39 protein-coding genes and 1 pseudogene (1 of these 40 running past the window's edge) are annotated in these 57,671 nt (G+C 69.0%); 11 read left to right on the forward strand and 29 right to left on the reverse strand.

Annotation, left to right across the window (positions count from 1 at the left end; all coding sequences use genetic code 11):
• A pseudogene (locus TSB10GB4_RS23665) lies at window positions 1–187 on the forward strand (IS110 family transposase); the annotation flags it as partial.
• 117 nt (window positions 188–304) lie between these two features.
• Here TSB10GB4_RS23665 and TSB10GB4_RS14965 read toward each other — a convergent pair.
• From TSB10GB4_RS14965 to TSB10GB4_RS14995, 7 genes are all read right to left on the reverse strand, one after another.
• Window positions 305–1,435, reverse strand: coding sequence for a M20/M25/M40 family metallo-hydrolase (locus TSB10GB4_RS14965; protein ID WP_186396359.1), 1,131 nt, complete (start codon window positions 1,433–1,435; stop codon window positions 305–307).
• 35 nt (window positions 1,436–1,470) lie between these two features.
• Entirely contained in the window at window positions 1,471–2,634 is a 1,164-nt protein-coding gene (locus TSB10GB4_RS14970; protein WP_186396360.1) for a M20 aminoacylase family protein, read from the reverse strand.
• 32 nt (window positions 2,635–2,666) lie between these two features.
• On the reverse strand, window positions 2,667–4,328 hold the full coding sequence (locus TSB10GB4_RS14975) for an ABC transporter ATP-binding protein (protein ID WP_186396361.1): 1,662 nt from the start codon (window positions 4,326–4,328) through the stop codon (window positions 2,667–2,669).
• 2 nt (window positions 4,329–4,330) lie between these two features.
• Window positions 4,331–5,185 carry an ABC transporter permease gene (locus TSB10GB4_RS14980; protein ID WP_244570931.1) on the reverse strand — a complete coding sequence of 285 codons (855 nt, stop codon included), beginning with the start codon at window positions 5,183–5,185 and terminating at the stop codon, window positions 4,331–4,333.
• 87 nt (window positions 5,186–5,272) lie between these two features.
• The gene (locus TSB10GB4_RS14985; protein ID WP_186396363.1) at window positions 5,273–6,214 is read right to left on the reverse strand and encodes an ABC transporter permease; all 942 of its coding nucleotides are present in this window, start codon (window positions 6,212–6,214) and stop codon (window positions 5,273–5,275) included.
• A gap of 149 nt (window positions 6,215–6,363) precedes the next feature.
• The gene (locus TSB10GB4_RS14990; protein WP_186396364.1) at window positions 6,364–8,004 is read right to left on the reverse strand and encodes an ABC transporter substrate-binding protein; all 1,641 of its coding nucleotides are present in this window, start codon (window positions 8,002–8,004) and stop codon (window positions 6,364–6,366) included.
• Window positions 8,005–8,110: 106 nt separating this feature from the next.
• Window positions 8,111–9,652, reverse strand: a complete 1,542-nt coding sequence (locus TSB10GB4_RS14995) for a M81 family metallopeptidase (protein WP_186396365.1) — start codon at window positions 9,650–9,652, stop codon at window positions 8,111–8,113.
• A 241-nt stretch (window positions 9,653–9,893) separates the two neighbouring features.
• Here TSB10GB4_RS14995 and TSB10GB4_RS15000 point away from each other — a divergent pair, with 241 nt between their 5' ends.
• Window positions 9,894–10,703: an IclR family transcriptional regulator gene (locus tag TSB10GB4_RS15000; RefSeq protein WP_186396366.1), complete on the forward strand. Its 810-nt coding sequence runs from the start codon at window positions 9,894–9,896 to the stop codon at window positions 10,701–10,703.
• A gap of 519 nt (window positions 10,704–11,222) precedes the next feature.
• Here the strand turns inward: TSB10GB4_RS15000 and TSB10GB4_RS15005 are convergent.
• From TSB10GB4_RS15005 to TSB10GB4_RS15015, 3 genes are all read right to left on the reverse strand, one after another.
• Entirely contained in the window at window positions 11,223–14,288 is a 3,066-nt protein-coding gene (locus TSB10GB4_RS15005) for an efflux RND transporter permease subunit (RefSeq protein WP_186396367.1), read from the reverse strand.
• Between the two features lie 3 nt (window positions 14,289–14,291).
• Window positions 14,292–15,419, reverse strand: coding sequence for an efflux RND transporter periplasmic adaptor subunit (locus tag TSB10GB4_RS15010; RefSeq protein WP_186396368.1), 1,128 nt, complete (start codon window positions 15,417–15,419; stop codon window positions 14,292–14,294).
• A 215-nt stretch (window positions 15,420–15,634) separates the two neighbouring features.
• A complete protein-coding gene (locus TSB10GB4_RS15015; RefSeq protein ID WP_186396369.1) occupies window positions 15,635–17,116 on the reverse strand; it encodes an ATP-binding protein in 1,482 nt (493 codons plus the stop codon).
• A 311-nt stretch (window positions 17,117–17,427) separates the two neighbouring features.
• Here TSB10GB4_RS15015 and TSB10GB4_RS15020 point away from each other — a divergent pair, with 311 nt between their 5' ends.
• On the forward strand, window positions 17,428–19,194 hold the full coding sequence (locus TSB10GB4_RS15020) for a methyl-accepting chemotaxis protein (RefSeq protein WP_186396370.1): 1,767 nt from the start codon (window positions 17,428–17,430) through the stop codon (window positions 19,192–19,194).
• A 91-nt stretch (window positions 19,195–19,285) separates the two neighbouring features.
• On the opposite strand, the gene TSB10GB4_RS15025 is transcribed toward TSB10GB4_RS15020, so the two are convergent.
• The 5 genes from TSB10GB4_RS15025 to dctP all read right to left on the reverse strand — a co-directional run bounded on the left by TSB10GB4_RS15025 (window position 19,286) and on the right by dctP (window position 25,128).
• Window positions 19,286–20,803: a malonyl-CoA synthase gene (locus TSB10GB4_RS15025; RefSeq protein WP_186396371.1), complete on the reverse strand. Its 1,518-nt coding sequence runs from the start codon at window positions 20,801–20,803 to the stop codon at window positions 19,286–19,288.
• On the reverse strand, window positions 20,800–22,161 hold the full coding sequence (locus TSB10GB4_RS15030; protein WP_186396372.1) for a malonyl-CoA decarboxylase: 1,362 nt from the start codon (window positions 22,159–22,161) through the stop codon (window positions 20,800–20,802). Before TSB10GB4_RS15030 ends, TSB10GB4_RS15025 begins: the two co-directional genes overlap by 4 nt.
• Window positions 22,158–23,474, reverse strand: coding sequence for a TRAP transporter large permease (locus TSB10GB4_RS15035; protein ID WP_186396373.1), 1,317 nt, complete (start codon window positions 23,472–23,474; stop codon window positions 22,158–22,160). Before TSB10GB4_RS15035 ends, TSB10GB4_RS15030 begins: the two co-directional genes overlap by 4 nt.
• Window positions 23,471–23,956, reverse strand: a complete 486-nt coding sequence (locus TSB10GB4_RS15040) for a TRAP transporter small permease subunit (protein WP_186396374.1) — start codon at window positions 23,954–23,956, stop codon at window positions 23,471–23,473. The genes TSB10GB4_RS15035 and TSB10GB4_RS15040 overlap by 4 nt, the downstream gene beginning before the upstream one ends.
• Before the next feature lie 167 nt (window positions 23,957–24,123).
• Entirely contained in the window at window positions 24,124–25,128 is a 1,005-nt protein-coding gene (dctP, locus tag TSB10GB4_RS15045) for a TRAP transporter substrate-binding protein DctP (protein ID WP_186386712.1), read from the reverse strand.
• A 177-nt stretch (window positions 25,129–25,305) separates the two neighbouring features.
• On the opposite strand from dctP, the gene TSB10GB4_RS15050 reads away from it, so the two are divergent.
• Complete coding sequence (locus TSB10GB4_RS15050; RefSeq protein ID WP_186396375.1) at window positions 25,306–26,013, forward strand: GntR family transcriptional regulator; 708 nt, start codon at window positions 25,306–25,308, stop codon at window positions 26,011–26,013.
• Between the two features lie 71 nt (window positions 26,014–26,084).
• On the opposite strand, the gene TSB10GB4_RS15055 is transcribed toward TSB10GB4_RS15050, so the two are convergent.
• Window positions 26,085–26,813: a L,D-transpeptidase gene (locus TSB10GB4_RS15055; RefSeq protein WP_186396376.1), complete on the reverse strand. Its 729-nt coding sequence runs from the start codon at window positions 26,811–26,813 to the stop codon at window positions 26,085–26,087.
• A gap of 253 nt (window positions 26,814–27,066) precedes the next feature.
• Here TSB10GB4_RS15055 and TSB10GB4_RS15060 point away from each other — a divergent pair, with 253 nt between their 5' ends.
• Together TSB10GB4_RS15060 and TSB10GB4_RS15065 are read left to right on the forward strand one after the other, a co-directional pair.
• Window positions 27,067–27,786, forward strand: coding sequence for a FadR/GntR family transcriptional regulator (locus TSB10GB4_RS15060; protein WP_208984828.1), 720 nt, complete (start codon window positions 27,067–27,069; stop codon window positions 27,784–27,786).
• A gap of 170 nt (window positions 27,787–27,956) precedes the next feature.
• Window positions 27,957–29,777, forward strand: a complete 1,821-nt coding sequence (locus TSB10GB4_RS15065; RefSeq protein WP_186396378.1) for an ABC-F family ATP-binding cassette domain-containing protein — start codon at window positions 27,957–27,959, stop codon at window positions 29,775–29,777.
• 132 nt (window positions 29,778–29,909) lie between these two features.
• Here the strand turns inward: TSB10GB4_RS15065 and TSB10GB4_RS15070 are convergent, their stop codons facing one another.
• From TSB10GB4_RS15070 to TSB10GB4_RS15105, 8 genes are all read right to left on the reverse strand, one after another.
• Window positions 29,910–30,143: a hypothetical protein gene (locus TSB10GB4_RS15070; RefSeq protein WP_186396379.1), complete on the reverse strand. Its 234-nt coding sequence runs from the start codon at window positions 30,141–30,143 to the stop codon at window positions 29,910–29,912.
• On the reverse strand, window positions 30,140–30,595 hold the full coding sequence (locus TSB10GB4_RS15075; protein WP_186396380.1) for a group III truncated hemoglobin: 456 nt from the start codon (window positions 30,593–30,595) through the stop codon (window positions 30,140–30,142). The genes TSB10GB4_RS15070 and TSB10GB4_RS15075 overlap by 4 nt, the downstream gene beginning before the upstream one ends.
• Complete coding sequence (locus tag TSB10GB4_RS15080) at window positions 30,592–31,032, reverse strand: Rrf2 family transcriptional regulator (RefSeq protein WP_186386705.1); 441 nt, start codon at window positions 31,030–31,032, stop codon at window positions 30,592–30,594. Before TSB10GB4_RS15080 ends, TSB10GB4_RS15075 begins: the two co-directional genes overlap by 4 nt.
• Before the next feature lie 151 nt (window positions 31,033–31,183).
• Window positions 31,184–31,738, reverse strand: a complete 555-nt coding sequence (locus TSB10GB4_RS15085) for a GDYXXLXY domain-containing protein (protein WP_186396381.1) — start codon at window positions 31,736–31,738, stop codon at window positions 31,184–31,186.
• Entirely contained in the window at window positions 31,735–33,114 is a 1,380-nt protein-coding gene (locus TSB10GB4_RS15090; RefSeq protein WP_244570932.1) for a DUF2157 domain-containing protein, read from the reverse strand. The genes TSB10GB4_RS15085 and TSB10GB4_RS15090 overlap by 4 nt, the downstream gene beginning before the upstream one ends.
• 135 nt (window positions 33,115–33,249) lie before the next feature.
• On the reverse strand, window positions 33,250–34,746 hold the full coding sequence (locus TSB10GB4_RS15095) for an inorganic phosphate transporter (RefSeq protein ID WP_186396383.1): 1,497 nt from the start codon (window positions 34,744–34,746) through the stop codon (window positions 33,250–33,252).
• Between the two features lie 96 nt (window positions 34,747–34,842).
• Window positions 34,843–35,352: an NUDIX hydrolase gene (locus TSB10GB4_RS15100; RefSeq protein WP_186396384.1), complete on the reverse strand. Its 510-nt coding sequence runs from the start codon at window positions 35,350–35,352 to the stop codon at window positions 34,843–34,845.
• Between the two features lie 216 nt (window positions 35,353–35,568).
• Entirely contained in the window at window positions 35,569–37,209 is a 1,641-nt protein-coding gene (locus tag TSB10GB4_RS15105) for a peptide chain release factor 3 (RefSeq protein WP_186396385.1), read from the reverse strand.
• 198 nt (window positions 37,210–37,407) lie between these two features.
• Between TSB10GB4_RS15105 and TSB10GB4_RS15110 the strand changes: the two genes are divergently transcribed.
• Both TSB10GB4_RS15110 and TSB10GB4_RS15115 read left to right on the forward strand, forming a co-directional pair.
• Window positions 37,408–37,977, forward strand: a complete 570-nt coding sequence (locus TSB10GB4_RS15110; RefSeq protein ID WP_186396386.1) for a DUF2585 domain-containing protein — start codon at window positions 37,408–37,410, stop codon at window positions 37,975–37,977.
• 38 nt (window positions 37,978–38,015) lie between these two features.
• Window positions 38,016–39,005 carry a hypothetical protein gene (locus TSB10GB4_RS15115; RefSeq protein WP_186396387.1) on the forward strand — a complete coding sequence of 330 codons (990 nt, stop codon included), beginning with the start codon at window positions 38,016–38,018 and terminating at the stop codon, window positions 39,003–39,005.
• Here TSB10GB4_RS15115 and TSB10GB4_RS15120 read toward each other — a convergent pair.
• Entirely contained in the window at window positions 38,932–40,764 is a 1,833-nt protein-coding gene (locus TSB10GB4_RS15120; RefSeq protein WP_186396388.1) for a hypothetical protein, read from the reverse strand. The two genes, TSB10GB4_RS15115 and TSB10GB4_RS15120, sit on opposite strands and share 74 nt — an antisense overlap.
• A 201-nt stretch (window positions 40,765–40,965) precedes the next feature.
• Here TSB10GB4_RS15120 and TSB10GB4_RS15125 point away from each other — a divergent pair, with 201 nt between their 5' ends.
• From TSB10GB4_RS15125 to TSB10GB4_RS15135, 3 genes are all read left to right on the forward strand, one after another.
• Window positions 40,966–41,622, forward strand: coding sequence for a ParA family protein (locus tag TSB10GB4_RS15125; RefSeq protein WP_186386696.1), 657 nt, complete (start codon window positions 40,966–40,968; stop codon window positions 41,620–41,622).
• Window positions 41,619–42,338 (forward strand): DUF697 domain-containing protein, encoded by a 720-nt coding sequence (locus TSB10GB4_RS15130; RefSeq protein WP_186396389.1) that lies wholly within the window; start codon window positions 41,619–41,621, stop codon window positions 42,336–42,338. The genes TSB10GB4_RS15125 and TSB10GB4_RS15130 overlap by 4 nt, the downstream gene beginning before the upstream one ends.
• Window positions 42,339–42,531: 193 nt before the next feature.
• A complete protein-coding gene (locus TSB10GB4_RS15135; RefSeq protein ID WP_186396390.1) occupies window positions 42,532–43,197 on the forward strand; it encodes a YcjF family protein in 666 nt (221 codons plus the stop codon).
• Between the two features lie 268 nt (window positions 43,198–43,465).
• Here TSB10GB4_RS15135 and TSB10GB4_RS15140 read toward each other — a convergent pair whose 3' ends face one another.
• The 4 genes from TSB10GB4_RS15140 to TSB10GB4_RS15155 all read right to left on the reverse strand — a co-directional run.
• Window positions 43,466–43,684: a hypothetical protein gene (locus TSB10GB4_RS15140; protein WP_186386693.1), complete on the reverse strand. Its 219-nt coding sequence runs from the start codon at window positions 43,682–43,684 to the stop codon at window positions 43,466–43,468.
• Window positions 43,681–45,057 carry an ABC transporter substrate-binding protein gene (locus TSB10GB4_RS15145; RefSeq protein ID WP_208984829.1) on the reverse strand — a complete coding sequence of 459 codons (1,377 nt, stop codon included), beginning with the start codon at window positions 45,055–45,057 and terminating at the stop codon, window positions 43,681–43,683. Before TSB10GB4_RS15145 ends, TSB10GB4_RS15140 begins: the two co-directional genes overlap by 4 nt.
• A 4-nt stretch (window positions 45,058–45,061) precedes the next feature.
• Entirely contained in the window at window positions 45,062–45,928 is an 867-nt protein-coding gene (locus TSB10GB4_RS15150; RefSeq protein ID WP_186396392.1) for a prohibitin family protein, read from the reverse strand.
• A 144-nt stretch (window positions 45,929–46,072) separates the two neighbouring features.
• A protein-coding gene (locus TSB10GB4_RS15155) for a non-ribosomal peptide synthetase (RefSeq protein ID WP_186396393.1) crosses the window boundary here: on the reverse strand, window positions 46,073–57,671 show its 3' portion. 8,681 nt of this gene lie beyond the right edge of the window; the window shows 11,599 of its 20,280 coding nt (coding positions 8,682–20,280); the start codon falls outside the window, past its right edge — the gene reads right to left on this strand; its stop codon occupies window positions 46,073–46,075.

Raw genomic sequence — 57,671 nt, forward strand, 5'->3', positions numbered from 1 at the left:
GCAGATCCGTTCCATCCTCTTCATGGCTGCCCTCAGCGCCGCACGCTGCAAAGGGCCGCTGCGACCCGTCTTCCACAGGCTGATCGCAAACGGAAAGAAGCCAATCGTCGCCCTCACAGCCCTCATGCGAAAGATCGTCGTCATCCTCAACGCCAGAACGAGAGACCACCTCAACGATATGAGTTGATGACGCGGGGGGAGATGTTGGCGCGTCCTCGCCGCCGCTCTGGCAGCCAATGGGCACCGGGTCGCGCTAACGCGCGCCCGGTGTGACGACCTGTGGATGGGGCGGGACGCCGCGCGGTTACTTCAGCTTGAGGAGCAGGCCGGCGATGAGCTTGCCGCGCTCGACGAGGCTGTCGACCTCGATGTGTTCGGTGAGCGTGTGCAGGCCGGCGCCGCGCACGCCGATGGAATCGAGCGTCGGGATGCCGAGGGCGCCGGTGAAATTGCCGTCCGAGCCGCCGCCGGCGCTGCAATGGGTGAGGTCGAAGCCGAGCTCACCGGCGATGCCGCGCGCGGTCTCGTAGACGGCGAGCGTGCCCTCGTCCGGCTCCCAGACCGGCCTTGTGACGCCGCGCGTCACCTCGATCACCACGTCGTTCTCCTCGCCGTTCAGTGCCAGCATGCGCTTGACGCCCTCGTCGAGGTCGTGCTGGCGCTTGGCCATCGACAGGACCTGCGCCTCGCAGGAGGAGGACACGCAGTTGACCCACTGGCCCGCATGGATGACGCCGACGGAGAAGGTGCAGTCCTCCGTCGTCATCGCCTCGATCTCGAGGATCTTGCGGGCCATGGCGGCAATCGCCGAGCGGCCGTCCTTCAGCGCCCAGCCGGCATGGCTCGGCCGGCCAAAGGTCCTGACGTTGAAGCGGGCGATGGCGAAGCGGCCGGTGACGGCGGAGCCGTCGTGATGAGCCGGCTCCGGCACCAGGACGTATTTGTTCTTGCGCGCCTCCATCTCGATCAGCTCGCGGGTCGAGGGGGTGCCGACCTCCTCGTCCGGCGTGAACAGGACGGTGACCGGCAGCGGCGTCTCGATGCCGGCGAGCGCGAGCTGGCGCAGCACCTCGACGGTGACGTAGCAGCCGCCCTTCATGTCCTGGATGCCGGGGCCGTAGCAGCGCCCGTTCTCGACGCGCCAGGGGTTCGTTTGCAGCGTGCCGATGGGGTGCACGGTGTCGAGATGGCCGGAGACGAGGATGCCGGGCTTGCCGAAGTCCTTGTGCGGCATGCGCGCACGCACCGAGCCGCCGAAGCCCATGCGGCCGGGAATGCGCTCGATCTCGGCGCCGGCGGCGGCAAGATCATAGGCGGCAAGGTCCATCATCCGGTCGACGGCGGCGGCATCATAGGTCGGGCTCTCGCATTCGACCCAGGGCCGGAGGGCGGCAAGCATCGTGTCCGTGTCGAACGGCAGATCAAGATAGCTCATGGGAAGATCCTGAAGGGTTGCAGGGGGGCGGAAACTCACAGGGGCATGCGCTTTTCGACGATGCGCGCCATGATGCTGGCCCCGACGGGAAGCATGTCGTCGTCGAGCAGGAAGCCGGGATTGTGGACCGGCACCTCGCCCTTGTGGCCGAGGGTGCAATAGGCGCCCGGAACCACCTTGAGCATGTCGGCGAAGTCCTCGCTGCCGGTCACCAGGTCCCTGGTGACGGTCGCCTTGGCGGCGCCGACGATCTCGCTCGCCGCCTCGCGATAGGCCTCGGCAAGATCGGCATCGTTGACCAGCACGTCGAAGGTCGGGCGCAGGTCGGCGACGATCTCGACCTCATAGGCCTCGGCAAAGCCGGCGCAGATCTTTTCCGCGCGCCGGTGGATGACGTCGCGCACATGGTCGGAGAAGTAGCGGATGGTGCCGGAGATCACCGCCTTGTCCGGCACCACGTTGTAGGCCGAGCCGGCATGGATCTGGGTGACGGAGAAGACGGCGGGCTCGGTCGCCTCGACATTGCGGCTGACGACGGACTGCAGGCTCTGCACCAGCGCGCTGGCAATGACGATGGGGTCGCGCGCATGGTGCGGCATGGCGCCGTGGCTGCCGATCCCGTTGATGGTAATGTCGAAGAAGCTGGCGCCCGCCATCGCCGCGCCCGGCTTGATGCCGAACTGCTCCGGCGGGGCGAGCGGGTTGTTGTGCATGCCGTAGATCTCGTCGCAGGGGAAGCGCTCGAACAACCCGTCGGCGATCATGGCGCGGGCGCCGCCCAGCCCCTCCTCCGCCGGCTGGAAGATCAGCACCGCCGTGCCGGAGAAATTGCGGGTGGCGGCGAGATAGCGCGCCGCGCCCAGCAGCATGGCGGTGTGGCTGTCATGGCCGCAGCCGTGGAAGGCGCCGGGGGTCTTGGACGCATACGGCAGGTTGGTCAGCTCATCCATCGGCAGGGCGTCCATGTCGGCGCGCAGGCCGACGGTGCGCCCGCCCTCGCCATTGCCCTTGACGATGCCGACGACGCCGGTCTTGCCGATGCCGGTATGGACCTCGTCGACGCCCCACTTGCGCAGCAGTTCGGCGACAATGCCGGAGGTGCGCACCTCCTGGAAGCCGATCTCCGGGTGCTCGTGGAAGTCGCGGCGGATGGCGGTGAGTTCGTCGGCATAACCGGCGATCTGCGGCAGAACGGGCATTGGAACCTCCAGACAGGGTTGCCGGCGCGGGATCAGGCCGTCCGCAATTCGCGGAAATTGGCGAAATCCCAGGCGCGGCCGGGGGCGGCCTCGATGAGGGCACGGGTATAGGGATGCTTGGGGTCGGCGAGGACCTTTTCGGCCGTGTCGTGCTCGACGACGCGGCCATGCTGCATCACCACCACCTCGTCGCAGATCTGCGCGGCAACGCGCAGGTCATGGGTGATGAAGAGGATGGCGATGCCGAGCTTGGCCTGGAGCTCGTCGAGAAGCTCCAGCACCTGCGCCTGCACCGACACGTCGAGAGCGGAGACCGCCTCGTCGGCGACCAGCACGTCCGGCTCCATGGCGATGGCGCGGGCAATGGCGATGCGCTGGCGCTGGCCGCCGGAGAACTGGTGCGGGTAGCGGCCGACCGCATCGTCCGGCAGGCCGACCAGCTTCAGCAGCTCGCGGGCGCGGGCCAGCGCCGCATCCTTGTCGGTGCCGAGGTTGAGCGGCCCCTCGATGAGGCTGCGGCCGATGGTCCAGCGCGGGTTGAGCGAGCGGAACGGGTCCTGGAAGACGATCTGGATGTGCCGGCGGAACGGCCGCAACTCGCGCCGCGACAGCCTGGCGATCTCCTTGTCGGCGACGCGGATGGTGCCGTCGGTCGGATCGATCAGCCGCATGACGCAGCGGGCGACGGTCGACTTGCCCGAGCCGCTCTCGCCGACGATGCCGAGGGTGCGGCCCTTCGGGATCGCGAAGGAGACGTCGCTGGCGGCGAGCGTTTCCTTGGTCTTGCGGAAGACGCCATGCGAGCCGTAGACCTTCTGCAGCCCGTCGACGGAGATCACCGGGGCGCCTTGCGGCACCGGCCGGGCGGCGCGCGGCGTCAGGCTCGGCACCGACTTCAGCAGGCGGCGGGTGTAGTCCTCCCTCGGCCGGCGCAGCAGCTCCTCCACCGGCGCGTGCTCGACCAGCTTGCCGAACTGCATGACATGGACCGTGTCGGCGATCTCCGCCACCACGCCCATGTCATGGGTGATGAACAGCACCGCCGTGCCGTGCTTTTCCTGCAATTCGGCGATGAGGCTCAGGATCTGCTGCTGGGTGGTGACGTCGAGCGCGGTGGTCGGCTCGTCGGCGATCAGGAGCTTCGGCTCCAGGATCAGCGCCATGGCGATCATGATGCGCTGGCGCTGGCCGCCGGAGAGCTGGTGCGGATAGGAGCGGTAGATGCGCTCCACGTCCGGCAGGTGCACCTGGTTCATGATGTCGAGGACGCGGGCCTTCTTCTCCCGCGCCGGGAGCCTTGCATGGGTGTCGAGCACCTCCTCGATCTGGGCACCGACGCGCATCACCGGGTTGAGCGCGGTCATCGGCTCCTGGAAGATCATCGAGATCTTGCTGGCGCGCATGTCGCGCATCGCCTGGGGCGAGAACTCCAGCAGATTGCGCCCCTCCAGCTCGATGCGGCCGCCGGCGACCTCGAGCGCGCCCTTGGGCAGCAGGCCCATGACGGCGAGCGAGGTAACCGACTTGCCCGAGCCGCTCTCGCCGACGAGGCAGACGGTCTCGCCCTCGCGGATCCGCAGCGAGATACCGTCGAGGATCGGCATGGCGGACGCATTGCCGGCAAGGCGCACGGTGAGGTCGGTAATGGTGAGGACGCTCTGTGCCTCGTCGAATGTGCGGGTCTTGAACAGCATGGTCAGGCCTCCCGCTTCTTCAGGCGCGGGTCGAGCACGTCGCGGGCCGTGTCGCCGAGCAGGTTGATGGACAGGATGCACAGCGACAGCATCAGGCCCGGCCAGAAGATCAGCGAAGGCTTGAGCTGGAAGTAGACGCGGCCCTCGGCCATGATGTTGCCCCAGGTCGGGATCTCGGTGGAAACGCCGGCGCCGAGGAAGGAGAGGATCGCCTCGGTGAGGATGGCGGAGGCGCAGATATAGGTGCCCTGCACCGTCAGCGGCGCCAAGGTGTTGGGCATCAGGTGCTGCCACAGGATCTTGGGCATGGAGGAGCCGAGCGCGATGGCCGCCTCGACATAGGGCTCCTCGCGCGCCGACAGCACGACGGAGCGCACGAGGCGCACGACGCGCGGGATCTCGGGGATGGTGATCGCCGCCATCACCGACCAGATGCTCGGCCCGTTGAGCGCGACCAGCGCGATCGCCAGCAGGATCGAGGGGATCGCCATCAGGCTGTCCATCACCCGCATGATGACGGCATCGGCGGTGCGGAAGAAGCCGGAGACGAGGCCGATCATCAGGCCGATCAGCACGCTGACGACAGCGGCGCCGACGCCGATCAGCAGCGAGATGCGCCCGCCGGTGACGACGCGCGAGAGCACGTCGCGGCCATAGGCGTCGGTGCCGAGCGGATACATCTCGCTCGGGCCCTTGAGCCGCTGCACCGCGTCGATGGTCGACGGATCGTGCGGCACGATAAGGGGCGCGAGCAGCGCCGAGGCGACGATCGCCACCAGCACGATGGCGGCGATGATGGGGCCGACGCCGAGGCGCCAGCCGGCCGGCAGGGCGATCGCCCCGAACAGCCACTGCATGCGGGAGGCGGGGTGCCGGTCAGCCTGCATCGCGCGCCCTCCCCCTCGTGTGGGCGCTGGAGGCGCGCTGCTGGAACGGGCGGGACATCAGTAGCGGATCCTCGGGTCGAACAGGGTGTAGGACAGGTCGATCAGCAGGTTGATGAAGACGTAGAGACCGCTGGTCAGCAGGATCATCGCCTGGATCACGGGATAGTCGCGGGCGAGGATCGCATCGACCGTCAGCCGGCCGATGCCGGGGATGTTGAAGACGCTCTCGGTCACCACGACGCCGCCGATCAGCAGCGCGAAGCCGGTGCCGATGATGGTCATGATCGGCACCGCCGCGTTGCGCAGCGCATGGCGGAACAGGACGATGCGCTCGCTGACGCCCTTGGCGCGGGCGGTGCGGATGTAATCCTCGCCGAGCACTTCCAGCATCGAGGCGCGGGTCATGCGGGCGATCAGCGCCACATAGATCGTCGCCAGCGTCAGGCAGGGCAGGATGGCGCGCGCCAGGAAGCGGCCGAAATCGTCGGACGGGGCGGTGTAGCCCTGCACCGGCAGCCAGCGCAGATTGATCGAGAAGACCTGGATGAAGATGTAGCCGATGACGAAGACCGGGATCGAGAAGCCGAGCACCGAGAAGCTCATCACCGCGTAATCGGCCCAGGTGCGGTGCCGCCAGGCGGCGAGCACGCCCATCGGCACGGCGATCGCCACCGACAGCAGGATGGTCATGACGGCGATGTTGATCGTCGGCCAGATCCGCTGGCCGATCATCGTCGTGACCGCGGTGTTGGAGATCAGCGAGGTGCCGAGATCGCCCTGCAGCAGGAGCCCGACCCAGGTGAAGAACTGGACGTGCAGCGGTTCGGAAAGGCCAAGCGAGGTGCGGATGCGCTCGAGCTGGGCGGGCGTTGCCATGTCGCCGGCGATGATCGCGGCCGGGTCGCCCGGCGTCAGCCGCAGCAGCAGGAAGACGAAGACGGCGACGATCACCATCACGGGAATGACGGCGAGGATGCGCCGCAGGATATAGCCTAGCATCGCGGGTTGCTGCTCCTGACGGTTCGGTGTCCCGGACGGGTCCGGTGACGGAAACGGCGGACATGCCGCGCTCCGCCACCGGCCGGATGCGGGATCGGCGAGGCTGGCCGCCCGGCCGAAAGGGCCGGGCGGCGGGCGTCACGGCCCGGTCAGTCCGCCTTCTTGACGTTCCAGAACACCGGAACCGGCGAAGGCAGCATGTCGGTCAGCTTGTTGCTGCGCGCCTGGGGCGACGCGTACTGGCCGAGCGGGATGTAGAGGACGGTGTCCAGCGTATGTTTCTGGATCCGGACCGCCACCTCCTTCTGCTTCTCCGGCGTGTCGGCGGCGATGAACTCGGCCTTGAGGGCCTCGATCTCGTCGTCGGCCGGCCAGCCGAACCAGGCGCTGTCGCCGCGGCCGTTGAGCATCGGGCTGATCAGGGGCGAGTTGACCTCCGGCACCAGCCAGTTGGTGAAGAAGATGTTCCAGCCGCCCTCGGACGGCTTGGCCTGGCTGGCGCGGCGCGTCACCAGCGTCTGCCAGTCCATCGGCTGCATGTCGACATTGAAGCCGGCATTGCGGAAGGCCTGGGCGGCGACCACCGGCTGGGCGGTGAGGCTGACGACGTCGGTCGGCTGCATCAGAACGACCGGGGTGCCGTCATAGCCGGCTTCCTCCAGCAGCTTCTTGGCGCCTTCGATGTCGCCGCCGGAGACCAGCGTCTCGGCGCCGGACTCGTCGGCGAGCGGCGTGCCGCAGCCGAAGATCGCGCCGCAGACCGTGTAGTAGTCCGGGTTGCCGATCAGCGTGCCGAGCACGTCGGCCTGGCTGAGCGCCATCTGCGCCGCCTGGCGGATCTTCTTGTTGTCGAAGGGCGGATGCTTGAAGTTCATCCGGCCGATGGCCTGATAGCCGAGATCGTCGCGGGTCTCGACCGTGACGTCGTCGCTGGCGGCGAGGATCGGCAGAAGGTCGATCTGCACCTGCTCCAGATAGTCGATCTCGCCCGACATGATCGCGTTGATGGCGGTCTGGGCGTCCGGCATGGTCACCCACTTGACCTCGTCGACATGGACCACCTTGCCGCCGGCCATCCAGCTCGCCGGCTCGTCGCGCGGGACATAGTCCTCGAACTTGCGATAGGTGACGGAGACGCCCGGCTGGTACTCGGACTCGATGAAGATGAAGGGGCCGGAGCCGACATATTCGGTGACCGCCGCATCGGCCGGGCCGCTGGCGACGCGCTCGGGCATGATGAAGGGCGGCAGCGCCGACTGCTTGCCGACCGTGTCGAGCAGCGCCGGGAACGGGCTCTTCAGCGTCCACACGAAGATCTTGTCGTCCGAGGCCTCCAGGCTCTCGGTGATGTCGAAGATCAACTGGCCGCCGGAATCGCGCTTGCCCCAGCGGGTCAGCGAGGCGATGGCATCGGCCGAGGTGACCGGGGCACCGTCATGGAACTTCAGCCCGTCGCGCAGGGTGAAGGTATAGACGAGACCGTCGTCGGAGATCGTCCAGTCGGCCATCTGCGGGCGCGGGGTGAAATTCTCGTCCACCGCGACCAGCACGTCGTAGATCATGTAGGCATGGTTGCGGCTGATATGCGCGGTGGTGATGATCGGGTCGAGCACGCGCAGGCCCGAGTGCATCACCGCGGTGATGGTCTTGCCGGCGGCATCGGCCGGGGTCACGAGCCCGGTGCCGGCAAGCAGCGCGCCGGCAAGCAGGCCGGCGACGGTGTGGCGGGCCTTCAGCGCCCAGCCCTTGCCGCGCCGGGTGGAGCAGGTGGTGGCAGTGTCATGCAGCATGATGCTTCCCTTTTCTGGTCAGGTGATTTTGTTTTTCTTCTTGTCGAAGCGGGAACTCCTCCCGCTCCGCAACGCAAGCCCTGCAGGCGTCCTCGCCGGTTCGGTCTCAGCCCTCCCTGGCTTGCGGCATCTTCGCCGCGGCAGCGGCCGGCACGAAGGCCGGCCCACCGGGCGACAGTCGCATGCCGGGACGCAGCTTCGTCCACGCGAGATCCGCCGGATCGAGGGGCATCGGCCCCGGGGCGGTGCAGACGAGAACGGTCTCGGCAATCGGGTCGAAATCGGCGCGGAAATGCACCGAACTCTTGTTGACGAGGATGTCCATGCGTGTCGGTTCGATCCCAACATAGCGGTACATCGCCAGATCGGCCATCTGGGTCTTGTGACTGGCGACGACGATCCGCACCCCGTCGATGGCAAGGCAGGCGGAGGGGCCGACATTCATGCGGGTGCCGCCGTAATAGGGGCCGGTCGCATGCAGGGCGCCGTCCGACAGCGCCTCGACGCGGAACGTCGCCTCCAGCGGGCTGTCGCCGGCAACGTTCGACTGGCCGCCGAGCGGAATGGTGATCTCAGCCCCCTCGCCGGCCGCATGGGCGGCGCGGGCGGCGGCAGGATCAACGATCAGGCCGATGGCGGCGTTCTCAGCGCCGTTGCGCAGCAGGGCCTTGAGCATGCCCATGGTGTTGGAATCGCCGCCGGCGCCGGGATTGTCCTGCGTGTCGGCGATGACCACCGGGCGGGTCGCGCCCCTGGCGATGCGCATCGCCTCGATGACGCCCTCGTCGGGCGTGAAGGCGCGGCCGGCAAAGGCGGGCTCACTCTCCATGATGCGTGCCACCAGATGCTCGGCGGCGCGGTCGGCCGCCGCCTGCGTCTCGCCATAGGCGAGCACGGTCTGGCCGCAGTCGGCGATGTCGGCGGCGGGAAAGCCCATCCAGTAGGAGAGGCTCGCGACCTCGCCGCCCTCCAGCTCCGCCAACTCGCGGTAGAGGGTGCGGGCGGGCTCGATGACGGTGCACTGCCAGGGAATCGGGATCAGGAACGGCAACCGTCGGAAGGCGCGGGCGAAGGGGCGGCCGCGCTGCATCAATCGGTCCAGGCCCTCCGCCGCGCGGCGACCGGTCTTCGCCATGTCGACATGCGGATAGGTGCGGAAGGCGACCAGCAGGTCGGCCTGTTCCACCATCAGCGGCGTGGTGTTGCCGTGCAGGTCGAGGCTGACGGCGACGGGCACATCCGGCCCGACCACCTCGCGGACGCGGGCGATCAACTCGCCCTCGCCGTCGTCGAGATGTTCGGCGACCATGGCGCCATGCAGGTCGAGACAGACGCCGTCGAAAGGCCCGCCGGCGGCGATGCCCGCGACGATCTCGCCGGCGATGCGCTCATAGGCCTCGCGCGTCACATGGGCGGAGGGAATCGCGCCCGTCCACAGCACCGGCACCATGTCCCAGCCGACGGCGCGGCCATGGGCGATGGCGCCCGAGATGCCGAGATTGACGCCCTCGGCGCGGGCGAAGATCTCCGCGCCGCGCGACAGCGGCAGATAGCCGCCGCCCTGCTCGAACTCGGCCAGGGTGGCGAGCGAGGGGGCGAAGGTGTTGGTTTCGTGCAGGAAGCCGGCAAGGGCGACGCGGCGGCTCATCGAAACCCTCCGCCACGGGCAGCGCGACCGGCCGCATGGAGGTCTGTGCGGGGTGCGTCAGGGGAGGCCGCGCTGGATGCCGTCCTGCCCGGACCTCTCGGAGCCGTGTTGCGCCCGCGAACCATACGCCCTCCTGCGTATTGAAATATAATACGATCGTATTATTTTTTTACGATACGAATGGTAAAGTTGACGAGTCAATGCTGTTTTGTAAGCAGTACGTTTTTCGAGGGACCCCGACATGACCAGTTGGTCGCCGCGCGCCAGGCCGAAGGCCGGAACGCCCGAGGAACAGGCGCAGGATCCGCTGTTCGTGCGCTCCATCGCCCGTGCCGCCGACGTGATGTCGGCGTTCCACAAGGCCGACGCGCCGCTGACGCTGACCGAGATCGCCGCGGCCGCCGGCATGGGCAAGAGCACGGCGCAGCGCTTTGTCCACACCCTGCGGCAGCTCGGCTATATCGAGCGGGATCCGACCGACCGGGGATATGTGCCGGGCCTGCGGCTGCTCGACCATTCGCTGGACTACCTGCGGCTCAATCCCCTGGTGGAGCGGGCGACACCGGTGCTGCTGGAATTGCGGCGCAATGTGCGCGAGCGCGTCGACCTGAGCCTCTTCGACGACCTGCGTGTGGTCTACGCGGCGCGCAACCAGAGCAAGCGCGAAACCTTCTTCGCCACTTTGGTGGGCCATGCCGTGCCCACCTTCTGTGCAAGCGGCGGGCGGGCGATCATGGCCTTGTTGCCCGATGCGGAGGTCGACGACATCCTCGCCCGCTCGGATCTGACGCCGATCACGGTCAAGACGATCACCGAGCCCGAGCCGATCCGGCAGAAGGTGCGCGAGGCGCGCGAACTCGGCTACGCGATGGCGCTGGAAGAGGTGGTGCCGGGGGAGATCGCCATCGGCGTCGCCATCACCGGGCCGGACGGCCGTCCGACCGCGGCGATCCATGTCGCCGGCTCGCTGTCGGAATGGCAGGCGGAGGACTTCGCCCAGCGCTTCGCGCCGCTGGCGCAATCGGCGGCGCGGGCCCTCAGCCGGGCGTGAGGGGGATTCGTCACCCCCCATTGGCGTCATTCCGGGGGGGCACGGGTGCCGCCCGGGGACCCGTTGGCCCCCTCGGCAGGTGTTTTTCTCCAACCTCTCCCCAGCGTCTTCCCGGGCGAGCATCGCGAGACCCGGGATCGGGGAGCCCCGGCGGTCGTGGTGTTGTTCGGGAGCGCACCCCATAGGCCCTCGGCTCGCCGGTCCCGCATCTCCGCTTCGCTACGTGCGGGATGACGAAAGGAGGGGCTGCGTGCGGGATGACGAAAGAGGGGGCGGTGCGCGGGATGCAACCGGCGTAGGCGCGCGAGAGGCTCGGCCAGCGTCTCCTCGCCACCGCTCTGGCAGCCAATAGCCACCGGGTCGCGGCTGCGCCTTGCCCGGTGTGACGGCCGAGAGGATGTCAGGTCGTGCCAGTTCTCAGGCCGTCGTGCCAGTTCTCAGGATGTCGTCCCGGACGCGGCCGAAGATCCGGGAACCAGAGGCACCCTCGGCGGGTGTTTTCTCCAACCTCCGCCCGCCCTATTCCGCCGGCTGGCTGGAGGGCACGGGGGCGGCTGCGCGCGAGCGCGAGCGGTCGCGGGCAAACAGCGTGTAGGCGGTCGGCACGACGAAGAGCGTCAGTACCGTGCCGAAGGACATGCCGCCGACGATCACCCAGCCGATGGCCTGGCGGCTTTCGCCGCCCGCCCCTTCCGCCAGCGCCAGCGGCACCGCGCCGAAGACCATGGCGCCGGTGGTCATCAGGATCGGCCGCAGGCGCAGCGCCGCCGCCTCCACCACCGCGTCGAACCGGCTCTTGCCCGCCTCCTGAAGCTGGTTGGCGAACTGCACGATGAGAATGCCGTGCTTGGTGATCAGCCCGATCAGCGTGACGAGACCGATCTGGCTGTAGATGTTCAGCGTGCCGCCGGTCTGGTGCATCACCGCCAGCGCTCCCAGCATCGACAGCGGCACCGTCAGCATGATGATGAAGGGATCAATGAAGCTCTCGAACTGCGCCGACAGCACCAGATAGATGAAGCCAAGCGCCAGCACGAAGATGAAGACGAGGCTGGAGCCGGTCTGGCGGAACTCGCGCGAGACGCCGCCATAGTCGGTGCGCGCGCTGGAGGGCAGCACCCGCTGCGCCGTCGCCTCCAGATAGTCGAGCGCCTCGCCGAGCGAATAGCCGGGGGCGAGGTTGCCGGCGATCTTGGCGGCGCGGAGCTGGTTGAAGCGGTTGAGCTCCTTGGGCGAGACGCTCTCGCGCACGCTGATCAGGTTGGAGAGCTGGACCATCGAGCCGTTCTGGGCGCGGACATAGATGTCCTCCAGATCGCCGGGCGTGCGGCGGTCCGAGGGGTCGACCTGAACGATGACGTCGTATTGCTCGCCGTTCATGTTGAAGCGGGTGACCTTGCGCCCGCCGAGCAGGGTTTCCATGGTGCGGCCGACGGTGAGCACGCCCGCGCCCATGTCGGCGACGCGGTCGCGGTCGAGCTCCACCTCGATCTGCGGCTTGTTCAGCGCCAGGTCGCTGGTGACGTTGACGAGATTGGGGTTGTCCTCGATGGCGGCGAGGAAGTCGTTGACCATCGCGTCGAGCTGCTCATAGGGCTCGGAGGTCAGGATCATGAACTCGATCGGCCGCGAGCGGGCGCTGACGCCGAAGGAGCCGGGATGGTTGACCGAGGCGCGCAGGCCGGCGACGCGGCGGATCTGCGGCTGCAATTCGGCGCCGATCTCGATCTGGCTGCGCTGGCGGTCCTCCCAGGGCTGGAGCTGGGAGAAGGAGGTGATGTCGGTGACCTCCGGCGAGCCGGCGATGACGAAATAGGAGCGCACCTCGGGAATGTCGGCGAGAAGCTGCTCGACCTGCAGGGCGTAGCGGCTGGTGAAGTCGATGGTCGAGCCCTCCGGCGCCGAGCCGGAGATGAACAGCACGCCGCGATCCTCCAGCGGGGCGAGCTCCGACTTCAGGCTGGTCAGCAGCATCCAGGAGGCGCCGGCCACCGCGAAGACCATCAGCACGATCAGCCAGCGGACCTTGAGCGAGACCAGCAGCAGGCGCCGGTAGCCGTCGTTCAGGGCGTCGAACCCCCGCTCCAGGGCGGCCGAGACGCGGCCGCGCTTCTCGTGCTCCTTGAGCAGCTTGGAGCACATCATCGGCGACAGCGTCAGCGCCACCAGGCCCGACATCAGCACGGCGGCGGCGAGCGTCAGCGCGAATTCGGTGAAGAGCTTGCCGGTGCGCCCCTCGGCGAAGGCGACCGGCGTGTAGACGGCGGCGAGCGTCAGCGTCATGGCGACGACGGCGCCGGAAATCTCCTTGATGCCGACGATGGCCGCGCGGATCGGCTTCATGCCGTTCTCGATGTGGCGGTGGATGTTTTCCAGCACGACGATGGCGTCGTCGACGACGAGGCCGATGGCGAGCACCATGGCGAGCAGCGTCAGCGTGTTGATGGAGAAGCCGAGCGCATAGATGAAGATGCAGGCGCCGACCAGCGACACCGGGATCGTCACCATGGGTATGAGCGTTGCCCGCAGCGAGCGCAGGAAGAAGAAGATGACGAGGACGACGAGCACCACCGCCTCGGCGATGGTGGCGAACACCGCCTCGATGGACCGGTCGATGAAGATCGAACGGTCATAGGAAATGTCGGCGTTCATGCCCTCCGGCAGGTCGCGGCGGATGTCGGGCAGCGCCGCGCTCAGCGCCCGCGAGACATCGAGCGGATTGGCGGTCGCCTGCTTGACGACGCCGAGGATCACCGCGTTCTCGCCCTTGTAGCGGGTGGTGCGCCGCTCGTCCTCCGGCCCGATCTCGACCCGCGCGACATCGCCGAGCCGCACGGAAAAGCCGCCCGCGTCCTTGACGACGATGCGGCGGAACTGCTCGCTGGTGGTCAGGCCGGTGCGCGAGAGCACGGTGAACTCGCGGTCGAAGCTCTCGATGCGACCCGAGGGCACCTCGACATTCTGCTGACGCAGGGCGTTTTCCACGTCCTGGACGGTGAGTTCGTAGGCGGCAAGGCGGGTGCGGTCGACCCACACGCGCATGGCGTAGCGGCGCTCGCCGAAAATGTTGACCTCGGCAACGCCCGGCAGGTTCTGCAGCCGGTCGCGGATGTAGCGGTCGGCATAGTCCGACACCTCGATGGGCGAGGCGCGGTCGCTGGTCAGGGCGATGAAAACCACCGCCTGGGCGTCGGCCTCGACCTTGGAGACGACCGGCTCCGACACCTCGGCCGGCAGGCGGCCGCGCACCCGGCTGACGCGGTCGCGCACGTCGTTGGCGGCCTCGTCCGGATTGACCGACAGCAGGAAGCGGACGGTGATGCGGCTCGATTCGGGCCGCGAGCGGCTTTCCAGCACCTCGACACCGCCGATGCCGGCGATGGAGCCCTCCAGCACCTGGGTGACCTGGGACTCGATGATCTCGGCGCTGGCGCCGGGATAGTCGGTGCGCACGGAGACGACCGGCGGGTCGATGTTGGGATATTCGCGCACCGTCAGGCGGACGAAGGAGACGAGGCCGAGCAGCAGCACCATCAGGCTGACGACGGAGGCGAAGACCGGCTTGCGGACGAAGAACTCCAGCATGGCTCAGCCCCCGGCCGGGCCGTCGACCACCTCGACGGCGGCGCCGTCGCGCAGCAGCAACTGGCCGGCGGTGATGACCACCGCGCCGGAGGCAAGGCCGGAGCGGACCTCGACATCGCCGGGACTGCGAAGGCCGATCTCGATGGGGGTCTTCACCGCCTTGCCGCCCTCGAGCCGGTAGACATAGAGCCGGCCCTCGTCGCGGAACAGCGCCGCCTCGGGCACCACCATCGCGGCGCTCCGCTGCGCGATGACGATGCGGATGCGGGCGAAAAGGCCGGGCGACAGGCGTCCGTCCGGATTGGGCAGCTCGGCGCGCAGGCGGATGGCGCGGCCCGACACGTCGACGATCGGGTCGATGGCGGTGATCGTGCCGGTGATCGCCTCGCCGGGCAGCGCGTCGAGGGTGACGTTGACCGGCAGGCCGACCCTGAGGTTGGGCAGATGGGTCTCGGAGACGCGGAACTCGACCTTCAGCGGATCGACGCTGGCCAGTTCGACGATGCGGTCGCCGGGGCTGACATAGGCGCCGACGCTGATGTTGCGGAAGCCGACGATGCCGGAAAAGGGCGCGGCGATGACGGTCTTGGCAAGGCGCGCCTCGGCCAGCGCCAGGTTGGCCTGGGCGGCGGTGTAGCCTTGCGAGGTCTCGTCGCGGGCGCGCAGGGTGCCGCTGCCCTGCTCGGCGAGCTTGCGGGCGCGCTCGAAATTGGCCTCGGCCAGCGCCACCTCGGACTGCGCCTTGTCGAGTTCGGCGCGCAGGATCTGCGCGTCGAGCTCGACCAGCACGTCGCCTTCCCCGACCGCCTGCCCCTCGGAGAAGCCGATGCGCGCGACGCGGCCGGCGATCTCCGGCGAGATGACGACGGACTCGTTGGCAACCAGCGTACCGAAGGCGCGGATGTCCTCGACAAGGTCGCGCACGCCGACCAGCGCCGTCTCCACGGCAACGCCCCGGCGTTGGCCCGTTGCGGCGGTGCCCGGCGAGGCGGTGGCGGGCGAGGTGGCCACGGTGGACGTTGCGGAGGCGAGGAAGGACGGCCCGTCCGACCAATTGACGAAGGCCACGCCCCCCGCCACCGCCAAAGCGACAATGGCGGTTCCGATGGCGGACACGCTCCGGTAGCTCATCTGGCAACAACCCCAAGGCTGACCGGTCGGCGCCCCTTTGCCGAACCGGAGAGGTTCATGCGGCCCGAGCCCCCGGTTGATGACCGAAACCGCGCTGTGCATGAGAATTCACGCAAAAGGTTAAACCGGCCTGTCAGCACTGACAAGGCGAGCAATCGGGCAAACTGCCCAAATAACGGCAGTCAAATTCCCGTGACCGCAGGCGGACGGCGGGCTCAGCCGACCGCACGCGAGGATTGCGGCGCGGTGCGGCAGTCGAGATCGGTCAGCGTGACGATGCGGTTGCCGCGCAGATCGTTGGCGCAGACCAGAACGCCCTGCTCCTCCATATGGGTGAGGAGCCAGCGGGCGCGGCCCGGCGAGCGGGTGCCATAGGCGCGGGCGATCTCGCTGTCGGGCGGACAGGGGCGCCCCTCCAGCGCTGCCTTGGCGAGCAGCAGATAGACGCCGCGCATCTCCTCGGGAAGGCTGGCGGCGACGGTCTCGGCCGCCGACCAGACCGACGGATCGATGTCGCTCGGCTCGACGCCGGCCCGCGCCAGCGCAACGCGCTGACGGAACTCAGGCAGCTCCAGCGGGCGGCCCGGCAAGCGGGCGATTCGGCAGCGCACGAGGAAATCCTGGTAGAGCGCAGCCATCGGCTGGAACGCGGCCTCACCATCGCCGAGCAGTTCGGCGATCACCGCGTCCACCGCCTTGTCCTGCGCCTCGCGGTCGAGCGGCCCGGTCTCCGCCTCCTCGCGCTTCGCCGCCTGGCGGGTCAACCGCTCCAGCACCTCGGACGCGGGGATCGCCTGCTGCACCGGCGGGCGCTCGGCGGCGACCCGCTCGTCCTGGCTGGCAGGCTGGAACAGCAGGTCCTGCAGATCCTCCGGACGGCCCTGCGGCAGCGGAGTGAGGCGCGGACCGCCGCCGCGACCGGCGGTTTCCACCGCGCCGATGCGCACGGTCATCGGGCGGCGCGAGACGGCCGGCCCGAGGGCGACGAAATGGCCGCGCTCGAGATTGCGGAAGGCTTCGGCCTGGCGCTTTTCCATGCCGAGCAGGTCGGCGGCGCGGGCCATGTCGATGTCGAGAAAGGTGCGGCCCATCAGGAAGTTGGACGCTTCGGCGGCGACATTCTTGGCGAGCTTGGCGAGACGCTGGGTGGCGATGACACCGGCAAGGCCGCGCTTGCGGCCGCGGCACATCAGGTTGGTCATGGCACCGAGGGCGACGCGGCGCGCCTCCTCCCCCGTGTCGCCGGAGGCGGCGGGTGCGAAGAGCTGCGCCTCGTCGACGACGACGAGGACCGGATACCAGTGGTCGCGCTCGGCCTCGAACAAGGTGTTGAGGAAGACGGCGGCCGCCTTCATCTGCCGGTCGGGCTCAAGGCCCTCAAGGTTCAGCACGACGGAGACACGGTGGGCGCGCACGCGCGAGGCGATGACCGCAAGGTCGCGCTCACTGCCGGCGGCATCGACCACCACATGGCCGAAGCGCTCCGACAGGGTGACGAAATCGCCTTCCGGATCGATGACGACCTGCTGCACCCAGGGCGCGCTCTGCTCCAGCAGGCGGCGCAGCAGATGCGACTTGCCCGAGCCGGAATTGCCCTGGACCAGCAGGCGCGTTGCGAGCAGCTCCTCGAGATCGAATTGGCAGGAGGCGGCCGATCCCGCTCCCCTCACCTCGCCCATGTCGATGCTGACAGTCATTCGTGCCGATGGTCTCGCGTGATCGAAGTCGAACGGTCCCGCCGGCATGGCAGCCCGGCCAGCGCATTGCAAGGGCCATTCGCGGGAACGGGACGACTATCGGCGATTCGTCCCGCGCGCCAAAGCGGACCGCCCGGAAAAGGTGCGACCTCCCCGCAGTACGCTATCTGATTGTAAAATATTCACATTGTCAGAACTGTTAGGCGGCTGTTTACCCGTTAATCCGAATGGTGAGTGAAATACCCTGTCTCTGGAGGAACGTCATGACCCCCGCGCAACGCCCAAGCGGCGCAGCCTCGCATTCCGGAAGCATGAGCGAGGACATCGCCGGCTTCATCGGTGCCAACGCCTTCGACACCGGCCAGGCGAAAGCCGTCTGGGAGAAGTTGAAGCCGGCCATGCCGGGGGTTCTCGACGCCTTCTACGACACGATCGCCAAGAACCCCGAGCTGGCGCCGAAGCTCGGCGTCAAGGGCCAGGACGTGCCCCGGCTGAAGGCGGCGCAGACCAGCCACTGGGACTATATTTTCAACCACGACGCCGACGCGGCATTCGAGGCCCGCGCCGTCAGGATCGGCGAGGCGCATGTGCGCATCAAGCTGGAGCCGAAATGGTATCTGGCCTCCTATGGCCGCATGCTGGTGGAGGCGATCCCGGCGCTCGCCAGCCGCTACCGGCTGCAGCCGACGAAGCTCGCCCAGGCGCTGCAGGTGCTGGTCAGCCGCACCTTCCTCGACATGATCGTCTCCTACAACGCCTATGAAAACGGCATGCTGCGGCAACGCGAGGAGGAGAACCGCCACGAGACCGAGCTTGCCTCGCTGCGCGGCCTGACCGGCACGGTGGCCGATGTCAACGACGTCGCCGTCAGCATGGCGACCCTGTCGCGCAACACCCGCCAGGCGCGGGAAAGCGGCCAGGCGATCTCGGCGGCGGCAACCGAATTGGTGACCTCGGTCGAGCAGATCGCCGAAAACAGCGACAGCGCCGCCCGCCAGGCCGATGCCACCAACGCAGCCGTCGCGGAGGGCCTGCGCGCCATGCAGGACGTGTCGCAGCGCATGTCCGACATCGCGCAAGCCTCGCGCGAGAGCTCGGAGAACCTGAGCTCGCTGCAACGGGCGTCGGAGCAGATCGGCGAATTCCTGAGCGTCATCGAGAACATCGCCAACCAGACCAACCTCCTCGCCCTCAACGCCACCATCGAGGCGGCGCGCGCCGGCGAGGCCGGACGCGGCTTTGCCGTGGTGGCGAGCGAGGTGAAGAACCTCGCCACCCAGGCGGCGAAGGCGACCGAGGACATCACCCAGCGGATCGAGGCGCTGAAGGAGGGCATGGTCACCACCCAGCAGGCCATCGCCGAATCCCGCGAGGCGGTGGAACGGGGGCAGGAGACGATCGCCGGCGCCAACGACCGGATGCACGCGATCAGCGCGCAGATCGGCGAAGTGTCCGGACGCATGCAGGACGTCTCGCAGATCCTCCAGCAGCAGAAGGAAGCGAGCCAGGAGATCGCCCGCAGCATCACCGGCGTCGCCGATCTCAGCGTGGAGAACGACAGCCAGCTCATGTCGATGAGCGGCCGGCTGCAATCGAGCAACGAGCGCTTCTCCAACAACGCGCGGGCTTGGTTCAACCCGGCCTCGCACCGGTCGATGTGCGAGATGACCAAGATCGACCACGTCATGTTCAAAAAACGCGTGATCGACACGATCATCGGACGAGACGACTGGACCGCCGCCGCCGTACCCGACCACCACGGATGCCGTCTCGGCAAGTGGTACGATTCGCTAGACTCCGCGGAAATCCGCTCGCACCCCGCCTATCTCTCGGTCAAGGCGCCGCACCAGCGGGTCCACGCCGCGGCCAAGGCCGCGCTGGAGGCGCATGCGGCCGGAGACAGCGCGGCCACGGCCCGGCATCTCGCCGAGCTCGATGTCGCCAGCGCCGAGGTGCTCGCCGCGCTCGACGCGCTGTCGGCGGCCCTCGACGGGGAGCTTCGCAAGTATGACGAGGTGCGCAAGCCCGTCGCGGCCCACGGGCAAGCGCAGCACGGCAAGCCGACCCGCGCCGCCTGATCGACCGATACGCAAAACAGAAAACCCGGGAGCCGACGCTCCCGGGTTTTCCATGTCAGGGCCGCGTCACGACCGCTTCAGCGGGGCACGTTCAGGCGAACGTGTCCTTGTACATGTCGCGCAGCACGTTCTTCTGGATCTTGCCCATGGTGTTGCGCGGCAGTTCGGGCAGCACATAGACCTTCTTCGGCTGCTTGAAGCGGGCAAGACGCTCGGCGAGCGGGGCGACCACCGCCTCCGCCTCCAGCGCCACGCCCTTGTGCGGGGCGACGACGGCGACGACGCCCTCGCCGAAATCGGCATGCGGCACGCCGATCACCGCGCTCTCGGCGACGCCCTCGATCTCGTCGATCGCCGCCTCGACCTCGGCCGGATAGACGTTGAAGCCGCCGGTGATGATCAGGTCCTTGGCGCGGCCGACGATGGAGACGTAGCCGCGCTCGTCAATAAGGCCCATGTCGCCGGTGATGAAGAAGCCGTCCTCGCGGAACTCGGACGCGGTCTTTTCCGGCATCCGCCAGTAGCCCTTGAAGACATTCGGGCCCTTGACCTCGATGACGCCGACCTCGCCCTCAGCCAGCACCTTGCCGCTGTCCGGATCGGCGATGCGCAAGTCCACGCCCGGCAGCGGATAGCCGACGGTGCCCGGACGGCGGTCGCCGTCATAGGGGTTGGAGGTGTTCATGTTGGTCTCGGTCATGCCGTAGCGCTCGAGGATGGCGTGGCCGGTGCGGGCGCTGAAGGCCTTGTGCACCTCGGCCGAGAGCGGCGCCGAGCCGGAGACGAACAGGCGCATATGGGCGGCGAGCTCGCGGGTGAAGCGGTCGGTGCCGAGCAGGCGGGCGTAGAAGGTCGGCACGCCCATCATGGTGGTGGCGCGCGGCATCAGCCGCAGGATCTGGTCGAGGTCGAACTTCGGCAGGAACAGCATGGAACCGCCGGCCAGCAGCGTCACGTTGGTGGCGACGAAAAGCCCGTGGGTGTGGAAGATCGGCAGGGCATGCAGCAGCACGTCGTTCGCCGTGTACTGCCAGACGTCGACGAGAACGGCGGCGTTGGAGGCGAGGTTGTCGTGGCTGAGCATGGCGCCCTTGGAGCGCCCGGTGGTGCCGGAGGTGTAGAGGATCGCGGCCAGATCGTCGGCGCCGCGGGCGACATCGTCGAAGTCGGTGGCGGCCGCATCCGCCGCATCGCGGAGGCTGCCGCGCCCATCCGGGTCGAGCGTCTCGACCCGGGCGCCGACCTTCTCGGCGATCGGGGCCAGAGCCTCCTTGCGGGCGGGGTCGCAGACCAGCAGCGCCGGGGCGGCATCGCCAACGAAATAGTCGATCTCGGCCGGGGTATAAGCGGTGTTGAGCGGCAGGAACACGGCGCCGGCGCGCACGGTGCCGAGATAGAGCATCAAGGCGTCGACCGACTTTTCCACCTGTACGGCGACGCGGTCGCCCGGCATGATGCCGAGGGCAGCGAGCGCATTGGCATAGGCGGCGGAGCGGGCGAGCAGCCCGCCATAGGTGATGACCTCTCCCGAGGGCGTTTCGATGAACGGCGCCTGTTCGTTGCGGATGGCGGCGCGGATGCGGGAGAAGAGGTGATTGTCTTGCGTCATGCGACGGGGTCCGGTGCCTGTGTCTTGAGTTCGGGGACGGATTTCAGCAGTCGGGTGACGGCGCTGGCGGCAGCGACCGTGCCCTGGGCCGCGAAGGCCTCGTGGTTCTTCTCGATATCGCCGAGGTCGTAAAGATAGTTGACCATCAGCCCGAAGGACTGGCGCAACCCGTTGGGCGAGGGATCGGCGTGCCAGTTGACGCGCTCCAGCCGCGCGCCATTGCCAAGGTGAAAGCGGGCGACCGGATCGAGCGGCCGGCTGCCACGCTTCTCGCGCACCAGGTAATGGGCGCAAAGGGCGCGCAGGGGCTCGCGCGCCTCCTCCGGCAGCGGCGCTCCGCCGCCGCCATTTTCCAAGAGCTCGCGCAGCTCCGGCGACAGGACGGAGAGCGCCGGATGGCCCTCTTCCGCCAGCGCCTTGCCGAGCCAGGCGCGCAGGCCCGGCACCGGCGACAGGGTGACGAAGATCTTCAGCCCCGGCAGGTCGCGGCGCAGCTCCTCCACCACCTGCTTGATCAGGAAATTGCCGAAGGAGATGCCGCGCAGCCCCTCCTGGCAGTTGGAGATGGAATAGAAGACGGCCGTGCTGGCCTCGGCCGCGTCGATGCCCTCGCGCTGCTCGGCAAGGATCGGCGGCACCGCGTCGGGGATCGCCCTCATCAGCGCCACCTCGACGAAGATCAGCGGATCGTCGACCAGCGCGGGATGGAAGAAGGCATAGAGCCGCCGGTCGGGCACATCGATGCGCCGGCGCAGGTCGTCCCAGTCGCGGATCTCGTGCACCGCCTCGTAGCGGATGATCCGCTCCAGGATCACCGCCGGCGTCGACCAGTCGATGCGGCGCATGACGAGAAAGCCGCGGTTGAACCAGGACGAGAACAGGTGCTCGAAATCGCGGTCGACATCGGCCCAGCCGGGATGCTCGCGCAGGCCCGTCAGCAGCTCGCGCCGCATGCCGACCAGCGCCGAAGTGCCCCCCGGCGCCAGGTTGAGCCGGCGGATCAGCTCCTGCCGGCGCGGCTCGGAGACCCGATGGAGACGGCGCAGGCGCGCCTCGTCCGATGGGTCCTCGAGCACGGCGCGGGCCGCTTCCTCGACCTTGTCGCGGTCCGGGCCGAAGCGGGCGGCGAGTTCGTCGAAGAACTCGGCCCGCCCCTCCGGCGGCAGCGCCGCGTAGCTCGCCAGCACGTCGCGCGCCAACGCGACGCCGGAGGCCTCGCCCCGCCCCGACAGCAGCGCCTCGCACAGATCGCCGAGCGCCCGGCCGCTCGGCGAGCGGTCCCGCCGCAGGTCGAGAAGCTGGCGTCCCTGCTCGGCGATCGAGGCGAGAAGGTCATTGAAGAAGCTGGTGCTGCTCATAGGCCGGGTCCCATGACGAGGTTCGGAAGCCAGAGCGCGATCTCCGGCATCAGGCACAGCAACACGATACCGACAACCATGCATCCGACATAGGGGATCGATCCGCGCAGGATCTCAGGAAGCGAGATGCTGGGCGCTATGCCGTTGATGACATAGAGGTTGAGCCCGACCGGCGGGGTGATCAACCCGATCTCCATGTTGATGGTGAGGACAACCGCAAACCAGTAGGGATCGAAGCCCGCCTGGATGATGATCGGCAGCAGGATCGGCGCGGTCATCAGGATCACCGCCACCGGCGGCAGGAAGAAGCCGGCGAACAGCAGGAAGAGGTTGATGATCGCCATCAGCACCCATTTGTTGACGTCGAGCGCGGCGATCCATTCCGCGATGGTCTGGGTGATGAACAGCGAGGACAGGGCGAAGGAGAACAGTTCCGAGGCGCCGATGATCATCATGATCATGACGCTTTCCTTCAGCGTGTCGCGGAACAGCGAACTGTAGAGCGACAGCTTCCACAGCCGGTAGATCAGCGCCACGAAGATCAGGCAGAACAGCGCGCCGACGCCGGCCGCCTCCGACGGGGTCGCAACGCCGCCATAGAGCACGTAGAGGATCGCCACGATGATGCCGACGAACGGCAGCACGCGCGGCAGCACCTCGACACGCTCGCGGAACGAGAAGCGGCGGCCGAGCATGTCGAGGCCGACGCCGCGGCGGCGGCAGTCGTAGATGGTCCAGGCCATGAACAGGGCGGTGAGCATCACGCCCGGCAGTAGCCCGGCGAGGAACAGCCGGCCGATCGAGGTCTCGGTGGCGATGCCGTAGACGATCATGGTGATCGACGGCGGGATGAGAATGCCGAGCGTGCCGCCGGCGGCGATGGAGCCGGCGGCGATCTCGTTCGGATAGCCGCGCTTGGTCATCTCCGGGATGCCCATCTTGCCGATGGCGGCGCAGGTGGCGGGCGAGGAGCCGGACAGGGCGGCGAAGATCGAGCAGGCGCCGAGGTTGGACAGGACGAGGCCGCCGGGCACCCGGTTGAGCCAGCGGTCGAGCGCCTCGTAAAGATCCTTGCCGGCGGGCGAGGAGGCAACGGCCGCGCCCATCAGGATGAACATGGGGATCGACACCAGGCCGAAGGAGGCCAGGCCGCCGAAGAAGGTCTCGCCGAGGATCGACACGCTGCCCCAGCCGTCGGCGAGGATCAGCGCCATGATCGAGACGAAGCCGAGGGCGAAGGCGATCGGCGTGCCGACCGCGAGAAGCGCGAGCAGCGAGACGAGCACGCCGGCGCCCCAGAGCATGGGCGTCATCGCGCGCCTCCCTGAATTTTCATGATTTCGGCAATGTATTGCAGCACCATCAGGCCGACGCCGACCGGCAGCGGCAGCAGGGGGATCCACAAGGGGATGGCCCACACGGTGCTGGTGCGCCAGCCGAAGGACCAGGCCTCGTGGAAATGCTCCCAGCCCGACCAGGCGAGCAGGGCGCAGAAGGCAATGCCGACCAGCGCCGAGATGGTCTGCATCGCCCGGCGGGCGACCGGGGCAGCGCGCAGTTGCAGCAGGTCGACATTCACATGGCCCCTGTGCAGCAGCACGTAGGGTGAGCCGAGGAAGGTGGCCGCGACCAGGGCATAGATCACGTATTCCGTCTGCCAGATGGTCGAGCCGTCGAGAAAGTAGCGCACCACGACCATGTGGGTGACGACCAGGGCGGCGCTCGCCGTCAGCAGCATCGCGACCACTCCGAAGAGGCGCGAGACGGCCGAAACCGCGTTTATGTAGAAGGACATCGCCTTAGGGTTCCGGTTGCATCGGCGCCCGCCGGGACAAAGCCCCTCCCCGGCCGGCGGGACGGCCGGCGGCGTCGGCAAGCGCAGGTGTTGGAAAGCGCGGGACCGGCAGGGCCGGCTCCGCGCAGGGCGAATGCCGGCGGCGCGCCGCCGCCGGCGTCAGGCGGTCAGTCGACCGCCAGGGCCTTGGCGATCAGCTCCTCGCCGCCCGGAACGTTTTCGGAGAAGTTCTTGTAGGAGGTCTCCTTGGCGATGGCGAGCCAGGCGTCATAGTCCTCCGGCGACATCTCCACGACCTCGACGCCGGCGTCCTTGAAGACCTTGATCATGGCATCGTCCAGCCCCTTGGCCTCGGCCGCGAAATAGTCCTCGGCGACCTTGCCGGCGGCCAGAAGCGCGTCCTGCTGCTCCTTGTTGAGCTTGTCCCAGCTCCGCTTGGACATCAGGATCGGCTCATACATGAACCACAGGGCATTGGCGCCCGGCGCGGTCAGGCAGGTGGTCTGCTCGTAGAGGCGGAAGGAGACGAAGGACCCGGACGAGGTGTTGGCCGCGTCGAGAACGCCGGTCTGCAGGCCGGTATAGATCTCCGAGGACGGCATGGAGGAGATCGAGCCGCCGGCCCCGACCAGCATCTGCTCGAAAGCCGGACCGGCAGCACGGGTGACCTGGCCCTTCATGCTCTCCGGCGAGGTGATGCACTGCTTCTTGGAGGCGAAGCCGCCGGCAAGCCAGGCGTCGGCGATGACGACGACGCCGGCATCGTTCACGATCTTCTTGATGTCGTCCATGAAGGGCGAGGTGTTGAGGCGGGTGGCGCGATCATGGTTGCGCACCAGGCCCGGCATCAAGGTCGCCGAAAACTGCGGATGGCGGCCCGAGGCATAGTCGAGCGGGAAGGCGGAGATGTCGAGCTGGCCCTTGGTCATGGCGCCCCACTGCTCGTTCGCCTTGAACAGCGACTGGCCGGGATAGACCTTGATCTCGATGCCGACATTGGCGTTGGCGACCTCGCGGGCGAGAAGCTGGACCATCTCGTCGCGCACGTCGCCCTTGCCGCCCGGCCACTGGTGCGAGGCCTTCAGCACCACATCGGCGGCATGGGCGGCCGGCACGGCCAGGGCAAGGGCGGTGGTCAGGCCGAGAGCGGCCTTGGTGAATTTCCTGAACATTGTTTCCTCCCAATGCCGACCGGCCCTCTGCGTGGCGGTCGGCTGCATGTCCGGACGGCACCCGCGTCCGCGCTTTTTCGCGACAGCAGCCCGCCTCTCCTCAAGGTGACCATGGTCCGCGCATTCAAGTCAACGGTTTTTGTATACAAGAGAGGAATCATTGCATAAAATCCGGGAATGGATGCTTCGCCAAACACTCCCAAACCCGCCCCCCGCACGGCCCAGGTGCTGCGGGAAGCGCTGGAATACGACATCGCGACCGGTGTTTTCACCCCCGGAACCCGGCTCGACGAGGTGTCGCTCGCCAAGCGCTTCAACGTCTCGCGCACACCGATCCGCGAGGCGCTGATCGCCCTGTCCGCCTCCGGCCTGGTCGAGATCCGGCCGCGACGCGGCGCCTTCGTCCAGGAGATCGGCGTCTCGCGGCTGATCGAGATGTTCGAGGTAATGGCGGAGCTGGAGGCGATGTGCGCAAGGCTGGCCTGCCGGCGGATGACGGCGGCCGATCACCGGGACCTGCTGGCGGCGCATGAGGCCTGTACGCAGGCGGCCGACGCGGGCGAGCCCGACGCCTATTTCTATGCCAACGAGACGTTCCACGACACGATCTATCGCGGCAGCGGCAACAGCTTCCTCGCCGAACAGGCGCGGGCACTGCAGAACCGACTGAAGCCCTATCGGCGGCTGCAATTGCGGGTGCGCAACCGGGTCGGCAATTCGCTGAGCGAGCACCAGACGATCGTCGATGCGATCCTGGCCGGCGACGACCGCAAGGCGGAAAGCGCGCTGCGCTCGCACATCCTGATCCAGGGCGAGCGGTTCAACGACTTCGTCGCCTCGCTCGCCCGGGCCGATGCGGCGCAGGTGCGCCGCGTGATGGCTTAGGGGCGGCGCAGGCGCGCCGCGTCAGGGGATAGAGGCGGCGCAGGCGCGCCGCTTCAGGGGGTAAATGCGGCTCAGGCGCTGGCCGGCGCCTTGCTCAGCACCACCACATTGGTGTGGGTCGGCACCCGCTCGAACAGGTCCATGATGTCCTGGTTCCACATGCGGATGCAGCCGGACGAGGCACTGCGGCCGATGCTTTCCGGCTCCTTGGTGCCGTGGATGCGGTAGAGCGTGTCGACGCTGCCCTGCCACAGGTCGAGAGCGCGGGCGCCGAGCGGGTTCTGCGGCCCGCGCGGATAGCCGTCCTTCCAGTACTTCTCCAGATGCGGATTGCGGTCGATCATCTCCCGCGGAGGGCGCCAGAGCGGCCACACGCGCTTGACCCGGACCTTGGCCTCGCCCGACCAGGCAAAGCCCGCCTTGCCGACGCCGATGCCGTAGCGCAGCGCCTTGCCGCCCGGCAGGGTCCAGTAGAGAAATTTGCCGTAGGGGTCGACGATGATCGTGCCGGCCGGATGGCGGGTGTCGTAGTCGACGACCTGGCGCCAGAACTTGCGGTCGAACTTCTTGTAGGGAAGCGCGGGAACCTTGAAGTCGTAATCGGTCACCGCCGCATAGGCCGAGGCGTAGTCGAAATCCTCGCCCGGCAGCGGCGGTCCCTTGGCGAGGGCCGGGGTGACGGGAAGGCCGGCGGTGGCGATGCCGTCGCTCTGGCAGGCGGCAAGCGCCAGCGGAGCGCCGACGACAAAGGCGCGGCGGCTGAGCCGGATCGGGTTGCGGTCGGGTGTTTCGGCGTCCATGCGTATCAATCCATGCTCCGGTCTGGTGCTTCGCCCTGCGCCCCGCGAAGCTCCTGCCTCAATATCCGATCGGCGCCCCGTTCGCGAGTGCAGCCGCGCAACGGCCGGCCACAATTCCGATAAATGTGGCGTGATGACGCTGCCGCTACGGGAGGACCGGCCGCTTTCGCTTGATTTGGCCGATGCAATAGCGGAAGCCATAGACGGCGAAGCTCCAAGCTCGACAGGGACCATGCACAAAGACAAGACCAACGTGCCGGCAGTCCCCCCGCCGATGCGCGGCAACCTGAAGTCGACCGTCGCCGAGACGATCGCGCTGCGGATCCTGGACGGCACCTATCCTCCCGGCGGAACACTGCCGACGGAGGCTGACCTGCTGGGCAGCCTCGGCGTCAGCCGCACCTGCCTGCGTGAGGCGCTGCAGATCCTGGTCGGCAAGGGGCTGATCACCTCGCGCCCGAAGCACGGCACCAGCGTCCGCCCGGAACTGGACTGGAACTATCTGGACGACCAGATGCTCACCTGGCGGCAGAAGGTGGTGCCGCAGGGCCAGTTGCTGGCCGAACTGGTCAGCATCCGCGAGATGGTGGAGCCGGAGGCCGCCGCGCTGGCGGCGCAGAACGCCAGCGAGGAGGAGATCGCGGCAATGCGCGAGGCGCTGGACGCCATGGGCCTTGCCGACGGCAACCGCACGCCGGCGACCCAGGCCGCCGATGTCCGCTTCCACCGGCTGATGCTGACCGCCAGCGGCAATGCGCTGCTGTCGGGCCTCGGCGCCTGCATCGAGAACGCGCTGCGGGCCTCGATCCGCATCACCTCCCATCCAGGCGTCAGCGACCCGATCGCCCTCGGCCAGCATGCCAAGGTGCTGGACGCGATCGCGGCGCGCGCGCCGGAGCGGGCGCGCGAGGAGATGCGCAAGCTGATGGGAATGACGCGCGCGCTGCTGACCCGGGTGAAGGCTCTGGACTGAGACAGGCTTCCGACTCCGGCTCTGCGCATCACGCGGTCCGAAAACCGATTCCGGTTTTCCGGCCGATGCTGTAGGACGGTGCCGAGCCGCGCAGGCAACAGGCAGCGCGGCCGTAGGCTGCCGGCGCATGCCCGCACCGACATTCCGATACAACCCCGACCCGGACACCCATGGCCCCTCCCCTTCTCCACCTTCGCGACATCGCCCTGACCTTCGGCGGCACGCCGCTCCTGACCTCGGCCGAATTGCAGGTCGGCGAAGGCGAGCGCATTGGCCTCGTCGGGCGCAACGGCTCGGGCAAGTCGACGCTGCTGAAGATCGCCGCCGGGCTGGTGGAGGCCGATCACGGCGAGCGCTTCGTGCAGCCGGGGCGGACCATCCGCTACCTGCCGCAGGAGCCGGACCTGTCCGCCTATGCCACCGTGCTCGACTATGCCAGCGGCGGGCTGGCGCCGGGCGACGACCCGTACCGCGCGCAGTATCTGCTCGACGTGCTGGGCCTGACCGGCCGGGAGGCGCCGGCGCAGCTTTCCGGCGGCGAGAAGCGGCGGGCGGCGCTCGCCCGCACGCTGGCGCCGGAGCCGGACATCCTGCTGCTCGACGAGCCGACCAACCATCTCGACCTGCCGGCCATCGAATGGCTGGAGAGCGAGCTCGCCTCGATGCGCTCGGCCATCGTCCTGATCAGCCACGACCGGCGGTTCCTCGCCGATCTCACCCGCGCCACCGTGTGGATCGACCGGGGCATCGCGCGCAGGCTCGACAAGGGCTTCGCCCATTTCGAGGCCTGGCGCGACGAGGTGTTCGAGCAGGAGGAACGCGACCAGCAGAAACTCGCGCAGAAGATCAAGCGCGAGGAACACTGGATGACCTATGGCGTCACCGCCCGGCGCAAGCGCAACATGCGCCGGGTGCGCGAACTCGCCGACCTGCGCGCGCAGAAGAAGGACCATCGCGGGCCGCAGGGCACGGTCAAGCTGACGGTCGGCGAGATGGAGGTCTCCGGCAAGCGGGTGATCGAGGCGCGCGGCATCTCCAAGGATTACGGCAGCGGGCCGGTGGTGAAGGATTTCTCCCTCCGCATCCTGCGCGGCGACCGGGTCGGGCTCGTCGGCGCCAATGGCGCCGGCAAGACGACGCTCTTGAAGCTGCTGACCGGCGAATTGCAGCCCGACAGCGGCGAGGTGATCCTCGGCTCGGGGCTGACGATGGTGACGATGGACCAGTCGCGCGAGACGCTGAAGGACGAGGACACCGTCGCCGAAGTGCTGACGGGCAGCGGCGGCGACACGGTGATGCTGCCGGACGGGCCGCGCCACGTCGTCTCCTATATGAAGGACTTCCTGTTCGCGCCCGAGCAGGCGCGCACGCCGGTTGCCGCCCTGTCGGGCGGCGAGCGCGGCCGGTTGATGCTGGCGCGGGCGCTGGCGCGCTCGTCGAACCTCCTGGTGCTCGACGAGCCGACCAACGATCTCGACCTGGAGACGCTGGACCTGTTGCAGGAGATGCTGTCCGACTATCCCGGCACGGTGCTCCTGGTCAGCCACGACCGCGACTTCCTCGACCGGGTGGCGACGTCGACGGTCTTCGCCGAGGGCGGCGGGCTGTGGCGCGAATATGCCGGCGGCTATTCCGACATGGTGGCGCAGCGCGGCGAAGGCGTCTCGGCGCGCAAGGGCGCGGGCGATGCGGGCGGTGCCAAGCCGGCGGCGGCGAAGGAGAAGCCCGCCGAGGAGCGGGCGAAGAAGAAGTCGCGGATGAGCTTCACCCAGCAGCACCAGCTCAAGACCCTGCCGAAGGAGATCGAGAAGCTGGGCAAGGAGATCGGCAAGCTGCAGGGCGAGTTGGAGGACCAGACCCTCTATGCCCGCGACCCGAAGCGCTTCGATGCGCTGATGGCCAAGCTCACCGAATTGCAGACCAAGCTCGCAGCCGCCGAGGACACCTGGCTGGAGCTGGAGATGCTGGCGGAGGAAGAGGCGGCGGACTGAGCCCGCCGCTTTGTCGCTACAGCAGCAGCGCGACGGCCGCCCAGATATAGAGCGGCATGGGGGCGGCGCCCCACAGCAGCAGCCAGGGCCAGAGGACCGGCCGGGCGGTGTCTTGCGTGCAGATGGGCGTGCTCATGCGATGCTCTCCGCGATGTTCCACAGGGTGAGAAGGACCACCGCCGCGATGCCGATGGTGAAGCCGTATCTGGCGGCCCGGAACAGCGCCCGGCCGGTCGCGTCCAGCACCGGCACGCGCCCGGCGGCGCGGTCCTCGCGCAGGGCGACGGTGAGCGCCGCGAGATAGACGGCGAAGAACAGGACGGTGGCGACTTCCGCGCCGATGACGACGAGGCCGACGGTGCTCATGTGCGCTCTCCCTGGGCGAGGATCGGCGGCAGGCCGGAGATGGCGAATTCCAGGCTCTGCGCGATGCGGCGCGCCCGCTCCATGAAATAGGGGACGGCGTCCGGATGCGGGGCGGTGTCCTTCAGGACCTCTTCGAAATGGCCGAGCCAGATGGCGAAATGCCGGGGCTCGAGGCCCGTCAGCTTGACATGCGCGGGCACCGGACGGCCGCTGTAGCGACCGGCATTCATCGCGACCGAGGCCCAGAAGTCCTTCATCTTCGCCAGGTGCGGCTCCCAGTCGTCGGCGATCTCGGCCTCGAAGATCGGGCCGAGTTCGGGATCGCGGCGCACGCGGGCATAGAACGTGTCGACCAGCACCGAGATATAGGCGTCGTCGATGCCGAGCCGCGCCGCGGCGGCCCGGATCTCGGTCCGGCGCTCGTCGGCGCTGCGGATGCGGATCTCGCTCATGCGGCTTCTCCCACCAGAATGTCCTTCAATCCGGCATTGCCGGAAACAAGGTCGTGGATCGTGTACTCGTCGAGCACGGCGAAGAAGGCCTCGCGCGCCCGGAACAGCGCCGGCTTGAGCTGACAGGCCGGGGTGATGCGGCAGGTGCCGTTGCCGCCGGGAAAGCAGTCGACCAGCGCGATCTGCTGCTCCAGCCGGCGGACGATCGCGCCGACCTGGATGCGATCAGCGGGACGGGCCAGCCTGAGGCCGCCGCTGCGCCCGCGCACGGTCTCGACCAGCCCGGCATGGGCCAGGGCCTGGGCCACCTTCATCAGGTGGTTCTTCGAGATGCGGAAGGTCTCGGCCACATCGCCGATGGTGACGAGCTCGCCGTCCATGACGGCAAGATGCATCATCATGCGCAGGGCGTAGTCGGTCTGCAGGGTCAGGCGCATGCATCTCTCCATAAGATGCATTTCATATACCTGTTTTAGCCCTGCGGTTCAACGCGCTCCGCCCCGAAAAGGGGCCGAGGCGGGCTGCGACAAAGCGACCGGGGAGCGGCGAACCGGGGAGCCGGGAACTGGAGCAGGCCGCCGGCCGTGGTCAGAAGGCGCTGTCCTTGAGCAGCACCTCGCCATCCGCCATCAGGCGCAGCGGCGCCGAACGGCCATCGTCGGCGACGGCCACCACCAGACGGACGCGGTCGGCCGGCATCCGCTCGATCTCGATCCCCTGCCCCTCCGGCACGAAGAAGGTTTCGAGGCCGTAGTCGACGCGCAGCGCGCCTGAGGCCGATGCGGGCACACCGGTGACCCGCCCCTTCAGGGCGATGCGGCCATCGCCGGGCGGCGCCGACAGCACGGCAACGGCGCGGGAAATTCCCTCATCGTCCGGCTCCACCACCACCCAGACCTCATCGCCGCTCGCAAGGCCCTGCGGCATGCCGGTCTCGAGCTGGACCTGCCCTATCTCGGGGTTGAGGATGACATAGTCGCCGCGCAGCAGGTCGCGCGGGTCGATGGGACGCAGCGCCAGGGTGACCTCGCGCCCGAACCAATGCACCTGCAGACGGTCGGCAAGCGGCAGGCCGATCAGCACCAGTTGCAGCACGGCGGCAAGACCCCAGCGGGCCCAGGGAGAGGCAAGAAGCGCGCTCATCGTCCGCCCTCCCCGGTGGCTGCGGCCCGTTTTCTGAGGCGCCTTGCGGAAACGATCGCCACCGCCACCAGCAGCAGGCCGGCGACAAAGAAGAACACCGACTGGCCGAGCAGCGAGCCGACGGTCTCGTAGAGCAGGAAGAGCAGCGCGACCGCGAGGCCGAAATTGCCGGCGAAGCTCCAGGCCGAAAGCGAGGCGACAGAGCCGGCGGCGCTGACCGCAACCAGCGCGGCCAGGGTGAGCGCGGCGAGCAGCACCGTGTCGCCCGGCAGGAAGATCAGCACGAACGGAGACGCCGCCGCAAGCACCGCCGCCGCCGCGACCGTGCGCAGCGGCCGCGATTCGGGCGACGACACGCCCTGCCAGACGAGGCCGGCAAGCATGACCGCGAGGGTCAGGTGCAGCGGCCAGACATGCGGGATCTCGGTGGCGACCTCAGCCGATGCGGTCTCGGTGAAGCCGATGACCAGCGTCAGCACGACGGTGCCGACCAGGACCAGAACGCCGAAGCCGGTGGCCGACTGGGCGAGCGCCACCAGATCCGCGCGGCGACCGGCCACCAGGTGCTCGGCCGCCCCGTGCTCGGCCGCCCCGTGCTCGGCGCCGGACAGGACATAGCCCCAGACCGCCAGCAAGGCGCCGAACGCCGTGCCCATCGGCAGGATCGAGAATTCCATGTCGCTGGAGGACAGCAGGTAATTGGTGTCGAGCCAGGCGGCGAAGAGCCAGCCATAGATGCCCGCGAACAGCAGCAGCACCGACCAGCGGCCGGCAAAGGAGGTCATGCGCGCCACATGGAGGAGGCAGGCCAGCAGCAGGGCCAGGGCAATGGCGACCTGCGCCCATGTCGGGCGCGGCGGGTCGCCGATCCACCACAGCCAGGCAAGGGACGCCACCGCCGCCGCCACCAGCGAGGCCCGCGAGCCGCAGAGCCAGGCAGCCGCCAGGGCGCCGCAGGCAACCAGCAGGGCGCCGCCCGGCCAGTCCGAGGGCAGATGATAGATCTGCCCGACGAGAGCGAGGCCGCAGACGAAGACGAGGGTTGCGAACATGGTCGCAAGGTCGGCGACCGCGCGCAGGCCCCGCGCCGCCATGGCGGCGGCAAAGCCATGGGCGGCCAGCAGCAGCGCCGCGATGCCGACCAGCTTGACCGCGCGCGGGATCACCTCCCAGTTGGCGGCGACGAAGGCGGCGACCGCAAGCGCGAGGCAGATGGTGCCGATGCCGGCGAACAGCGCGGGAAGGCGCGACCAGCCGGACGGCGCCTCGCCGATCTCCGCCCGGATCTTCGCCAGGCCCTCGGTGCCGATCCAGCCATTGGCGGCCCAGCGGGCAAGATCCGTTTCGAGCTGCTTCAGGTAGCCTGCACGGTTCATCAAGTCGTAGCCCTTCCCGTCGGGAGTGAGGATCGCGGTCGTCGGACCTTCATGAGGACGGATCGCCCCGCCCGTCAAGTCGCAACGGGTCGCGCACGCGCGCGGCAACGGCCGGCCCGCGGTCCCGTCCAGCGCTCACAAGGCCGCCGACAGGACGAACCAGACGAGGACGGCGAGCGACCCGCTGGCCGGAACCGTGACCATCCAGGCGCTGACGATGGTCAGCACATGGGCGCGGCGGACCAGCATGCGCCGGCGGATGTCGGCGGCCTCGCCCGCCTCGGGCCGGGCGAGCAGGTCGGCGGGATTGGCCGCTGCCCGTGCGCGGCGCTCCCGGTTCATGTACCATTCGCGGTAGAAGCCGACGCCGAACACCGCGCCGACCGCCGTATGGGTCGAGGAGATCGGCAGGCCGGCGGCGCTGGCGAGCAGCACCGTGGCGGCGGTTGCCAGCAGCACGCAGAAGGCGCGGATCGGGTTGAGGCGGGTGATGCGCTCGCCGACCATGCGCACGAGGCGCGGCCCGAACAGCAGCAGGCCGAGCGAGATCCCGAGCGCCCCGACCACCAGCACCGGCAGCAGCAGCACGCCGTCGGGCGCTCCGACCCCGTCCTCGCCAAGAGCGGAGAAGATGGCGGCCACCGGCCCGACCGCGTTGGCGACATCGTTGGCGCCGTGGGCAAAGGAGAGGATCGCCGCCGCAACGACCAGAGGCGGCCGGAAGAGATGGCGCAGCGACTGGTTCCTGTCGTCGAGCCCCCGCGCCGCCCGGATCACCGCCGGGCGCGAGATCGCATAGGCAAGCCCGGCGGCCACGGCGCCAAGGCCGAGGACCGGCAGGGCGCCGGCACCGCGCAGGGCCGGCAATCCGACCAGGATCAGATAGAGCGTGAACGTGCCGGCCATCGCCGCGAAGATCGCCGGCAGCCAGCGCCGGGCCGCCGCGAGGCGGTCGCTCCTGCGCAGGATGAAGGTCTTGATGAAGGCCAGCAGCAGCGCCGCCGCAACGCCGCCCAGCACCGGCGAGACCAGCCAGCCGGCGGCGATCGCCGTCAGCGTCAGCCCGTCGAGCGCCACGGTGCCGGCCGCAACCAGCCCGGCGCCCACCACCGCTCCGACCACCGCATGGGTGGTCGACACCGGAGCGCCGATCATGGTGGCGAGATTGATCCACAGGGCGGCGGCGACGAGCGCGGCGAGCATGGCCAGCGGAAAATCCTGCGGCCGGGCGAACTGGTCGGCCGAGACGATGCCGGAGGAAATGGTCGAAACGACACCGGAGCCGGCCAGCAGCGCGCCGGCGCTCTCGCACAGGGCCGCCAGCACGAGGGCGCTGCCCATGGTCAGCACGCGCGCGCCGACCGCCGGCCCCATGTTGTTGGCGACATCGTTGGCGCCGATGTTGAGCGCCATGTAGCCGCCAAGCACCACGGCCGCGGTCAGCAGGAACCAGTGCGAGGTCTCCGACAGCAGCAAGGCGGCGAGACAGCCGACGAGGACGAGGAAGAGAACGCCGAAGCCGAGCGTCACATAGGAGCGCGAGAGATAGCTGGTCGCTTCCTCGACATAGGTGAACTTGTCGAGGTCCTTGTCGAGGGTGGTGCGGATCCTGGCGGGGGTCCTGTCGCTCATGGCGCCATGCTGCGCCCGGCAAATGACGATTTGGCGACGTCCGCGATCAACCGTGGCAGCAAGTGCGTCCCCCGCCCCCGCAGGCGCGGACGCGCCTCACCGCAACTCCTCCAGCAGCCGGGCATTGCCAAGCAGGCGGGACAGCTCCGGCTCGTGGACATTGCGGGCGGCCTCCGCCGGATCGAACCAGCGCAGTTCGCGCTGTCCCTTTTCCGGCCAGTCCTGCGCCGCGCCGGCGACAGCCAGCGGAAACACCTGCACGCGCACGCGGCGGCGCAGCCCATTGTCGAGAAGCTTGCGATAGGAATAGCTGCCGAGCGGCTCGCTGCCGACCCGGCCGGACAGGCCCGCCTCCTCCCAGGCTTCCGCGGCCGCCGTCTCGCTCAGCGAGCGGCCCTTCTGCGGCCAGCCCTTGGGCAGGACCCAACGCCCGGTGTCGCGGCTGGTGGCCAGCAGAACCTGCAGACGCCCCTCGCCATCGCGCCGCCAGGGAAGGGCCGCGACCTGCACCGCCTCCGGCTTGCCGCCGAGCCACAGGCGCAGGGTCTCGATCACGCGGGAGATGCGCGCGGGCGCCTTGGATACGGTCGGAACTGCCAGGGCCATGGCAACAAGCCCCCTTCGATCACTTAGCCTTTGACGAATCGCATAGAATCAGGAAGCCGTCGAAATAACGAGGCTTCGTTTCTAGATAGGATGCATCGCTGTGCATTGCAAGAAAAAGGCGCACATATTACGCCTTTTCACTCGCCTGCGATCCCTCAGCCGATCCCTCAGGCCAGTCGTCCGCCGCGCCGCGTCCGTCCCGGTCCGCCGACCGGACTATCCTTCGGGAGTATGCACGATCTCGCGGGTCTCGCGGAAGCGGATATCCGGATTCTTCTCTCCAACGTAATTTACCTCCCAAGAGTTCTTGAAAAGGTAAACGGGCCGGTCGTCGCGGTCCTGGGCAACGCTGGACGGGTTGGATTCCAGGAACTTGCGCAGCTTGAGCTCGTCGTCGCATTCGATCCAGCGCGCGGTGCTGTAGGGCGCGGCCTCGAAGCCGATTTCCGTCGCATATTCGTTGCGCAGGCGGTCGACCACCACATCGAGCTGCAGCACGCCGACGACGCCGACGATCCAGTTGGAGCCGATCTGCGGCTTGAAGATCTGCACGAGGCCTTCCTCGGCCAGATCCATCAACCCCTGGCGCATCTGCTTGACGCGCATCGTGTCGGCAAGGCGCACGCGCCGCAGCACTTCCGGCGCGAAGGCCGGCAGGCCGATGACGTGGATCTCCTCGCCCTCGCTCAAGGTGTCGCCGACGCGGAGCTGACCATGGTTGGGCACGCCGATGACATCGCCCGGATAGGCGGTCTCGGCAAGCTCGCGCTCCTCGGCGAAGAAGAAGATCGGCGCGGAGACGGCGATGGTCTTGTTGGCGCGCACATGCTTCAGCTTCATGCCGCGCCGGAAGACGCCCGAGCACAGGCGCACGAAGGCGATGCGGTCGCGGTGCTTGGGGTCCATGTTGGCCTGCACCTTGAAGACGAAGCCGGTCACCTTCGGCTCTTCCGGGCGGATGACGCGGGTCGTCGCCGGCTGGGCATGGGGCGCCGGGCCGAAACGGGCGATGAACTGGATGATCTCCTCGATGCCGTAGTCGCGCAGCGCCGAGCCGAAGAAGACCGGCGTCATGTGGCCTTCCAGGAAGGCCTCGCGGTCGAAGGCCGGATAGGCCTCGGAGCCGAGCTCGACATTCTCCTCAAGCTCGGCGAGCACGGTCGGGAACACCCGGTCGGTGAGTGCCGGATCGTCGAGGCCGGCGACGTCGACGGCGCTGTCGAAGCGGGTGCCGCGCCCTTCGGACGAGGTGAGGAAGCGCTTCGCCTGCCAGTCATAGACGCCGAAGAAATCGGAGCCCATGCCGACCGGCCAGGTCATCGGCACCACATCGAGGGCCAGCGCCTCCTGGATCTCGTCCAGCGCCTCCAGCGGATGGCGGCCCTCGCGGTCGATCTTGTTGACGAAGGTGATGATCGGGATGTCGCGCAGGCGGCAAACCTCGAACAGCTTGCGCGTCTGCGTCTCGATGCCCTTGGCCGCGTCAATGACCATGATCGCCGCGTCGACGGCGGTCAGCGTGCGGTAGGTGTCCTCGGAAAAGTCCTCGTGGCCCGGCGTGTCGAGCAGGTTGAAGGTGATGCCGTCGCGCTCGAAGGTCATGACCGAGGAGGAGACCGAGATGCCGCGTTCCTGCTCGATCTTCATCCAGTCGGAGCGGGCCCGGCGGCGCTCGCCGCGCGCGCGGACCTGGCCGGCGGCGCGGATGGCGCCGCCGGAGAGCAGCAGCTTTTCCGTCAGCGTCGTCTTGCCGGCGTCCGGATGCGAGATGATGGCGAAGGTCCGGCGCGACAGGTGGCTTGCCGCGTCCGGCGCCGTGTCCCGGCCGCTTTCGGCCTGGGCTTCGGTGAGGCTCATGCGCTCTCCATGGAATTTCGTGGCGCGGTGCCGATTGCGGCCCGCTTTTCGTGGGCGAAGGCCCGCTTTCGTGGGCGAAGGTCTAATCGCTTGCGCCGGCAAATTCCAGTGCCGCTTGCGCATGGCCGCGTTACCGCCCATAGCTGGCGGCTCAAGCGAAGTCCACCCCGCAACTGCCCCAATGCAGGATACCCCTTAATGACGCTTTCGCGAAAAAGCGCCCTGCCCCTTCTCGCCGCGCTGGCGCTGATCGTGCTGACCGCCGTCATCCTGCTGGCGATGGGGCGGGTGCCGATCTGCACCTGCGGCGAGATCAAGCTGTGGACCGCCGACGTCTCCTCTTCCGACAATTCGCAGCATATCTCCGACTGGTACACGCCCTCGCACATCATCCACGGGATGCTGTTCTACGGGCTGTTCCACCTGTTGACGCCGCGGCTCTCGATGGGCTGGCGGGCGGTCGGCTCGATCTTCATCGAGGCGGCATGGGAAATCGTCGAGAACAGCCCCTGGATCATCGACCGCTACCGGGAAGGCACGATCGCCGTCGGCTATACCGGCGACAGCGTGTTGAACTCGGTCTTCGACGTCCTATGGATGCTGGTCGGCTTCTGGCTGGCGCTGCGGCTGCCGGTCTGGGTGACCGTGCTGCTGGCGATCGCCATGGAACTCGTCGCGCTCGCCGTCATCCGCGACAATCTCACCCTCAACGTGCTGATGCTGGTCTGGCCGGTCGACGCGATCCGCGAGTGGCAGCAGGCGCTCTGAGCGCCGAGACAGCAAACGAAGGCCAAGGAAAGGATCCCATGTCGTTCGTCACAGGCTTGGTGCTGGCCGCCATCGGCGGCGGTGCGGCAACCGCCATCGCCGTCCATGATTTCTTCGAAGGCGAGACGCTGATCGCCGATCTCATCCGCGCCCGCAGGCTGGCACGGCGCGACATCGCCGAGCTGGACCGCACGGCCCAGGCGGCCGAGGCGCGCGGCCCGGTGGTGACGCTGACGACGATCCCGAGCCGGATCGCGCATATCGGCATGACGCTGAAGAGCCTGCTCGACCAGTCGCTGCCGCCGGCGGAGATCCGCCTCAACGTGCCGCATCACTCGCGCCGGGAAAACTGCGGCTACGAGATCCCCGACTGGCTGGCGGGGCTCGCCACGCTCACCATCGTGCGCTGCGAGGATTTCGGCCCGGCGACGAAGCTGTTTCCGAGCCTCACCGCCCTTGATGCGGATGCCGCCATCGTGGTGGTGGACGACGACCGGATCTATCCGCCCGACTTCCTGAAGGTGCTGGCGCGAGAGGCCGAGGCCGATCCGGACGCCGCCCTCGGCCTGTCGGGCTGGGTGGTGCCGGGCGACTTCACCGACCGGCCGACGACGGTGCGCACCAATCTCTACATGCTGCCGCCGGCGCCGGTCCGTGCCCGCCGGCTGCGTCAGCGCTACGAGATCGACATCCTGCAAGGCTTCTCCGGCTATCTGGTGCGGCCGCGCTTCTTCCCCGACATGGAGGGGATGATGACCCATCGCGGCGCGCCGCCGGCGGCGTTCTATGTCGACGACGTGTGGATTTCCGGACATTGCGCGGCGCGCAAATATGTGGTGCCGGCGGCGCGGGCGGGGTTCCAGCTCCTCACCCGCCAGTCGTTCTACCGCGCCAACAGCCTGGGTAAGGTCAATCGCGGCGAAGGCACGCCGGAAAGCCGCCACAACACCATCGTCATCCGTCACATGGCGGATCGCTGGACGGTGGGCGGCCATCGACTGGCCGCAGGCGGCGACACGCCGCGCTGACCACTGAGGCGATCTCGCCGGCAAGCTCCGGCGCACCGGCCAGGAAGCGCTTGGCCGCCGGATCGAGCGCGCTGAGCCGGCGGCCGATCCATGGCTGGCCGGAGACGAAGCCGACCCGCGTGCGGACATCGAAGGCGAGGACATCGTCGTGGAGGGCGATGTGGTGCGGCGAGACCAGCGCCGCGAGCCGCGCCAGCGGATGGTCGCGCTCGGCCGGTTCCTCGCGATAGCCGTCCGCATCGAGACGGGTGATGCGGCGGAGCTCGGCGCCCTGTCCGTAATAGGCCAGGTTCTTCTGCATGACGCGCAAAAGGCCCGTCTCGTCGCGCAGGATGCTGCCCGCACCGCGGCCGAAGCCGTAGTCGCCATCGGCGAAGATGCCCTCGGCATTGACCGGGTGCGGCTCGAAGGCGCCGGTCAGCAGATCCTCGCTGCGATAGAGGGCCAGCGTGCGCGCGCCGCCCTGCCCCGACGGTCTTTCGCAGGTGAGCAGCCACCAGGCGCCGTCGTGCCGGAACAGCGCGCTGTCGACGGCATCCACGCGCTCGAAGATGCGCCGGACGCGCCGCCAGCGGTCGGGGAAGCGCTCACAAACGTAGAGGTCGAGCGCCTCCAGCGCGCAGGTCTCGGGCAGCATGTAGAGCGCACCGTCCGCCTCGAACAGGAACGGATAGGAGGCATGCTCGCGCAGCGGCAGGACAGGGATGAGAGGACCAGGGCGCAGGTCCTCGCCGAGCTCCATGGCAACGAGGCGGCCGAGCTGCTCGCGGTAGCGGAACTCTTCGACGAAGAGCCAGAGGCGGCCGTCGCGGCGCCAGAGGAAGGGATCGGCGTAATAGCTGAGCGCCGGGCACGGCACCGGCGTCGGTGCGGCATCGCCCGCCCGCATCACATAGGTGCGGAAATTCTCCTTGGGCCAGCGATGCAGGCCGAGGATGCGGCGGCGGTAGAAATCCTGCCAGCGCAGGTTCGCCCGGTCGCCGGCCTTATAGAGCCGGTACCACAGGCGGGCGAGCGGATCGCTCCAGCGCGGGCGGGCCGGGTTCAGCTTGTTGCGCGAGCTCATCCAGCGCACCGGACGGGGCGAGCTGATGTCGATGTCGCCCTCGTTCAAGACCAGGCGGCCGGCGGCCTCGGCCTGGAACAGCAGGATCGACAGGATCGCCTGGTCGGCATTGTGGCTGTTGTCGCGGGCCGCCGGAATGAAGACCTTTGGGTCGAGCGCCAGCTCCGCCCAGTCGATGAGAAGGTCGCGAGCCGTGGGCTGTGCCAGATCGAAGCCGACCACCCCGCCAACCCGGATGCGGCGGTCGAGAAAGGCCGGATCGATGCCGAGCCGCTCGCGGATCGACACCGCGCAGCGCTGCGCCAGGTTGGACTGGCCCGACAGGGTGTAGACGCCGTGGCGGGCAAGCTCGGCCAGCGGTTCGGCGAGCGTGTCGTGAAAGAGCGTCGCGCTGTCGAACCAGAAGATCCGGCCGCCGAAGCGCTCCGCCGCGTCGGCGATCACCAGCGGCTTCCAGGCATAGGTACCGGTCGCCGGCGCCACATGGGCGGGATAGGGCACCAGGCTGAAGGGCAGGAATTCCGCGAAGGGAAAGCGCGCGGCAAGGCGCGCCCGCTCGCCGGGCTCCAGGTCGAGATCGTAGACGGCGATACGCGCGTCGGTGTGGAGCCCGCGCGCCTGCACGCTGCCCAGATATTGCGCCAGCGTCGGAGCGAAGGCGGCATCGGCGGCGGTAACGAGGGTGAGCGACATGAAAGGCCCCGGGCAAGCGCGGCGGGCGGCGGACGCCGCCCCGGCTGGTCCGTTCATGTCGGAGAAGGGCGGCAAGCGCAAGCGCGCAGGCCGCGCGCCCGCGTTTGCCTGCGATTGCCTGCGGGACAGGCATCCCGCCGCGCCGAACTGCGCTATAGTTAACGGAACGCAAACGGGGAATCAGCGGGGACCGGATCGGCAATGAGCGCGCAGGTCATTACCGTCGCGTCGCTGAAAGGCGGCAGCGGCAAGTCGACTTTGGCCAGTTGCCTGGCCGTCCACTGGCGGGCACGCGGCTGGAAGGTTCTGCTGATCGACGCAGATCCGCAGCATTCGGTGCTGCGGCTGGCGGGGCGCGAACAGGCGCTCGGCGGCCTGCCGGTGATCGGGCGCGCCGACCGGGACGTGTGGAAGGCGGTCAAGGAGCAGGCCCGCGACCACGACATCATCCTTGTCGACACGCCGGGCTTCGACAGCGAGATCACCGCGGCGGGCCTTGCGGTCGCCGATCTGGTGCTGATCCCGGTCAAGCCCTCGCCGCTCGACGTGGACCGGATGACCGATACGGTCGGCCTGCTGATGGCCGGCGTCCAGGGCTGGGCGCCGACCTTCCGCTGCGTGCTGACGCAGACGACGCGGGGCAGCGTGATCGCCCGCCACATCCGGGCGGAGCTGGAAGAGGCCGGGTTCCCCTTGCTGCGCCAGGAGCTGCAGAACCGGGTGTCCTATGCCGAGGCCGCGCTCTATGGCGCGACGCCGACGCTGATCCAGCCCGAGGGGGCGGCGGCACAGGACGTGCGCGAGCTTGCCGACGAGGTCGAGGCCCTGCTGGCGACGCGAAAGGCGCGCAGCGCATGAGCCGCAAACTCCCCAGGACGCTGCAGCGGACCATCCACGACATCCGCCGGGAGATCAATGCGGCCGACGCCGAGGAAGCAACCGGGCAGGCAGCCGAGCCGGCAACCGGGGGGCAGGCAACCGGGGGGCAGGTAGCCGGGCAGAATGCCGATCCGGCACTCGATGCAGCGTCCGACGCGGCCCGGCCCGATGCCGGCGGCCCGGCGACGGCGGAAACGCCCCGGCAGGCAGAGCCCGCCGGCACCGCGCAATCGGCAGCAGGACGACCCGAAGACACCCCGATTCCCCCCACCCGGGCCCTCAGCACCCGCCCGCCCGCCGGACGGGACCTGCAGCGGATCCGGGCACGGCTGATCATCGAGCGGCATTCAACGCTGGCGGGACTTGCCGGCTTCGTGCCGCTGCCCTGGGTCGACCTTGCCGCCGTCGCCGCCCTCGTCGCGAGGATGCTGCGGGAGCTGTCGCGCTGCTACAGGGTGCCGCTCGACCGGGACCGCAGCGCCCGGATCACCGCGTCGCTGCTCGCCGGCGTCGGTGCGCCCGGCATCGCCAGCTTCACCACCACCAGCCTGCTGCGCATGGCGCCCGGCCCCAATCTGGTCGGCATGACGGTCACCGCCGCCTCCGCCGTCGCGCTGACCCGGGTGATCGGCGACGTGTTCCTCGAGAAGCTGGAACGGGGCGAGCCGGCGGACGGCGGCGACCACCGGGCCTGACCGGCCCGCGCGCCTCCCTTGCCCGGCCAGAGAGATCGCGGAAGCGCTCGTCGTCGCTGTGCCAGCCTTTCCTTTTTTCGTTCGACAGAGTACCGTTTCATCGGACTTTCGCAGAGAGCGTTCAGCCTGCATCTGGCGGCAACATTCGAACCTTCGCGCGTCAGGCGCCTTCGGACACATCAGGAGACTTTGGATGGCCAGCAAGACCCCCGCCGGGAAGACCGCCGCCGAGAACGACAGCGACGTCGACAGCAGCATCGAGGCCGCTGCAGCCGAGACGGCAGCCGAGGACATCGCGGCGGACGAGGCGCCGGCGGCCGCGGCCCTTTCCGACGACGACATCACCCGTCACCTGACGGCCGAGAACCTCACCAAGGACTATGTGATCGCCTCCGTCGCGGCCAGCATCGTCCCGGTGGCGATCTTCGACATCGCCGCCGTGGTGGCCATCCAGCTCCGGATGATCCAGAAGCTGTCCCAGCTTTACGACAAGCCGTTCTCCGACAAGCTCGGCCGCAAGGTGGTCTACGCGCTGGCGGGCGGCGTGCTCGGCTACGGCGCCGGCTATGCGGTTGCCGCGAGCGCCACGAAGCTCATTCCCGGCATCGGCTGGATGGTCGGCATGGTGTCTCTGCCCGTGGTGGCCGGCGCCTCGACCTATGCGGTCGGCCGCTCGATCGCCCGGCACTATGAGGATGGCGGCTCTCTGCTCGACTTCGACGCCAGCAAGATGCGCGCCTTCTACAAGGAGCAGTTCGAGAAGGGCAAGGACGTGGCCAAGCGGGCGCGCGACCGGGTGCGCAGCGGCGCCAAAGAGGTTGCCGAGACGGTGGAAGAGGCTACCGCCAAGGCGTCCTGAACGTCCTGAGATCGAGCCCCGCCCCCGGCGGGGGCAGGCAGGTCCGTCCGATATATCGCCGCGACGCTCGAAAGAGCGTTCGCGGCGACTTTGTCTTGACCGGAGCGACGCTCGCAAGAGCACTTGCGGCGATGTCGTTCAGGCTGGCAGCGTTCCCGACTGGTCGGTGTCGGGATCTTTGCTCAGAGGGACGGGGCGGCCGGCCGCGCGGGCGCGGGATCACGCGCGGCCGAAAACAGGAATATGCGCGAACCTGATCGCGGCGCGATCACAGCCGGCCGGGCCGGCGGCGTTCCTCGCGCCGGCGCCCCGAAGCCGCCCAGCGGTCGGAGGCCAGCAGCACGATGATCCCCACCACCGGGCTGAACAGGAACGAAACCAGGAAGTTGCCGACGAAGCCGAAGCGGGTGTCCCGCCCGAGCATGCCGATGATCCAACTGGCAATGACCCAGATGAACAGAACCCAAGGATTGACGAAGATCGTCATGGCACGGCGTGCTCCCTGTTGGCGGCGGGATCGGGCACGAGCGTTCCCCCGTCATCGCCTTTCACAAGCTCCTGGGACGACCACTCCAACGGCTTGCGATAGCCGGCAACGGTCCGGAACCGGGTGCCATCGTGGCGCACGATGAAAACCTCGGTGTCGGTGATCAGTCCACTCGTATCGAACACGATCTTACCCGTAACGCCCTCGAACGGCACCCCATAACGGGCGACTTTCAACGCATCGGACACCTGCCTTGGATCGAGAGTGCCCGTCCGCTCGCTCACGTCGCGCAGCAGCATCACCGCATCGTAGCCGAGCGCGGCACTGAGATCCGGCGGCTCGTCATAGGTCAGCATGTATTCGTTGACAAAGGCCGTGGAGAGGTCGTCGACGCTCTCGCTGTCGAAGATCGATACGCCGGCCACATCCTTCATGTTCGCATGCCCGACATGCGCCTCGATCATGTTGGAAAACATGTATTCCAGCCCCAGGACCGGCTTGTTGATGCCCAGTTCCCGCGCCCGCTTGATGAAATCGGCGGTATCCAGGGTCATCGCGGAGGCAACGAAGAAGGCGTCGTAATCGGCGGCGCCGAACAGCTTGTTGTCCAGGATGAACATCAGCAGTTGGTCGACCGACCGGTTGTGCCCCGGCAGGAAGCCCCGGAACACCAGATCCCCGCCCTGCAGGGCGGTGACGGCGCTGAAGAAGTCGCCGGCCTCCTTGCCGTAGTCGCTCTTGTCGGTGAGCACGACGAAGCGTTGCAGCCCGGCGCCGAGCGCATAGCGCGCCACCATCTCGGTGTTGTCCCTATTGTCCGGCTGCAGCGCGAACAGCAGGGAAAAACCGTGATTCGTCAGCGCCGATGCCGTCGCATGGGTGGCGACATAGAGAATGTCGTTGCGGTTGTAGATCGCGCTCGCGGTGATCGCCGTATCGGACCACTCATGCCCGATGACGGCAAAAAGGCCCCTCTCCTTCACCACCTTGCTGGCAAGGCGCATGGTTCTGCCCACCGTCGCCTCGAAGCCGCCTTCGCCGAACGAGACCTCCTCCTGGAACAGCAGCAGTTCCAGATCCTTGCCGAGAATGCCGCCCAGCGCGTTGACATGGGTCGCCGCGAGCCGGGCGCCATTGGTAAAGCTGTTGATCTGGCTCTCGTCCGCATAGACCAGCGCGATCTTCACGGTGTCCGAACTGTCGCCGAAAATGATCTCGTGATAGGCGGCCATCCGCTCGGGCAGGGAGATCCCGCTGACCGCGACGATCACGGCGACGAGGCCCAGCCATGCGGCAATCACGCCCGCAGCGACAGCCAGCCAGCCAGGCCGGCGCACCGGACCGATCTTCCTCGCGACAGGCGGCCTCGCCATCGCTCTACCTGTCGCCGCCGAGAATCAGCGGCAGGCCGTCCTTGCCCGCGCCGATCACGACCGTCTTGGCATTCGGCGAGGAGGCGAGGTCCCTGGTCGCTTGGACGCCCTGCCAGCGCAGCAGGTCCTCCGTCAGGCTCTGCTTGACCACGTCCTGGTAGCGGCGGATGCCTTCCGCCTCGATGGCCTTGCGCTCCGCCTCCTGCTTCTCGATGCCGATGCGGTATTGGTAGGCCTTCTCCTCCTCCAGAAGCGTCAGCTTGCGCTCGACGGCGAGGCGGATGGCCGGCGGCAGCTCGACATTGCGCACCAGCACATCATCGACGACCACATAGCGATCCTCGACATTGGTCAGGCTGTTGACGACGATCGATTCAAGGAAACCGCGCCGGCTGGTATAGACCTCTTCCGGCGCATACTGGCCGACGGCCCGGCGCAGCACCGCCTCGGTTTCCGGGAACACCACCTTGTCGAGATATTCCGGCCCGACCGTGACATGCAGCAGCGGCAGCAGCCGCAGGTCCGGTTTGTAGCGGATGGCGATCTCCAGGGTGACCGGCAAGCCGCCCTGGGTCAGCAGGTGGTACTGGCGCTGTTCGGTCTGCAGGCGGACGTTGTAGACATACATCCGGTTCCAGGGCCACATGATGTGGAGGCCCTCGCCATAGATGTTGCTCATCTCCGTGCCGGAAACCCAGCGGTAGAGAACGCCGGCCTCGCCGGAATGAATGGTGACGACCACCCTGTTCCAGAGCGTTACCAGCCCGACGCCAAACAACAGCAAGACCAGCAAAGTATAGATCTGGACCCGTCGCTGGCGCTCGCTGCGAAGAAACTCTTCATAGTCTTCGAACTCATCGTCCAGCGCCATTCGGCCGACTCGCCATTTTTTACGGTGAACAGTGCGGCAGTATAGGGCGAGCCCCGCCGCGGTTCCAGCCTGCTATAAGCCGATCTCTCGCGCCCGATTGCAAGCGCGAGCGGCCGTCCGCCCACATCCGTTTCGCCAGCTCGGTCAATCGCATGGCGGCAGCTCCGCCAGCGCCTGCGTCAACTGCCCGACCCAGCCGCCAAGATGCGGCGGGTGCAGGCAGGTGAAGTGATCGCCGTCGGCCTCGATCAGCGCGATCTTTCCCGCGACAAGCCCCTGCCAGTCCGGCACGCCGAGCCGGTCGAGCCCCTGCCGGGTCCTGACCAGCGTCAGCGGGACGTCCAGCGGAGCCGGTTCATAGGCCGCAAGGGCGGCGCGGTTGGCGACGAAGACCGCGAACAGCCGGCGCAGGTCGTCCGCCGTCATGCCGGGATGGCTGCGGGCGAAGGCGGGCGTGGCGAGGAGCTGCTCGGCGATGTCGGCGCCGGCGGCCAGGTCCACCGCCTCGCCGCCCAGGAGGTCGCGGGCGAAGGCCATCGCCTCGGCGGTCTCCGTTCGGCCGGCGGCCACGCGCCCCTCATCAGGCTCGATGCGCCTCACCTCGCCCGGCGTGTAGCTGTCCAAGAGAGCGAGGAGGTCGACCCGCTCGCCGGCGGCGATCAGGTGCCGGGCGATCTCGAAGGCGAGGACCCCGCCCATCGACCAGCCGGCCAGCCGATACGGCCCCTTGGGCTGGACGGTTCGCAGCAGGCCGGCATAGCGCGCCGCAAGGGCCGGGAGATCGGGCGGCGCGACGCTCTCGCCCGGCAGCAGCCCGCTGGCGCGCAGGGCATGGACGGACCAGTCCGGCCCGAGCGCGGCGGCAAGATCGCCATAGCAGGAGATCGTGCCGGCGACCGGATGCAGCAGAAACAACGTCGGCGCCGTCACCGCATCCGGGGCCCGGCGCAGCGGCACGAGAAGCGAGGGAGCAGTGGGGTCGCCGGCACCGGCCGGAGGGCCGGAGGGCAGACGCTCGCGCAGGAGCCGGGCCTGGGCGGCGATGGTCGGCGCGGCGGCCAGATCGGCCACCGACAGCGCGAGGCCGAAGGCGCGTTCGATCCCGGCGAGCAGCCGCACGGCGGCAAGGCTGTCGCCGCCACTTTCGGCAAAGCCGTCGTGAAGACGCGGCCTGTCGCCGCCCTGCCCCAGCGCCTGCGACCAGACCTCCAGCACGCGCGCTTCGGTCTCGTCCTGCGGTGCCTCGTCCGCCGCCTCGCCCGCCTCCTCATGCGGCTTCGGCGCGCCGGCAATGCGCCGCAGCGCCTGCCGGTCGACCTTGCCGCCAGGGCCGACAGGGAGCGCGTCGATCCGGTGGATCGTCGCGGGAAGCATATGCGCCGGCAACCGCCCGGCGAGGCGCGCCTTCAGCCCCGTCTCGTGGAACCCGGCGGCGTCGGCGACGACGAATGCCGACAGGGCCGCGCCGCCGTCGCGGCCGACCGTCGCCAGCACCGCCGTCTCGCCAAGCCCCTCGGCCGCCAGCGCCGCCTCGACCTCGCCCGGCTCGACGCGGAAGCCGCGGATCTTCACCTGGTCGTCGAGGCGGCCGTGAAACGCCGCGACGCCGCCGCTGTTGGGCAGGAAGGCGGCCAGATCGCCGGTGCGGTAGAGCCGGATCGGCGGTTCGCCGGGATCGATCGTCCGCAGGACGAAGCGCTCCTGCGTCAGATCCGGGCGGCCGTGATAGCCGAGCGCCAGGCGCGGCCCGCCGATATGCAACTCGCCGACCGCCCCGTCGGGAAGCGGATTGCCGTCGCGGTCGAGAATGTAGATGCGGGTGCCGGGCAGCGGCCGGCCGATCGGCACCGGGCCGGCGCGGTCGCCGGGCACCACCTCATGCACCAGGGCGGTGATGGTCGCCTCGGTCGGCCCATAGGCGTTGAGCAGGCGTGCCGACGCCAGGCCGCTCGCCGCCCACAGGGCCACCACATCCGGCCCCAGCGCCTCGCCGCCGCAGATCAGCAGGCGCAGGGAGAGTTTCGACAGGTCGGCGGCGCCGGCGGTCCAGGCTTGCAGGAGTTCGCGGAGATAGACCGGCGGCAGGTCGGCGACGGTGATGCGCTCGCGCTGCAGCAGCGCCAGGAAGTCGGAGGGCGCGCGCACCGCCGCGCCGCCGAGCACCAGGCGGGCACCGCTCGCCAGCGTCGGCAGGATCTGCTCCAGCGCGGTGTCGACGCCGGGCGAGGCGAATTGCAGCACGGCATCCCGCTCGCCGAGGCCATAGCGGTCGATGACCGCCCGGCAGTGGCCGGCCAGCGCGCCGTGGGAGACCACCACGCCCTTCGGCGCGCCGGTCGAGCCGGAGGTGTAGACGATATAGGCGGGATCCTCCGGCCGCAGGGCGACGGGACGCCGGCGGGCAAGCTGCTGGCGCAGGCCCCAGCCGTCGCGGTCCAGCCGGACGACGCGGACGCCGGTGCCGGCAAGCTTGCGCGCGCGCGCAACCAGCCGTCCCGGCGCCAGCACGAGCGCGGCCCCGGCATCGGCCAGGACAAGGGACAGGCGGTCGTCCGGATGGTCGGGATCGAGCGGCACCCAGACCGCTCCGGAGGCCAGCACGGCGATGAGGCCGGCAATGCCGTCCGCCTCCCGCCCCGACAGCACCGCGACCCGGTCTCCCTGCCGGATGCCGCAGGCCGACAGCGTCAGGCACAGCCGCTCGACCTGCCGCAGCAACTGGCGGGCCGAGAGGGTGTCCTCCGGCCCGGTCAGGACGCCGGCAGCGGGGACCTGCCGCAGGCGGGCCTCGATCCACTCATGGACCAGACCCGAAACCGGCGGGGCATCCGTTGCCGCGCTCCAACTGTAGAGGGCGCGCTCGCGCTCGGCGCGGGTCAGCATGGCAAGCTCGGCGACGGGCGTTTCAAGATCGTCCAGCATCGCGCCGGCCAGCATCTCGTAGTGCCCGAGCATCCGCTCGATGCGGGAGGCGCCGAAGCGGCTGCCGTCGAAGGTCGCGACCAGCAGCAGCCCGTCGCCGTCCTCGTAGAGTTCGAGGCCGAAAGGCGTGTCGCCCGGCTGGCGGATCTGCCGGAGATGTTCGGCCCGCCCCTGCTCCGGCGGCAGGTCGACGCCGGCGCCCTGCGGGAAGTTCTGATAGGCGTAGCTCACCTGCCAGGGCGCCATCCCGTCCGCCCGGCCGCCCAGCTCCCGCGCGACGACCGCGAAGGGCACATCCGACCGCACCAGCCCCTCGGACAGCGCCCGCTGCACCGTCTCCAGCAAGGCGGCGGCCGGCAGATCGCCATCCACGGCGATCCGCAGGGCCATCATGTTGGCGCAATAGCCGACGGTTTCCTCGAAGCGCCGCTGCGGCCGGCGCAGGGTCGGCACGCCGATGACGAGGTCGTCCTGGCCGGTATGGCGATAGAGCAGCGCTGAGAGAACCGCGAGATGGAAGGCGGCGGGGCTGATGCCCTGGCCCTGCAACACCTCCCTTGCGCGGGCGACGAGCGGCTTCGGCAAGCGATGCTCGGCCGCGCCGTCGCGCCGGCCGGTCTCGGCGGCGAGCGTCTCCCGGTCGGCCGGCAGATCGAGGGCGGGAAGCTCGCCGGACAGCCGCTCGCGCCAGTAGCGCCGCTGCGCCGCCCCTTCGGGCGAGGCGAGCAGGTCCCGCTCCCAGGCGACGAAATCGGCATAGTCGGCCCGGTTCGCGGCCCGCGCGCGCTCGGGCACGCCGCCCGAGGCAAAGGCCGCATAGGCCTGCCAAAACTGGCGGGCGACGACGGCGGCGGCGGCGCCGTCGATGGCGATGTGATGGAAGGTGACAAGGAGAAGCCCCTCGCCCGGCCCCAGCGTGCCGCCGCGCAGCAGCTCGAAGCGGATCGGCGCCTCCACGGCCAGATCGAAGGGGCGGGCCAGCCGCCGGCGGGCGAACTCCGCCGGCTCGATCTCCTTGGGAACCGCGAGGCTCGCAAGGCGCGGGGGATCGCCGGCCTCCAGCCTCTCGCCCTGGCCGGCGACCCGCGCGGCGAGCACGGGAAAGCTCTCGCAGAGCCAGGCGCAGGCCCGCGACAGGCTGTCCTCGTCGATGCCGCCGACGCGGAAGGCCAGCGGCACGTTGTAGTCCGTCAGATCGGGATAGAGCGTCTGGAGCGCCCACAGGCCCTTCTGGCCCTCGCTCAGCGGCGAGCGCCAGGGCCCGTCCGTCACCGAGGAAACAACCTCGGGCAGCGCATCCGGCTCATTTGCCGCGATGCGGGCGGCGAGATCCGCAAGGGTCGGATGGCGGTCGAGATCGGCATGGGCGAGCGTCACCCCATGGGCCTCCTCGACCGTATACACCAGCCGCATCCAGCCCATGGAGTCGAGCGCAAGGTCCCGCAAGGGCACGTCGAGGGACACCTGAGAGGGCGACACGCCCCGGAGGGCGGCGACCGTGTGCCGGAGCGTTTCCAAAGGCGCGGCGTCGCTTGCCCGGCTGCGTGCGTCTGGCTCCGACGGTGACGGGATATCGGGCAATCTGCCGATCCAATGGCGCTCGCGGGCGAAGGGGTAGCCCGGCAGCACCAGCAGGCCGCGCCGGTCGCCGTCCTCGGTCGTCTGCGGCAGCGGCGCTGCCGACGGATCGTTTGCAGCGGCACCGAGTTTGTCGGCCAGTTCTTCCACCGAAGAGGCCGTGACCTCGACGCCGCAGGCCATCGCCTCCCGCCCGAAGCGGAGCGTGCGCGACAGGCGGTCCAGCGAGAGGCCCGGCGTCGTCCGCACGAAACCCGCAATCTGCCGCAGCATCGCCGCGAGCTGATCCGGCGTGCGCGCCGACACGGGGAAGCGGAAGGGGCTGGCGGACTCGTCGGTGCTGGCGGCGGCCGCCGGCGGTGCCTCTTCCAGCACCAGATGCACGTTGGAGCCGCCCGCCCCGAAGGAACTGACGCTCGCCCGCAAGGGCTGCGCCTCCCCCTCGACGAGGCGCGGGAGCCACGGTTCGGCCCGAAGCTGCGGCACGAAGGGCGTTGCGGCAAAGGGCGAACCGGCGGCGTTCATGCTCGGCAGGCCGGGCGAGGGCACGAGACGGCGGTGCTGGAACTGCAGCAGCACCCGGGTGAGCTGGGCCATGCCGGAGGCCGCCTCCGCATGGCCGAGATTGGCCTTCACCGAGCCCAGCGGGATGTCCTGCGCCCCCGCGAAAACGCGGCCCAGCGCTCTCAACTCGATGGCATCGCCGATGGCGGAGCCGTTGGCGGCCGCCTCGACATAGCCGATGGAGCGCGGATCGATGCCCGCCGCCTCGAGGTTTTCCGCAAGCAGGCGGGCCTGCGCATCGACATTGGGCACCGCATAGCCGGCGGAATGGCCGGCATGGTTGGCCATGCTGGCGCGGATCACGGCAAGCACGGTGTCGCCATCGGCGAGCGCATCGGCCAGCGGCTTCAGCAACACCGCGCCCACACCCTCCGAAGGAAGATAGCCGTCGCCGCCGGCAAAGCTGCGGCTGCCGGCATGGCTGCCGACGAGACCGGCCTGGCTGAGCCCGACATATTTTTCCGGCAGCAGCGACAGGTTGACGCCGCCGGCAATCGCCAGCCGGCATTCGCCCGCCTTCAGGCTCTGGCAGGCCTGATGCACGGCCTGAAGGCCGGAGGAGCACATGCTGTCGACGGCAATGCTCGGCCCCTGCAGATCGAAAAAGAACGAGGTGCGGTTGGCAATCGCCGAATAGGACGAGAGCAGCAGCAGCGCCCGGCTTTCCGCGTCCATCTCCAGCGCCTTGTAGTGCTGGTACATGGCACCGACAAAGACGCCGACGCGGTTGCCGTAACGCTTGCCGAGCCAGGCGCGCGTGTGGCCGGCGCGTTCCAGCAGATGCCAGGCCGTCTCCAGGAACAGCCGCTCCTGCGGGTCGGCGAGCGCCGCCTCGCGTGGGCTGTAGCCGAAGAAACCGGCATCGAAGCGGTCGACATCGTCGATGAAGCCGCCCCAGCGGCAATGGCTGGCAAGCGGCTGGCCCTTGCGCGGCGACCAGGTCTCCTCGACATCCCAGCGCGCGGCCGGCACCTCGCGGACGCAGTCGCGCCCCTCTTCCAGCGCCTGCCAGAACTCTTCCACTGTTTGCGCGCCGGGGAAGCGTCCGGCAACGGCAATGACGGCGATGCTATCGATGTTCGCGACAGGCATCGCCGGGGCTGGCGAGGGCGTTGGCGAGGGAGCCTCGTCGCGGGTCACGGGCACCACTCCCCGGCCCATCGTCTCAAGCTCCGCCGTGAGCCTTGCGATGGTCGGATGTTCGAAGAGAAGCGTCTGCGGCAGCGGGCCGAAGCGGGTTTCGAGCGCTGCCACGATGTCCAGCGCCGAGACGGAATCGACGCCGAACCGGTCGATGGTCTCCTCCGCCCCGAGCCGCTCGGCAGGAATCTTCAGAACCTGCGAGAAACAGGCGCGAACCGCGTCGAGAACGGCTTCGCTCACCGGGGGAGCCGCATCAAGGGCGACGGAAACCGGCTCCGCCGCCCGCGCGGGAACCGTCGCCGGGCGAAGAAGCCCGCGCAGACGATCCTTGTCGCCCGCGAGCACGAGAAGCTGATCCTCGCCCTTGCGCGGCAGCGCGAAGGCAAGCGTTGCCAGCGCCGCATCGGTGGCGAGCGGCGTAGCACCGGCCTGCCGCTCCATCGCGGAGACAACCGCGCCGGGAAGGCGCATGCCGCCGTCCTGCCAGTAGGGCCAGTCGATGGAGAGCGTATGGCCGCAGCAGTCACCTTTGCCGGCACGGCGGTTCCGCTCCTGCGCGAAGGCATCGAGGAAGGCATTGGCCGCGGCATAATCGGCCTGACCCGGATTGCCGAGGGCACCGGAGGCCGAGGCAAAGAGCAGCAGGACATCGAGCGGCTCGCTGCCGAGCGCCGCATCGAGCGCCAGGGTGCCGGCGACCTTGGGCGCCAGCACCGCGCGCAGATCGGCCTCGGACTTGTTGGCAATCAGGCTGTCGCGGGTGAGGCCGGCCGCATGGACGACGCCATCGAGACGGCCATGCGCCGCGCGGATCTCCGCGACCAGCGCGCCCATTGCCGCGCGGTCGGTGACATCCGCCTGACGGTAGACGGCGCGCGGCCCGAGGCCGGCAAGGGTCTCGTCGAGCTTGTGCGTGCGCGCGGACCTGCCGGTGAGCCATACGGTGGCGCCGGGCGCCTTGGCGAGGATGTCGGCGGCGAGATGCAGGCCGACACCGCCCGCCCCGCCGGTGACGAGATAGATGCCGCCCGGCTTCCACGGCGACGGCAATCCGCCCGTGTCGGGCTCCACCTCCTGCCAGGTCCGCAGCAGCCGCCGGTCCCGGTTGTAGCGGATGTCGTGATCGGTCTGCGCGAGGGCGGCCTCATGCGCCAGCAGACCGGCGAGATCGGGCCGGACGGGATCGAGCGAGATCGCCTGACACGCCAGATCGCGATGCTCCAGGCGCGCACAGCGCAGCAGGCCGGCTAGCCCTTCGGCGAACGGGTCCTCGACGGGAAGCACGAGTTGCAGGACGGCAGGTCCCGAGCGGCTCGCCATCTCCTCCTTGAGCAGGGCGAGCAGGTGCGTGGCGTGATCGGCGAAGCGCTCGCCCTCGTCGGTGCTGCGGCTCTCCAGCGCCACGATCCGAGCTTGCGGCATCTGGGAGCGCAGGCGGGAGGTAGTTTCGTCCGCCGCACCGCAGAGGACGACGACATGCCGATCAGGGGCGCTGGCGGCGGCCGGCGGGTCCGTCTCCCGCCAGTGCGGGCGGAACAGCAACGGCAGGGCCGGAGCCGGCGTCGGAGCCGGCGCGCGATGCTCCACGGCCGCGCCCTCGGGCAGCCAGTAGCGCTCGCGGGCGAAGGGATAGGTCGGCAGGCCGATGCGGGCGAGACGAACGCCGCCGCGCAGCCGCGCCCAGTCGACCGCGGCGCCGCCGACCCAGGCGGCGGCGGCTGCCTCCAGCGATCCCGGCGCCGTCTGCACCCCGTGGCTGCGCGTTGTACGGCCGCGCCAGATACCGGCCCCCTCGCCGCCGCCCTGCAGCGCCGCGTCCAGCAGACGGACCAGCTCCGCCTTGTCGCCTGCGACGAGGGCAAGCCGCTCCTCGAAGGCCTCGCGCCCGTCCTGCAACGTGGTCGCGGCGGCGAACAGCTCGCCCTCGGACAGGGTGTCGAGGCGGGCGCGGAACCGCTCCAGCACCTGGTGCAACTGCCCGGCCTCGCGAGCTGAGAAGGGATAGATCGCAGGGGCGGGAGATGCCTCCCGATGAGCGGGCGCCGGATACTCCTCGATGATGAGATGGGCATTCGAGCCGCCGGCCCCAAAGGAGGAGAGCGCGGCGAGACGCGGGCTCTCGTTGCCCTGCCCGTCCCGCCGCCGCGGCCAGTCCTCCAGGCGCTGCTGGACGCGGAAGGGCGAGGCGGCGAAATCGATCTCGCGGTTGAGCCTTGCCGAATGCAGCGAAGGCGCCAGCCGGCCATGGCGGAACTGCAGCAGCACCTTGGTCAGGCCGGCGATGCCGGCCGCGCTCTCGCCATGGCCGATATTGGACTTGACCGAGCCGATGGCGCAGAAGCCGCAAGCCTCCGTCTCCCGGCGATAGGCGCGGGACAGGGCGGCGATCTCGATGGGATCGCCGAGGCTGGTGCCGGTGCCATGCGCCTCGACATAGCCGATGTCCCCGGCCGTCACGCCGGCGCGCTGCATGGCACGGCCGATGACGGCGGCCTGCGCCAGCGGGTTCGGCACGGTGTAGCCGTTGGTCTTGCCGCCATGGTTCAGCGCCGAGGCGCGAATGAGGCCGTGGATGCGGTCGCCGTCGGCAATGGCGCGCGACAGCGGCTTCAGCAGCACCGCGCCGACGCCTTCAGCCGGCACGTAGCCGTCGCCGCCTTCGCCAAAGCTCTCGCAGCGCCCGGTGCTCGACAGGAAGCGCCCCTGCGCCAGCGCCAGATACTTGTTGGGATGCAGGGTCAGGTTGACGCCGCCGGCAAGGGCGACACGGCAATCGCCGGCGCGCAGGGCTTCGCAGGCCAGATGGATCGCCGTCAGCGAGGACGAGCACATGCTGTCCACGGCCATGCTGGGGCCGTGAAAGTCGCAGAAATAGGAGACCCGGTTGGCGATGGAGGCGGCGCTGCCGGACAGGGCCAGCGGCCGGCCGGCGGCAGTGCTCTGCGCGCCGTAGAGCTGATACTCCTCGTACATGACACCGACGAAGACGCCGACATCGCCGCCCGCCATGCCCTCCGCGGCCGGTGCGACGGTGGCGCGGGTGTAGCCGGCATCTTCCAGCGTTTCCCAGGCGCATTGCAGGAACAGCCGCTCCTGCGGATCGATATAGGGCGCCTCGCGCGGCGAGATGTTGAAGAACAGCGGGTCAAAGCGGTCGAAATCGTCGACGAAACCGCCCCATTTGCCGCGCGGCAGCCCGCCCCGGCCGTCCGGATCGTGGAACCTTGAATGGTCCCAGCGCTCAGCCGGGATCTCGGTGATGCAGTCGCGCCCCGCCGCAAGGTTCCGCCAGAACGCCTCGACATCGCGCGCGCCGGGATAGCGCCCGGCAAGGCCGATGATGGCAATCGGCTCGTCCCTTGCCTCGCCCCTGCGCTCACGGAGGGGCGGAGTTGCGGGCGCGGCGATCGCCGGGAGCGCACCGGCGGGCGCCTCCCCCAGGATCTCCGACAGCCTGTCCGCATGGGCCGACGCGAAATGCCGGGCCAGCGAGGCCAGCGTCTGGTGCTCGAAGAACAGGGTGCTGGAGAGCGGGCCGAACACCTTGGCGAGTTCATCCGTGAGCCGGGTGATCAGTACGGAATCGATGCCGTAGATCTCCAGTGCGGCCTCAGGATCGATGTCGGCGTGCGGAATGTCGGTCTCCCGCGCGACGACCTCCGCAAGATAGCGCTCGGCTCTTGCGGCCAGCGAGGGGGCGGGTTCCGGTTTCGCCGGCGCGCGTGTCTCCTCCGGCGCCAGCGCGCTCCTCACCAGGCGCAGGGTGAAGCCACGGATCGCGACGCGGACGTTGCCCGCACCATCGGCAAGATCGATGTCGATGCGGCGCAGGCCGTTTGCAGCCGGCTGCTCGCGCAGATGCGCCCACATCTCCTCGCCGGTCGGGCCGAAGACGTCCATCCGCTCCAGCGCGAAGGGCAGCGCCGCCGTGCCGCCGGGCTCGCCGTGGAAGAGGCCAAGCGCCGAATGGAAGGCAGCGTCGAGCATCGACGGGTGGAGATGGAACGCCTCGCCGCCACGGGCGGCGTCCGGCAGCCGCAGCCGGGCCAGAGCCTCGCCGTCGCCGGCCTGCATCTCGACCACACAGCGGAAGGTGGGACCGTAGGAGAGGCCAAGCGCGGCATAGCTGGCATAGAGCCAGTCGCGGTCGAGCACGCGCGGGAGGCGGCCGTGCAGGGCGGCAAGATCGAGATGCATCGGCACAGAGCCGGCCGGCAGGGGGACGACGCTGCCGCGCATGTGCTCGGTCTCGGTTCCCGAGAGCAAGCGGAAGCTTTTGGCGCCAGCCTCGCCCTCTTCCAGCGGCAGCCGCACCTGTACAGAACCGGAAGAGAGTTCCAGCGGCCGGCGCCATGTCACGCCCTCCAGCCGCGCCGGGTCGCCGCCGCCGGCGGCCATGAAGGCGCTTCGCGCAAGCTCCAGCCCCATGGCCGCGGGCAGGATCGGCATGTCCCGGAAGCGATGATCGCGCAGATAGAAGGCCGATGCCTCAAGACGGCGGGCGAAGAGACGGTCGGCGGGCTCGGACACTGCGGGGTCGCGCGCTGCTGTCGCCGGCACGGCAGACATGGCCGGGGCGGCGACGCGGTAGACCTCGCGGGCGAAGGGATAGGCCGGCAGGCGCAGACGTCGGCGCGACGCGGACGCCTCGCCGAAACCGGCAAGGTCGCCGCCTTGCACGAAGTGCCGGGCCCAGTCCTCGAGCGATTGCGGCAGCGCAAGGCGAACCTCCGCACGCGCCTGCCCGAGATGAAGGCCGGGCAGCGGAACGCCGTCCAGGACCGCCCTCAGCGCTTGGATCACCTCCGCCAGCGAGCGCGCGACGAAGGCAAGGCGCTGCTTCATCGGCGTGCGGCCGACGTGCAGGGTGAAGGCAAGGTCGGCGAGATCGGCGTCGGTGAAGCACCCGCTCGCGAGCGCTTCCGCCAGATCCCGCGCCCGGTCTTCGAGACGCGCGGCATCGCGGGCGGACAGGACGATGAGCTGCGGTGCGGGCGCTGCGGCGGCGGAGGGCGGCGCGGAGGAATAGTCCTCCAGCACCACATGGGCGTTGACGCCGCCGAAGCCGAAGCTGCTGACGCCCGCCCGCAGCGGCAGTTCGCGGCCCGCACCATCGCGCAAAGCCGTCCAGGGCCGGCCCTGCCGGACAACCTCGAAGGACGTTCCTGAAAGATCGATATAGGGGTTGAGGGTCTCGCAATGCAGGCTCGGCACCAGCCGCCGATGCCGCATCTGCAACAGTACCTTGGCGACCCCTGCGATGCCGGCGGCAAGTTCCAGATGGCCGATATTGGTCTTGACCGAGCCGATGCCGCAGGAGCCCTCGGCGCCGATCCCTGCAAAAACGGTCTTGAGCGCGTTGATCTCGACTGGATCGCCGAGCGCGGTGCCCGTGCCGTGCGCCTCGACATAGCCGATGGTGGACGGGTCGATGCCGGCATCGCGATAGGCGGCGCGCAGCAGATCGGCCTGCGCCTGCGTATTGGGCGCGGTCAGCGAATTCGCCCGCCCGCCGTGATTGATCGCCGTGCCGCGA

Origin of the sequence: Stappia sp. TSB10GB4 (assembly GCF_900185745.1) — a bacterium.
Classification (GTDB): Bacteria; Pseudomonadota; Alphaproteobacteria; order Rhizobiales; family Stappiaceae; genus Stappia.

What these genes read in the sequence shown, in the direction of transcription:
- TSB10GB4_RS14965 (WP_186396359.1), bottom strand. Translation starts at nt 1,435, where the DNA reads ATGAGCTATCTTGATCTGCCGTTCGACACGGACACGATGCTTGCCGCC.
- TSB10GB4_RS14970 (WP_186396360.1), bottom strand. Translation starts at nt 2,634, where the DNA reads ATGCCCGTTCTGCCGCAGATCGCCGGTTATGCCGACGAACTCACCGCC.
- TSB10GB4_RS14975 (WP_186396361.1), bottom strand. Translation starts at nt 4,328, where the DNA reads ATGCTGTTCAAGACCCGCACATTCGACGAGGCACAGAGCGTCCTCACC.
- TSB10GB4_RS14980 (WP_244570931.1), bottom strand. Translation starts at nt 5,185, where the DNA reads ATGCAGTGGCTGTTCGGGGCGATCGCCCTGCCGGCCGGCTGGCGCCTC.
- TSB10GB4_RS14985 (WP_186396363.1), bottom strand. Translation starts at nt 6,214, where the DNA reads ATGCTAGGCTATATCCTGCGGCGCATCCTCGCCGTCATTCCCGTGATG.
- TSB10GB4_RS14990 (WP_186396364.1), bottom strand. Translation starts at nt 8,004, where the DNA reads ATGCTGCATGACACTGCCACCACCTGCTCCACCCGGCGCGGCAAGGGC.
- TSB10GB4_RS14995 (WP_186396365.1), bottom strand. Translation starts at nt 9,652, where the DNA reads ATGAGCCGCCGCGTCGCCCTTGCCGGCTTCCTGCACGAAACCAACACC.
- TSB10GB4_RS15000 (WP_186396366.1), top strand. Translation starts at nt 9,894, where the DNA reads ATGACCAGTTGGTCGCCGCGCGCCAGGCCGAAGGCCGGAACGCCCGAG.
- TSB10GB4_RS15005 (WP_186396367.1), bottom strand. Translation starts at nt 14,288, where the DNA reads ATGCTGGAGTTCTTCGTCCGCAAGCCGGTCTTCGCCTCCGTCGTCAGC.
- TSB10GB4_RS15010 (WP_186396368.1), bottom strand. Translation starts at nt 15,419, where the DNA reads ATGAGCTACCGGAGCGTGTCCGCCATCGGAACCGCCATTGTCGCTTTG.
- TSB10GB4_RS15015 (WP_186396369.1), bottom strand. Translation starts at nt 17,116, where the DNA reads ATGACTGTCAGCATCGACATGGGCGAGGTGAGGGGAGCGGGATCGGCC.
- TSB10GB4_RS15020 (WP_186396370.1), top strand. Translation starts at nt 17,428, where the DNA reads ATGAGCGAGGACATCGCCGGCTTCATCGGTGCCAACGCCTTCGACACC.
- TSB10GB4_RS15025 (WP_186396371.1), bottom strand. Translation starts at nt 20,803, where the DNA reads ATGACGCAAGACAATCACCTCTTCTCCCGCATCCGCGCCGCCATCCGC.
- TSB10GB4_RS15030 (WP_186396372.1), bottom strand. Translation starts at nt 22,161, where the DNA reads ATGAGCAGCACCAGCTTCTTCAATGACCTTCTCGCCTCGATCGCCGAG.
- TSB10GB4_RS15035 (WP_186396373.1), bottom strand. Translation starts at nt 23,474, where the DNA reads ATGACGCCCATGCTCTGGGGCGCCGGCGTGCTCGTCTCGCTGCTCGCG.
- TSB10GB4_RS15040 (WP_186396374.1), bottom strand. Translation starts at nt 23,956, where the DNA reads ATGTCCTTCTACATAAACGCGGTTTCGGCCGTCTCGCGCCTCTTCGGA.
- dctP (WP_186386712.1), bottom strand. Translation starts at nt 25,128, where the DNA reads ATGTTCAGGAAATTCACCAAGGCCGCTCTCGGCCTGACCACCGCCCTT.
- TSB10GB4_RS15050 (WP_186396375.1), top strand. Translation starts at nt 25,306, where the DNA reads ATGGATGCTTCGCCAAACACTCCCAAACCCGCCCCCCGCACGGCCCAG.
- TSB10GB4_RS15055 (WP_186396376.1), bottom strand. Translation starts at nt 26,813, where the DNA reads ATGGACGCCGAAACACCCGACCGCAACCCGATCCGGCTCAGCCGCCGC.
- TSB10GB4_RS15065 (WP_186396378.1), top strand. Translation starts at nt 27,957, where the DNA reads ATGGCCCCTCCCCTTCTCCACCTTCGCGACATCGCCCTGACCTTCGGC.
- TSB10GB4_RS15070 (WP_186396379.1), bottom strand. Translation starts at nt 30,143, where the DNA reads ATGAGCACCGTCGGCCTCGTCGTCATCGGCGCGGAAGTCGCCACCGTC.
- TSB10GB4_RS15075 (WP_186396380.1), bottom strand. Translation starts at nt 30,595, where the DNA reads ATGAGCGAGATCCGCATCCGCAGCGCCGACGAGCGCCGGACCGAGATC.
- TSB10GB4_RS15080 (WP_186386705.1), bottom strand. Translation starts at nt 31,032, where the DNA reads ATGCGCCTGACCCTGCAGACCGACTACGCCCTGCGCATGATGATGCAT.
- TSB10GB4_RS15085 (WP_186396381.1), bottom strand. Translation starts at nt 31,738, where the DNA reads ATGAGCGCGCTTCTTGCCTCTCCCTGGGCCCGCTGGGGTCTTGCCGCC.
- TSB10GB4_RS15090 (WP_244570932.1), bottom strand. Translation starts at nt 33,114, where the DNA reads ATGAACCGTGCAGGCTACCTGAAGCAGCTCGAAACGGATCTTGCCCGC.
- TSB10GB4_RS15095 (WP_186396383.1), bottom strand. Translation starts at nt 34,746, where the DNA reads ATGAGCGACAGGACCCCCGCCAGGATCCGCACCACCCTCGACAAGGAC.
- TSB10GB4_RS15100 (WP_186396384.1), bottom strand. Translation starts at nt 35,352, where the DNA reads ATGGCCCTGGCAGTTCCGACCGTATCCAAGGCGCCCGCGCGCATCTCC.
- TSB10GB4_RS15105 (WP_186396385.1), bottom strand. Translation starts at nt 37,209, where the DNA reads ATGAGCCTCACCGAAGCCCAGGCCGAAAGCGGCCGGGACACGGCGCCG.
- TSB10GB4_RS15110 (WP_186396386.1), top strand. Translation starts at nt 37,408, where the DNA reads ATGACGCTTTCGCGAAAAAGCGCCCTGCCCCTTCTCGCCGCGCTGGCG.
- TSB10GB4_RS15115 (WP_186396387.1), top strand. Translation starts at nt 38,016, where the DNA reads ATGTCGTTCGTCACAGGCTTGGTGCTGGCCGCCATCGGCGGCGGTGCG.
- TSB10GB4_RS15120 (WP_186396388.1), bottom strand. Translation starts at nt 40,764, where the DNA reads ATGTCGCTCACCCTCGTTACCGCCGCCGATGCCGCCTTCGCTCCGACG.
- TSB10GB4_RS15125 (WP_186386696.1), top strand. Translation starts at nt 40,966, where the DNA reads ATGAGCGCGCAGGTCATTACCGTCGCGTCGCTGAAAGGCGGCAGCGGC.
- TSB10GB4_RS15130 (WP_186396389.1), top strand. Translation starts at nt 41,619, where the DNA reads ATGAGCCGCAAACTCCCCAGGACGCTGCAGCGGACCATCCACGACATC.
- TSB10GB4_RS15135 (WP_186396390.1), top strand. Translation starts at nt 42,532, where the DNA reads ATGGCCAGCAAGACCCCCGCCGGGAAGACCGCCGCCGAGAACGACAGC.
- TSB10GB4_RS15140 (WP_186386693.1), bottom strand. Translation starts at nt 43,684, where the DNA reads ATGACGATCTTCGTCAATCCTTGGGTTCTGTTCATCTGGGTCATTGCC.
- TSB10GB4_RS15145 (WP_208984829.1), bottom strand. Translation starts at nt 45,057, where the DNA reads ATGGCGAGGCCGCCTGTCGCGAGGAAGATCGGTCCGGTGCGCCGGCCT.
- TSB10GB4_RS15150 (WP_186396392.1), bottom strand. Translation starts at nt 45,928, where the DNA reads ATGGCGCTGGACGATGAGTTCGAAGACTATGAAGAGTTTCTTCGCAGC.